Annotated in this window: 55 protein-coding genes, 1 tRNA gene and 1 pseudogene (2 of these 57 only partly in view); 29 read left to right on the top strand and 28 right to left on the bottom strand. The window is 62.8% G+C overall.

All coding sequences use genetic code 11. From position 1 onward, the window contains the following. Window positions 1-1,481: the end of an AAA family ATPase gene (locus ABH945_RS11230; RefSeq protein WP_429250589.1), read on the top strand. 3,622 nt of this gene lie to the left of the window's left edge; only the last 1,481 of its 5,103 coding nucleotides appear in the window; its start codon lies beyond the left edge, outside the window; its stop codon occupies window positions 1,479-1,481. Window positions 1,482-1,538: 57 nt separating this feature from the next. On the opposite strand, the gene ABH945_RS11235 is transcribed toward ABH945_RS11230, so the two are convergent. Both ABH945_RS11235 and ABH945_RS11240 read right to left on the bottom strand, forming a co-directional pair. Next, window positions 1,539-2,852 (bottom strand): hypothetical protein, encoded by a 1,314-nt coding sequence (locus ABH945_RS11235; protein ID WP_429250590.1) that lies wholly within the window; start codon window positions 2,850-2,852, stop codon window positions 1,539-1,541. A 71-nt stretch (window positions 2,853-2,923) separates the two neighbouring features. Then, window positions 2,924-3,751: a hypothetical protein gene (locus ABH945_RS11240; protein WP_429250591.1), complete on the bottom strand. Its 828-nt coding sequence runs from the start codon at window positions 3,749-3,751 to the stop codon at window positions 2,924-2,926. A gap of 117 nt (window positions 3,752-3,868) precedes the next feature. Here ABH945_RS11240 and ABH945_RS11245 point away from each other — a divergent pair, with 117 nt between their 5' ends. The 7 genes from ABH945_RS11245 (at window position 3,869) to ABH945_RS11275 (ending at window position 9,128) form a co-directional block, all read left to right on the top strand. Beyond that, on the top strand, window positions 3,869-4,198 hold the full coding sequence (locus tag ABH945_RS11245) for an ArsR/SmtB family transcription factor (protein WP_406867801.1): 330 nt from the start codon (window positions 3,869-3,871) through the stop codon (window positions 4,196-4,198). Next, window positions 4,198-4,653: an ArsI/CadI family heavy metal resistance metalloenzyme gene (locus tag ABH945_RS11250; protein WP_406867802.1), complete on the top strand. Its 456-nt coding sequence runs from the start codon at window positions 4,198-4,200 to the stop codon at window positions 4,651-4,653. The genes ABH945_RS11245 and ABH945_RS11250 overlap by 1 nt, the downstream gene beginning before the upstream one ends. Further along, a complete protein-coding gene (locus ABH945_RS11255; protein WP_406867803.1) occupies window positions 4,650-5,171 on the top strand; it encodes an arsenate reductase ArsC in 522 nt (173 codons plus the stop codon). The genes ABH945_RS11250 and ABH945_RS11255 overlap by 4 nt, the downstream gene beginning before the upstream one ends. Further along, window positions 5,158-6,243 (top strand): ACR3 family arsenite efflux transporter, encoded by a 1,086-nt coding sequence (arsB, locus tag ABH945_RS11260; RefSeq protein ID WP_406867804.1) that lies wholly within the window; start codon window positions 5,158-5,160, stop codon window positions 6,241-6,243. The genes ABH945_RS11255 and arsB overlap by 14 nt, the downstream gene beginning before the upstream one ends. Further along, window positions 6,240-7,067, top strand: a complete 828-nt coding sequence (arsN2, locus tag ABH945_RS11265; protein WP_406867805.1) for an arsenic resistance N-acetyltransferase ArsN2 — start codon at window positions 6,240-6,242, stop codon at window positions 7,065-7,067. The genes arsB and arsN2 overlap by 4 nt, the downstream gene beginning before the upstream one ends. Before the next feature lie 65 nt (window positions 7,068-7,132). Further along, complete coding sequence (gene arsH, locus ABH945_RS11270; RefSeq protein WP_406868490.1) at window positions 7,133-7,894, top strand: arsenical resistance protein ArsH; 762 nt, start codon at window positions 7,133-7,135, stop codon at window positions 7,892-7,894. Beyond that, entirely contained in the window at window positions 7,863-9,128 is a 1,266-nt protein-coding gene (locus ABH945_RS11275; protein ID WP_406867806.1) for an MFS transporter, read from the top strand. Before arsH ends, ABH945_RS11275 begins: the two co-directional genes overlap by 32 nt. 34 nt (window positions 9,129-9,162) lie before the next feature. Here the strand turns inward: ABH945_RS11275 and ABH945_RS11280 are convergent, their stop codons facing one another. Further along, entirely contained in the window at window positions 9,163-9,399 is a 237-nt protein-coding gene (locus ABH945_RS11280; protein WP_406867807.1) for a helix-turn-helix transcriptional regulator, read from the bottom strand. Between the two features lie 22 nt (window positions 9,400-9,421). After that, window positions 9,422-10,171 (bottom strand): hypothetical protein, encoded by a 750-nt coding sequence (locus tag ABH945_RS11285; RefSeq protein ID WP_406867808.1) that lies wholly within the window; start codon window positions 10,169-10,171, stop codon window positions 9,422-9,424. 191 nt (window positions 10,172-10,362) lie between these two features. Here ABH945_RS11285 and ABH945_RS11290 point away from each other — a divergent pair. The 11 genes and pseudogenes from ABH945_RS11290 to ABH945_RS11340 all read left to right on the top strand — a co-directional run. Continuing rightward, a pseudogene (locus tag ABH945_RS11290) lies at window positions 10,363-10,485 on the top strand (protease HtpX); the annotation flags it as partial. Window positions 10,486-10,722: 237 nt separating this feature from the next. Continuing rightward, complete coding sequence (rsmB, locus tag ABH945_RS11295) at window positions 10,723-12,162, top strand: 16S rRNA (cytosine(967)-C(5))-methyltransferase RsmB (RefSeq protein ID WP_429250592.1); 1,440 nt, start codon at window positions 10,723-10,725, stop codon at window positions 12,160-12,162. Continuing rightward, on the top strand, window positions 12,159-12,758 hold the full coding sequence (locus ABH945_RS11300) for a DUF4390 domain-containing protein (protein ID WP_074762674.1): 600 nt from the start codon (window positions 12,159-12,161) through the stop codon (window positions 12,756-12,758). The genes rsmB and ABH945_RS11300 overlap by 4 nt, the downstream gene beginning before the upstream one ends. After that, window positions 12,748-15,168, top strand: coding sequence for a sensor histidine kinase (locus ABH945_RS11305; RefSeq protein WP_074762675.1), 2,421 nt, complete (start codon window positions 12,748-12,750; stop codon window positions 15,166-15,168). Before ABH945_RS11300 ends, ABH945_RS11305 begins: the two co-directional genes overlap by 11 nt. Next, complete coding sequence (gene esaR / locus ABH945_RS11310) at window positions 15,169-15,858, top strand: response regulator transcription factor EsaR (protein ID WP_074762676.1); 690 nt, start codon at window positions 15,169-15,171, stop codon at window positions 15,856-15,858. Between the two features lie 95 nt (window positions 15,859-15,953). Then, window positions 15,954-16,029: transfer RNA gene (locus tag ABH945_RS11315), tRNA-Phe, on the top strand. Window positions 16,030-16,421: 392 nt separating this feature from the next. Beyond that, window positions 16,422-17,156 (top strand): 7-cyano-7-deazaguanine synthase QueC, encoded by a 735-nt coding sequence (gene queC / locus ABH945_RS11320; protein WP_074762677.1) that lies wholly within the window; start codon window positions 16,422-16,424, stop codon window positions 17,154-17,156. 89 nt (window positions 17,157-17,245) lie between these two features. Further along, entirely contained in the window at window positions 17,246-17,878 is a 633-nt protein-coding gene (gene queE / locus ABH945_RS11325) for a 7-carboxy-7-deazaguanine synthase (RefSeq protein WP_074762678.1), read from the top strand. A gap of 9 nt (window positions 17,879-17,887) precedes the next feature. Continuing rightward, a complete protein-coding gene (gene queD, locus ABH945_RS11330; RefSeq protein WP_143026272.1) occupies window positions 17,888-18,331 on the top strand; it encodes a 6-carboxytetrahydropterin synthase QueD in 444 nt (147 codons plus the stop codon). Window positions 18,332-18,537: 206 nt separating this feature from the next. Beyond that, a complete protein-coding gene (locus ABH945_RS11335; RefSeq protein ID WP_074762680.1) occupies window positions 18,538-19,320 on the top strand; it encodes an HpcH/HpaI aldolase family protein in 783 nt (260 codons plus the stop codon). Continuing rightward, window positions 19,317-20,030, top strand: a complete 714-nt coding sequence (locus ABH945_RS11340; protein WP_429250593.1) for a tetratricopeptide repeat protein — start codon at window positions 19,317-19,319, stop codon at window positions 20,028-20,030. Before ABH945_RS11335 ends, ABH945_RS11340 begins: the two co-directional genes overlap by 4 nt. A 64-nt stretch (window positions 20,031-20,094) precedes the next feature. On the opposite strand, the gene rodA is transcribed toward ABH945_RS11340, so the two are convergent. The 5 genes from rodA to ABH945_RS11365 all read right to left on the bottom strand — a co-directional run bounded on the left by rodA (window position 20,095) and on the right by ABH945_RS11365 (window position 26,560). Next, window positions 20,095-21,243 (bottom strand): rod shape-determining protein RodA, encoded by a 1,149-nt coding sequence (rodA, locus tag ABH945_RS11345; protein ID WP_074762682.1) that lies wholly within the window; start codon window positions 21,241-21,243, stop codon window positions 20,095-20,097. Window positions 21,244-21,253: 10 nt separating this feature from the next. Further along, window positions 21,254-23,575: a penicillin-binding protein 2 gene (gene mrdA / locus ABH945_RS11350; RefSeq protein WP_429250594.1), complete on the bottom strand. Its 2,322-nt coding sequence runs from the start codon at window positions 23,573-23,575 to the stop codon at window positions 21,254-21,256. 154 nt (window positions 23,576-23,729) lie between these two features. Further along, window positions 23,730-24,242 (bottom strand): rod shape-determining protein MreD, encoded by a 513-nt coding sequence (gene mreD, locus ABH945_RS11355; RefSeq protein ID WP_074762684.1) that lies wholly within the window; start codon window positions 24,240-24,242, stop codon window positions 23,730-23,732. Beyond that, entirely contained in the window at window positions 24,239-25,363 is a 1,125-nt protein-coding gene (mreC, locus tag ABH945_RS11360; protein WP_429250595.1) for a rod shape-determining protein MreC, read from the bottom strand. The genes mreD and mreC overlap by 4 nt, the downstream gene beginning before the upstream one ends. A 153-nt stretch (window positions 25,364-25,516) precedes the next feature. Then, the gene (locus ABH945_RS11365) at window positions 25,517-26,560 is read right to left on the bottom strand and encodes a rod shape-determining protein (protein ID WP_004189550.1); all 1,044 of its coding nucleotides are present in this window, start codon (window positions 26,558-26,560) and stop codon (window positions 25,517-25,519) included. Window positions 26,561-26,939: 379 nt separating this feature from the next. On the opposite strand from ABH945_RS11365, the gene gatC reads away from it, so the two are divergent. The 5 genes from gatC (at window position 26,940) to ABH945_RS11390 (ending at window position 32,272) form a co-directional block, all read left to right on the top strand. Then, complete coding sequence (gene gatC / locus ABH945_RS11370; protein WP_074762686.1) at window positions 26,940-27,239, top strand: Asp-tRNA(Asn)/Glu-tRNA(Gln) amidotransferase subunit GatC; 300 nt, start codon at window positions 26,940-26,942, stop codon at window positions 27,237-27,239. A gap of 203 nt (window positions 27,240-27,442) precedes the next feature. Next, window positions 27,443-28,930: an Asp-tRNA(Asn)/Glu-tRNA(Gln) amidotransferase subunit GatA gene (gene gatA, locus ABH945_RS11375; protein ID WP_074762687.1), complete on the top strand. Its 1,488-nt coding sequence runs from the start codon at window positions 27,443-27,445 to the stop codon at window positions 28,928-28,930. Between the two features lie 5 nt (window positions 28,931-28,935). Beyond that, entirely contained in the window at window positions 28,936-30,414 is a 1,479-nt protein-coding gene (gene gatB / locus ABH945_RS11380) for an Asp-tRNA(Asn)/Glu-tRNA(Gln) amidotransferase subunit GatB (RefSeq protein WP_429250596.1), read from the top strand. Window positions 30,415-30,601: 187 nt separating this feature from the next. After that, window positions 30,602-31,441, top strand: a complete 840-nt coding sequence (locus tag ABH945_RS11385) for a PPK2 family polyphosphate kinase (protein ID WP_429250597.1) — start codon at window positions 30,602-30,604, stop codon at window positions 31,439-31,441. A gap of 51 nt (window positions 31,442-31,492) precedes the next feature. Beyond that, window positions 31,493-32,272 carry an exodeoxyribonuclease III gene (locus ABH945_RS11390; RefSeq protein ID WP_074762690.1) on the top strand — a complete coding sequence of 260 codons (780 nt, stop codon included), beginning with the start codon at window positions 31,493-31,495 and terminating at the stop codon, window positions 32,270-32,272. 27 nt (window positions 32,273-32,299) lie between these two features. Here the strand turns inward: ABH945_RS11390 and ABH945_RS11395 are convergent, their stop codons facing one another. From ABH945_RS11395 to argB, 7 genes are all read right to left on the bottom strand, one after another. Then, complete coding sequence (locus tag ABH945_RS11395) at window positions 32,300-33,532, bottom strand: M48 family metallopeptidase (protein ID WP_429250598.1); 1,233 nt, start codon at window positions 33,530-33,532, stop codon at window positions 32,300-32,302. A gap of 35 nt (window positions 33,533-33,567) precedes the next feature. Next, window positions 33,568-34,962 (bottom strand): AmpG family muropeptide MFS transporter, encoded by a 1,395-nt coding sequence (locus tag ABH945_RS11400; protein ID WP_429250599.1) that lies wholly within the window; start codon window positions 34,960-34,962, stop codon window positions 33,568-33,570. A gap of 14 nt (window positions 34,963-34,976) precedes the next feature. After that, window positions 34,977-35,585: a methionine biosynthesis protein MetW gene (gene metW / locus ABH945_RS11405; protein ID WP_074762692.1), complete on the bottom strand. Its 609-nt coding sequence runs from the start codon at window positions 35,583-35,585 to the stop codon at window positions 34,977-34,979. Then, on the bottom strand, window positions 35,582-36,727 hold the full coding sequence (gene metX / locus ABH945_RS11410; RefSeq protein ID WP_074762693.1) for a homoserine O-succinyltransferase MetX: 1,146 nt from the start codon (window positions 36,725-36,727) through the stop codon (window positions 35,582-35,584). The genes metW and metX overlap by 4 nt, the downstream gene beginning before the upstream one ends. 306 nt (window positions 36,728-37,033) lie before the next feature. Next, the gene (gene slmA, locus ABH945_RS11415) at window positions 37,034-37,723 is read right to left on the bottom strand and encodes a nucleoid occlusion factor SlmA (protein WP_429250600.1); all 690 of its coding nucleotides are present in this window, start codon (window positions 37,721-37,723) and stop codon (window positions 37,034-37,036) included. Then, the gene (locus ABH945_RS11420; protein ID WP_429250601.1) at window positions 37,690-38,493 is read right to left on the bottom strand and encodes a pyrimidine 5'-nucleotidase; all 804 of its coding nucleotides are present in this window, start codon (window positions 38,491-38,493) and stop codon (window positions 37,690-37,692) included. Before ABH945_RS11420 ends, slmA begins: the two co-directional genes overlap by 34 nt. 252 nt (window positions 38,494-38,745) lie before the next feature. Next, a complete protein-coding gene (argB, locus tag ABH945_RS11425) occupies window positions 38,746-39,645 on the bottom strand; it encodes an acetylglutamate kinase (protein ID WP_074762696.1) in 900 nt (299 codons plus the stop codon). Window positions 39,646-39,906: 261 nt separating this feature from the next. On the opposite strand from argB, the gene ABH945_RS11430 reads away from it, so the two are divergent. Further along, window positions 39,907-40,143: a cysteine-rich CWC family protein gene (locus ABH945_RS11430; protein WP_429250602.1), complete on the top strand. Its 237-nt coding sequence runs from the start codon at window positions 39,907-39,909 to the stop codon at window positions 40,141-40,143. 68 nt (window positions 40,144-40,211) lie between these two features. On the opposite strand, the gene ABH945_RS11435 is transcribed toward ABH945_RS11430, so the two are convergent. Continuing rightward, window positions 40,212-41,849, bottom strand: a complete 1,638-nt coding sequence (locus tag ABH945_RS11435; protein ID WP_429250603.1) for a tetratricopeptide repeat protein — start codon at window positions 41,847-41,849, stop codon at window positions 40,212-40,214. Window positions 41,850-41,973: 124 nt separating this feature from the next. On the opposite strand from ABH945_RS11435, the gene ABH945_RS11440 reads away from it, so the two are divergent. Together ABH945_RS11440 and ABH945_RS11445 are read left to right on the top strand one after the other, a co-directional pair. Next, complete coding sequence (locus ABH945_RS11440) at window positions 41,974-43,284, top strand: ATP-binding protein (RefSeq protein WP_074762699.1); 1,311 nt, start codon at window positions 41,974-41,976, stop codon at window positions 43,282-43,284. Continuing rightward, on the top strand, window positions 43,281-43,823 hold the full coding sequence (locus ABH945_RS11445; RefSeq protein ID WP_074762700.1) for a response regulator transcription factor: 543 nt from the start codon (window positions 43,281-43,283) through the stop codon (window positions 43,821-43,823). Before ABH945_RS11440 ends, ABH945_RS11445 begins: the two co-directional genes overlap by 4 nt. Window positions 43,824-43,925: 102 nt before the next feature. Here ABH945_RS11445 and hslU read toward each other — a convergent pair whose 3' ends face one another. From hslU to ABH945_RS11495, 10 genes are all read right to left on the bottom strand, one after another. Next, window positions 43,926-45,275, bottom strand: coding sequence for an ATP-dependent protease ATPase subunit HslU (gene hslU / locus ABH945_RS11450; RefSeq protein WP_074762701.1), 1,350 nt, complete (start codon window positions 45,273-45,275; stop codon window positions 43,926-43,928). A 9-nt stretch (window positions 45,276-45,284) separates the two neighbouring features. Continuing rightward, window positions 45,285-45,821: an ATP-dependent protease subunit HslV gene (gene hslV / locus ABH945_RS11455; protein WP_074762702.1), complete on the bottom strand. Its 537-nt coding sequence runs from the start codon at window positions 45,819-45,821 to the stop codon at window positions 45,285-45,287. A gap of 457 nt (window positions 45,822-46,278) precedes the next feature. Beyond that, on the bottom strand, window positions 46,279-46,698 hold the full coding sequence (dksA, locus tag ABH945_RS11460; protein ID WP_012431412.1) for an RNA polymerase-binding protein DksA: 420 nt from the start codon (window positions 46,696-46,698) through the stop codon (window positions 46,279-46,281). Between the two features lie 544 nt (window positions 46,699-47,242). Further along, window positions 47,243-47,452 carry a hypothetical protein gene (locus tag ABH945_RS11465; protein ID WP_429250604.1) on the bottom strand — a complete coding sequence of 70 codons (210 nt, stop codon included), beginning with the start codon at window positions 47,450-47,452 and terminating at the stop codon, window positions 47,243-47,245. Window positions 47,453-47,462: 10 nt separating this feature from the next. Continuing rightward, the gene (locus ABH945_RS11470) at window positions 47,463-48,566 is read right to left on the bottom strand and encodes a CobW family GTP-binding protein (RefSeq protein ID WP_429250605.1); all 1,104 of its coding nucleotides are present in this window, start codon (window positions 48,564-48,566) and stop codon (window positions 47,463-47,465) included. Window positions 48,567-48,756: 190 nt separating this feature from the next. Next, complete coding sequence (locus ABH945_RS11475) at window positions 48,757-49,959, bottom strand: class I SAM-dependent rRNA methyltransferase (RefSeq protein ID WP_429250606.1); 1,203 nt, start codon at window positions 49,957-49,959, stop codon at window positions 48,757-48,759. 118 nt (window positions 49,960-50,077) lie between these two features. After that, window positions 50,078-51,004 (bottom strand): tyrosine recombinase XerC, encoded by a 927-nt coding sequence (gene xerC, locus ABH945_RS11480; protein ID WP_074762705.1) that lies wholly within the window; start codon window positions 51,002-51,004, stop codon window positions 50,078-50,080. Window positions 51,005-51,044: 40 nt separating this feature from the next. Further along, the gene (locus ABH945_RS11485) at window positions 51,045-51,767 is read right to left on the bottom strand and encodes a DUF484 family protein (protein WP_074762706.1); all 723 of its coding nucleotides are present in this window, start codon (window positions 51,765-51,767) and stop codon (window positions 51,045-51,047) included. Window positions 51,768-51,919: 152 nt separating this feature from the next. Further along, entirely contained in the window at window positions 51,920-52,783 is an 864-nt protein-coding gene (gene dapF / locus ABH945_RS11490; protein ID WP_429250607.1) for a diaminopimelate epimerase, read from the bottom strand. A gap of 113 nt (window positions 52,784-52,896) precedes the next feature. Beyond that, entirely contained in the window at window positions 52,897-53,781 is an 885-nt protein-coding gene (locus ABH945_RS11495; RefSeq protein ID WP_074762708.1) for a lipid A biosynthesis lauroyl acyltransferase, read from the bottom strand. A gap of 287 nt (window positions 53,782-54,068) precedes the next feature. Here ABH945_RS11495 and metK point away from each other — a divergent pair, with 287 nt between their 5' ends. After that, on the top strand, window positions 54,069-55,259 hold the full coding sequence (metK, locus tag ABH945_RS11500; protein ID WP_074762709.1) for a methionine adenosyltransferase: 1,191 nt from the start codon (window positions 54,069-54,071) through the stop codon (window positions 55,257-55,259). Window positions 55,260-55,514: 255 nt separating this feature from the next. Here metK and ABH945_RS11505 read toward each other — a convergent pair whose 3' ends face one another. After that, on the bottom strand, window positions 55,515-55,883 hold the full coding sequence (locus ABH945_RS11505; protein WP_074766216.1) for a hypothetical protein: 369 nt from the start codon (window positions 55,881-55,883) through the stop codon (window positions 55,515-55,517). On the opposite strand from ABH945_RS11505, the gene ABH945_RS11510 reads away from it, so the two are divergent. Continuing rightward, window positions 55,882-56,061, top strand: the 5' portion of a protein-coding gene (locus ABH945_RS11510; protein ID WP_143026204.1) for a hypothetical protein. Its footprint extends 165 nt past the window's final position; only the first 180 of its 345 coding nucleotides appear in the window; its start codon is at window positions 55,882-55,884; the stop codon falls past the right edge of the window. The two genes, ABH945_RS11505 and ABH945_RS11510, sit on opposite strands and share 2 nt — an antisense overlap.

Here is a 56,061-nt window from a genome sequence, read left to right on the forward strand (position 1 = left end):
GCGCGGCACCGCACACGTTCCCCGAGGTTGCGAACCCTGGGAAGGCGGCCACGCTGGACGTGGCCGTCGGTGACAAACTGTCGTTCAACGACCCGCGCACCGCGAAGGTGTCGTACGACCTGACCGATCCAGCGGGCGTGCGACTCGACGTACGCAGCGTGAGGGGTGGCGACGACGCGGAAATCCGGGCGGTCGCGATCGGCGCCACGCCCGAGCACCCGGACCACGGACGCGAAATCGTTCTGAAGCCGGGGGCCGGTGTCGACCACGCGCACGCGGTGCCGTTGTTCCGCGCGGAACCTCTGGCGATCGGCAAAGCGGTGCAGGTGCTGGCGAGCGAATACGGCCAGGCCGACATGGACGTGTTGCGCAAGGTGCACGCCGTGAGCGATGGCGTGTCGGTACACGGCACTGGCAAGGCGTTCCAGGCCACCGGTGAAACGGTCAAGACCGCACTGGCCCATCGCGCTGACCTTGGCGAACGGACCAGCACCGCGCTGAAATCGTTGGGCTTGCCCGACGGCGTGGTCGTGCAACACGCGGAGCGCACGCCCGACGCGATGCAGTCGTTGGGCAAAGCCTACGTCGACAGCGCGGCCAGCGACAAGATCGTGGCGGCGGCCAGCGTAACCGGTGTTCACCAGGCCAACCGTGCGGTTCGCGATGCGCTCCGTGAGGCCAAACTGCTTGACCCGACGGACGTGACCGTGCCGGTCCCTCGCCGGCCAGGCGAGCCGGTGACGGGCAACACCCCGACCCTTGCCGTTGCGGGCGGTGACCGTCTTCAACTGCGAGCCGCGGCCGGTGCCAAAGCGCTAAAACTGACCACGCCGTTGCACGATCCGGCCGCGGCGACGTTCGAGGTCAAGAGCGTTGCGCGCACACCGGAGGGTGGGGCCACCGCGACGCTGCTGGTCCAGAGCCCGAACCCAAACGATCACGAACGTTGGCTCACGGCCGATCAGAGCGGCCTCGCCCGTATGACGCACGCGTACGCCGCCACGTTCTCACAAGTCGCAACTGGGGAGCATCAGGCCGTGTTTGCCCTGGTGAGCGCGAAAGACTCGCCCGAAAAGGCCCGTGATGCACTGGCCGCCGGCCGGCAGGCCACGGTGATCGGCAAGACCCGGGACCTGCTCGATTTCAACGGCAAGATTGAAGCAGCGCAACGCCAGACGGCCGATGCTTTGGAGAAAGCCGGCCGTGTGCAGGACCGGACCGGTCAGGCGCGGGGCGCGTCGATCGACCGGGAGCAGCAGGTCGAGCAGAACGGCCAGCGGCAGCGAACAGAGTTGCAGGCGAAGCGCGCGGCCGAGGCGGCCCGCTGGACCGAAGAAGCAGCCAAGGCACTGGCCGCCAAGATCGTCGCGGACCGTGAGGCAGTGCGCCAGCGGGAGCGCGAAGCGCGGCCGAAACGGGCCGTTGAGACGGCCACGACTGGGAATGGTTCGAAGATCAAACGCGGCGGCATCGACATCTGACATGTCGACACATCAGGGGCCGTTCGGCCCCGTTCCCGGTGCGACCATCGTGGCCGGTTACAACCGGTGGCCCACCGTAGCGAGCAATGCGCCCAGCGAGAACCACCACACCCACCCGAGGCGCTTGTTCAGCGCCTGGATGGCCGCGCCGACCTGCTGAAGTCCGACGCCGGTGTTCGAACCCGCCAAGGTTTCGAGCACGCGATGCACGTCGCCCCGAGTGGCTGGCACATCCAGATCATCGGGATCGCTGGTCACAACATCACTGAACCATGATGGGTGCTCGCGCTCCATGCGATCCCACATCCCCGTGAACAGGTTGTGCGGCAACAGGTCGGAGTGCGGATCGGCGTTGACGACCGCCCACGACGCCTCGCGCAGCGCGTCCCGATGCTCGTGCCCACGCCACAACTGTTCGTTGCGCACCATCTCGCCAAACCCCATGGCGCCGTCACGCGCGACGGCCGCGGCGATTTGATCCGCGCTCAACGAACGGGACGCGTACACCGCAGCACGCAGCGCAGGATCGTCGCTTGCCAGGAACTCATCGACCCGCTTGCTGTTTTTTGCCAGAGCGAGACGGGCCAGACCCTTGCGGACGTTCTGGAACGGCGAAAGCGATCCGTGTTTGATGCCTTCGTCATCGTCGGGCGCCCAACGGGCGGCCAAGACCAGCGGATCGTCGATGCCGTGGCCGATGGGGAGCAACACATCGAACAGCCACCCGAGCGTGAAGGCCCACGCCTTGGTGTTCGGCACGCTCCCCGCCATTTTCCAGGCGGCCTCGAACACTTTGTTGTGCGAGAACTCGGCGTAACCGTCGGCGAACGACTGGTCGTACGGCGTGCTCATGCGCGGGTTGCTCGTCAGGGCTCGCAGTGCCGTCAAACGCTGGGGCTCGGAGAGGCACGTCCAGGATGGACCACCGTTGAAAAACGCTTCAAAAAACTGGTTGTTCAGGGACGGATTTTTGAAGAAGGCGGTCAGTTCCTCGTCCGTCGCGGCGGGGAACCAGTCCATAGGGCTGTCGCCGAAGAACGCCGTCGGCCCGTTGCTCATAAAACTTGCACCTGCAGTGACGTTCGAGAGAAGGGACAGCCGGATGGCGAGGTCATGCGTGCTGTCGCCACGATGGGCAGCACGCAGGGCTCGGCCCGTCGGAAGGTGGCAGCACCAGCGTGCAAGGGCAAGGTCTATGAGCGGATCGTGCCGATCCAGCAACGCCTGCTCGAACTGCTCGTCGGCCGTCTCGCTGAACGGCTGCTTTGCGACTTGCGCGCCGCGGTCCTCTAGGTACCGGACCACCGTTTCTGCTGGGCTGACGACCAGCCGTGCCTCGTCCACCACGCTGTTGAAACTTCGCACGTTCATCCCCCGTTGTTTTGTCGGGGGAATGTAGCACGCTCGGCAGTCGCACTGGCCGCCGGAGCGGGGTTCACTGGTCAGCCATGCCCCAACAACTTCGCCCCCCAGTGCCAAACCTGGATGATTTGCTCGTGGTAGTTCCACGCGCCGAAGGCCACGGCGATCACGGCGCCCCAAAACCAATGCTCACGGACCTTTTCGACGCCGGCCTTGAGCGAGCGCCCGTTGCGCTCGAACCAGGTGGCGTTGGTTTTCAGCGTTCCGCTGTGCGCCCGCTCGGCAAAGTTGGCGAACACGTCGACCTTCGACAGCGTTGAGCGGTGCATGTCCAGAAACCGCTTTTGCTCGAACGCATCGGCCTCGCTCTGCCCGACCATGAAATCGCGCGGCGTGATGTGGTTTTTCTCCATCAACGACTGGATGCGGGGATGCCCGGTGTACTTGTTGCCGTAGATCGCGATGAGCACGCGGGACAAGTCCACCAGTTGCTTCTCGTCAATGTGGAAACTTTGCGATCCCAGCACGGCGGCCCGGTGTTCCAGCGCCGGAAAGCCGTAGTTCATATCGCGCATGTTCCAGTGCAGCCACGTGTGAAACTGATGATCGCGGGCGAACGCAAAGAAATCGTTCAGCATTGCCTTTTCGAACTCGTCGTACCGGTTTTCGATCTGGTCCAGGGCGTGGGCGCGCTCGGCGGCAAAATGAATGGAGAACGAATGGGTCTGGCCCGATTGCAGGTTCCGCACCGCGATCGACGTGACGCGCGGCGAGTCGGCCTTGGTCTGGTCGTAAAAACTCTCGCACGAGTAGTGGACGATGAGGGTGTTTTCGGGCTTCTTGAACAGGTCGTTGAGTTGCGTTTTCGCCCGTTTCCAGCGGTCGTAGAGGTCTTGTTGTTGGCCCATGGTGCGGTGGTCTCTTCTTATTCCGACGGCGACCATAGCACAGACGCTGTTCCGTGCAAAACAGCGTCGTTTCGATAATACTTGAAATATCGAATGGAAGAGGGTAGGCTTTAGCAGATGGACCAAAACCTTGTTGTGCGCGCCCTAGGCGCGCTTGCTCACGATTCCCGGCTCGCGATTTTTCGCACCCTCGTTGTTGCTGGACCGTCCGGCATGGCGGCGGGGGACATCGCGCAGCGGCTGGGCATCGCGCCGTCCAGCCTGTCGTTTCACCTGAAAGATTTGACGCACGCCGAACTGGTGACGCCTCGCCAGGAAGGGCGGTTCGTCATCTACACGGCGAACTTCAAGGCGATGAACGGCCTGATCGGTTTCCTCACGGAGAACTGCTGCGCGGGCGCGCCCTGCGTCGCGAGCGATCCGGCGAACTGCTGCGGAGAAAAGTGATGAAGCGTATGCACATCCACGTGTCCGTCGATAACCTCGACGACAGCATCCGGTTCTACCGGGCCATGTTCGGTAACACCGAACCCACCGTGCGCAAAAGCGACTACTGCAAATGGGAACTGACCGATCCCGCGGTCAACTTCGCCATCTCGCAACGCGGCGCCAAGCCTGGCGTGGACCACATCGGCATCCAGGTCGAAACCGATGCGGAACTGGCCGAGATGAACGCGCGCTTTGCCGCTGCGCAACTGCCCGTACAGGAGCAGATCGGAACGACCTGCTGCTACGCAAAATCGGACAAGGCATGGACCGTTGACCCGCAGGGTGTTGCGTGGGAGACCTTCAGGACGCTCGAAGCAGTGCCGGTCTACGGCACATCGCACGAGCCGTTGCCCTCGAACGCCGCCTGCTGCGCGCCGGTTGAAGCGATCGTCACGTTGCGGGGCCGGGCATGAGCGACAAAACCTATTCCATCCTCATCCTTTGCACGGGCAACAGCGCACGCAGCATCATGGCTGAAGCACTCTTCAACGTGCTGGGCAAGGGCAGGTTTCAGGCATACAGCGCCGGCAGTCACCCGACCGGTACCGTCAACCCGTTCGCCGTGGAGCGTTGCGCCGCGATAGGCTACGACACGTCGAACTTGTGCAGCAAAAGTTGGGACGAGTTCGCAACGCCCGAAGCTCCGCGCATGGATTTCGTCGTGACGGTCTGCGACCAGGCGGCCGGCGAGGTTTGCCCCCTCTGGCCGGGCTCGCCCTTGACCGCCCACTGGGGCTTCGAAGACCCCGCAGCGTTCGACGGTACCGGCGAACAAAAGCGGACGGTGTTCGACAAAGTGTTCCGCCAAATCCTCGGCCGTGTGAGCCAGTTCGTGAACCTGCCGCTGCACGTGCTGGACCACAACGCGATCCAGCAGGAAATGCGTGCGATCGGCCAACGTCTGCCCGAGGTAACGGATGAGCAGCACTGAAACATCGGTCCCGAGCGCAAAGCCAGCCATTAGTTTCTTCGAACGGTATCTGACCGTGTGGGTCGCGCTCTGCATCGTGGTCGGCGTGTTGCTTGGGCAAGCGATGCCCAACGCCTTTCAGGCCATCGGCCGGATCGAGGTCGCCCAGGTCAACCTGCCGGTGGGCCTGCTCATCTGGATCATGATCATCCCGATGCTGGTCAAGATTGATTTCGGGTCGATGACGCAAGTTGGCCGGCACTGGCGCGGCATCGGCGTCACCCTGATCGTGAACTGGCTCGTTAAGCCTTTTTCAATGGCGTTACTCGGCTGGTTGTTCATCAGGCACGTGTTCGCGCCGTACCTCCCGGCGGACCAACTCGACAGTTACATAGCCGGTCTGATCCTGCTGGCCGCGGCACCGTGCACGGCGATGGTGTTCGTGTGGTCGCAACTTTGCAAGGGCGATCCGTACTTCACACTCTCGCAGGTCGCGCTGAACGACGCGATCATGATCGTGGCCTTTGCCCCGTTGGTCGCGTTGCTGCTCGGGCTGTCGTCGATCACGGTGCCCTGGAGCACGCTGATCACGTCGGTGGCGCTGTACATCCTGATCCCCGTGGCGCTTGCGCAGGTTGTGCGCCAACGCCTGCTCGCGAGGGGCGAGGCCCATTTCCAGCGCGTGATCGCCAGGTTCGGCCCGTGGTCGATCGGTGCCCTGCTCGCGACGCTCGTGCTGCTGTTCGCCTTTCAGGGGCAGGCCATCGTTCGCGAGCCGCTGGTGATCGTCATGCTGGCGGTGCCGATCCTTATTCAGGTGTTTTTCAACTCGGGGCTGGCCTACGTGCTCAACCGTCGTTTGCATGTCGAGCACTGCGTGGCCGGGCCGTCCTCGCTGATCGGTGCCAGCAACTTCTTTGAACTGGCCGTTGCGACCGCCATCAGCCTCTTTGGGTTCCACTCCGGGGCGGCGCTGGCAACGGTGGTCGGTGTTCTGATCGAGGTGCCCGTGATGCTGTTCGTCGTCGGGATCGTCAACCGTTCACAGCGTTGGTACGAAGCGAGCCAACGCGCCCAGGGAATGCGTTCATGAGCGTCACCATCTACCACAACCCCGAATGCGGAACCTCGCGCAACGTGCTCGCGTTGTTGCGCGCTGCGGGCCACGACCCGAGGGTGATCGAGTACCTGAAAACGCCGCCTGAGCGCGAAACGCTCGAACGGCTGATCGCCGACAGCGGTATGGCGGTTCGGGACGTGCTGCGGATCAAGGGAACTCCCTACAAGGACCTGGGGCTTGACGATCCCACGTTGCAGGACGCGCAGTTGATCGAGGCCATGCTGGCTCACCCCATCCTGATCAATCGCCCGCTGGTTGTCACGCCTCGTGGCACGCGGTTGTGCCGCCCGTCCGATGCCGCGGTCGAGTTGCTGGACCAGCGCCCGACCGGCGACGTGATGAAAGAGGAGGGCGTGCCGTTCATCGTTCGTCGCCAGGTGGCTGGAAGCGATCACGCGCTCCGGCAAGCGTTGCTCGATGCAGCATTGCCCACCGACGACCTCGAAGAGCCCGGCCGTTCGTTTTTCGCCTACGAGACGCTGGCCGGTTCCCTGCTCGGCTACGGCGGCTTCGAGCGCTATGGCAATCAGGTACTCGTGCGGTCCCTGGTCGTGCTGGCTGAACATCGGCGGCACGGCATCGGCCGCAACATGCTGGCCGTTTTGCTGCGGGACGCGTTCGACGCGGGCGGCCGTACCGCCTGGCTGTTGACCACAACCTCCGCGGCTTTTTTCGAGGCGACAGGGTTCAAGGCAAATCCTCGCGAGGTGGCACCTGTCGAAGTGCTCGCGACACGGCAGGTCACAGCGTTGTGTCCGGCGAGCGCCGTACTCATGTCGCGCGCCATCGTCTTTTAGCCCGGCGCCACGCAATCGAGGAACACGCTTTGAACGCTATCAACAACGGCGGCCAGCCGTCGGCCCTGCTCGACCTGCCGAACGTCAGCGCCCGGCATCTTGACCTGCCGGACCTGAACAAACTCGAACCCGGGCCTGTGGCGAACCACGCGCCGCGCATCCTGCTGCTCTACGGTTCCCTGCGTGCCACGTCGTACAGCCGGTTTCTCACGCTAGAAGCCGAACGTATCCTGCGCCACTTCGGCGCGGACACCCGGCTTTTCGATCCTCACGGCCTGCCGATCGTGGACAGCGTGACGGCCGATCATCCGAAGGTGGTCGAACTGCGCCAACTGTCCGAATGGTCCGAGGGCCAGGTGTGGTGCAGCCCGGAGCGCCACGGCACCCTGACCGCGGTGTTCAAGAACCAGATCGACTGGTTACCGCTCGAAAGCGGCGGTGTTCGTCCAACGCAAGGTCGAACGCTCGCGGTGATGCAGGTGTGTGGCGGCTCGCAGTCGTTCAACGCGGTGAACGCGTTGCGAGTGCTCGGCCGATGGATGCGGATGGTCACCATCCCCAACCAGTCGTCGGTGGCGAAAGCTTGGCAGGAGTTCGACGCGGACGGTCGGATGAAGCCCTCGCCCTATTACGATCGGGTCGTGGACGTGATGGAGGAGTTGTACAAGTTCACGCTGCTGGTGCGCGACCGGTCCGACTACCTGACCGATCGGTACAGCGAGCGCAAAGAAGCGCACCCGGAACTTGCGACGGCCCTGGCGTCGGCGGCGATGATCCACGAAACGGCGATCGACAGTGCAGACACCGACGACAGCGAGACGGAGTGATACCGACGGCCTGCGAGGCGCGGTCGAGACGTGGGCGCTTGCCGCCGCCCAACTCGTTTCGTGGGGCTCGATCTATTACGCGTTCTCTCTGTTCGTCGTGCCGATGGAGAGCACGCTGGGATGGAGTCGTACGGCCACGAACGCCGCGCTCTCAACGGGCCTTTTAACCTCGGGCCTGGCTGCTTATCCCATCGGAACCTGGATCGATCACGGTCACGGGCGTCGCGTCATGGTCGGCGGGACCGTCTTAGCGGCGGCGATGCTGATGTTGTGGTCGCAAGCGCATAGCCTCGTGACGCTTTTCGTCGTCTGGATCGGACTAGGCGGCGCGATGGCCGCGACGTTGTACGACCCGGTTTTTGCCGTCATCACGCGCGATTTTCCAACGACGTTTCGCACCAAGATCACGTTGATCACGCTGGTTGCGGGATTCGCCAGCACCGTGTTCATACCATTGACGCAAGGTTTGGTTGGCACGTTCGGATGGCGCCGTGCGCTGCTTGTGCTGGCCGCTGCAAACTTGGCCGTTTGCCTGCCGGTTCATGCTGTCGCCATCCGCCGGAATATCCCGGACCGCGATCATTCGGGCCACCGGGCCGCAATCCGGGCGACCAACTCGGCAGCGACCCGGCGTGCTTTGCGGACGCCGACGTTTTGGGCGCTGGCCGTGTGCTTCACCGCGTACTACGCGACGTTTGCGGCGCTCACCTTTCATCTTGTACCGCTCATGATGGAGCGCCAGGTGTCGGCCGCGGTGATCGTGACCACGATGGCCGTCATCGGACCGGCTCAGGTGCTCGCCCGAGTGTTTTGGTTCACGGTCGGCCGCAACGTTTCGCCGTCGATCGTGGGGCTGGTGATCACAACGGCGTTTCCCGCGTCGGTGGTGATCCTCATGTTCGCCGGCACGTCGGCGCCGATACTGATCCTGTTCGCCGTCGTCTACGGCGGTGCCAACGGCATGATGACGATCTTGCGCGGCACGATCGTGCAGGACCTGATGTGGGCGGAAGGGTACGGGGCGGTCAGCGGGCTGCTATCGGCACCGTCGAACGTCGCGAAGGGCATCGCGCCGATTTCGGCCGCGGCCATTTGGACGCTGGGACATGATTATGGTCCGGTGGAATGGGTCGTTCTGGTCGTCGGCATGGTGTCGGCGGTCGCTTTCAGCGTGGCGGTGGCATGCGCCCGTCGATCGGCAAGGGCGGCGCTGGGCACTGGCCGCAGCATCTAACGAAGCATCCGATGTGAGCGGGCGGCCGGATAGGTCACGCCGCCGGGGCGTTCGTGAACGCCCGCACGTCGCCGAGTCGGTAGCGCACCACGCCGTTCGGCCCGAACGGTTGCACCCAGGCCGGGCCGAGCCCTACCCGCCGATCGTTCGCCAGTTGCGCGACCGAACGGCCCAGCAGCGTCGCCACCTGCTCGGTGGTCAGCAGGTGATAGTCCGCCCCGGTTTTCAGCAGTACGGCCAGTTCGGCGGCGTCGTTCAAAGCATTGGTCATGGTTTCCCCGTTTCGAGTGGTGTCACGGACCGCGTGGGCCTTTCCGGCTCGGCAGGGGTTCGGTGTTTTCGGCGTCGATGATCGCCCGCAGTTCGGCGGCCTCACGCGCCTGGTCGGCCCGCAGCCAGTCGGCCAACGCCTCGTCGAGAAGATCGACGTGCGTGCGACCGACGAACCCCAGACGTTGCGCGCGCACCGGGCTCACCGGCGCAGCCGGTTCCGGCGCGCCGGTCGCCACGCCGTCCAGACCGTCCAGCCAACCCGCCATCGCATTCACCGGCACATGCCGCACACCATTGACACGGCGCGAGCGCAGATCGGGCAGGCCGCGGCGCAGGGCGTCGCGAGCGTTTTGCACCGCGTAGCGGCCGAGGCCACCGAGCACGTCGGCGATCGACGGCAGCGGCACGTTCAGCACGCCGGGGCCGGCGAGATTTTCCAGCCGCTGGCCCGGCGTGAGCATGTCTTCGAGCGTGCCGAACGCTAGGACGCCACTTTCCGCGGCCAGTTTCGACTCGTGGGTGCTCGAATACGTCGCCTGACCTTCGAAGAACTTGCGCAGGGATTCGATCGGGTACCGGATCGAGCCTTTCGGCCCCCACGGCAACGCCCAGGCTGGGCCGCGCTGGGCCGTTCGATCGTCGGCCAGTTGCTTGACCGACCGGTTCAGCAGTGCGCTGACCTGGTCGGGCGTCAACTGATAGTTGCCGGGCGCGGTCCCCAGCAACGTAATCAGCTCCATCTTCGTCAGGCCGTCAAAAGTCGTGCTCATCGTGTGCTACGTGGTCGTGGTGTTGTAAGCAGCATGATACCGTGCAGCCCCGGTGCCCGAAATCCGACCGGAAATCGCCGGAAATCACTGGTGGCAGAGGGGTACGCTAGGGATACGCAAGAGAAAATGCGGCAGTGAGGTTTTGGCAATCCCCAAGTATATGAAGGGTTTAAGCCAGATTTGTTGCCACTGAGCAATGGATCATGAATCCGCTGTCGGGCGGTGGCATCGCGAATCTTTTCTCGACGCACCCGGCCACGGAAGAGCGCGTCGCCCGTTTGATGGAAATGGCGCGCACGGGGCGCTTCGACTAAGCAGTCGCGCTTCAAAACGCTTCAAAACGTTTCACAAAAAATTCACGACACGCATCCACGGCGCTAGCGTGAAGCAAAAAAGGCGAGCCTTCCGGCTCGCTTTTTTTTCGGGCAACAAGGTTTGCGCGTGAACAAAGCCATTGCCGCAGTCCGCCAGCGGCGGCTCCCGCCCTGCGCCACGCTACAATGCACGCTGATTGCGCTGCGCGCACCGCGCGGCCTGCACTTGTTTCTTTCATGACACCAAAGCCTTCTTCGCGTTCAGCTTCTTCTGCAGCGCGCCCGCGCGAATTCCGTTTGTCGGTGTTGCATCTTGCGCCCGAGTCGCTGGGCTTTGCGCTCGACAGCGCTGGTCAGGCGATCGGCGCCGTGCGTCTCGGCGCAGCGTTGCCGGCTGCGCTGCAATCGGTCTTCGTGTCCGCGCCTGAGGGCACCGTTGCTGCCGCGCGCGGGGCCGTGCAGGACATCGCGTATCGCACGATGCGCCGTCTCGCTACTGCTGAATGGCTGATTGCAAAGCTGGTGAAGAAGGCGCCGCCGCCGCACGTTGGTCATGTGCTCGCCTGCTCGCTCGCGTTGCTGATCGACGACGAAGCCAACGCCGCTTATGCGCCGTTCACCGTGGTCGATCAGGCGGTCAGCGCGATTGCCGCTCGCCGCGAATTCTCGTTCGCCAAGGGACTTGTCAACGCGGTGCTACGCAATTTCCTGCGCGAGCGTGAGACGCTGCTGAACGATGCACAAGCCGACGAAGTCGCGCACTGGAACTACCCAGCGTGGTGGATCGACGCCGTGAAGCGCGCGTGGCCCGACACGTGGCAGGCAGTGCTCGCAACCGGCAATACGCAAGGCCCGCTCACCTTGCGCGTGAACGCCCGTCACTCGACCGTCGACGCGTATCTGCAAGTTCTGCAAAATCATCAGATTGCCGCGAGCCGTATCGGTGATTACGCCGTCAAGCTCGACACGCCGATCCCGGTGGACCGCATCCCCGGCTTCAGCGACGGTGTGGTCTCGGTGCAGGACGCCGGTGCGCAACTCGCCGCGCAACTGCTCGGCGTGCGCGACGGCATGCGCGTGCTCGATGCGTGCGCGGCGCCCGGCGGCAAGACCGGTCATCTGCTGGAACTGGCGAATCTTCAGCTCGTGGCGCTCGAAAGCGATGCATCGCGTGCAAGGCGGATCGGCGAAAATTTGCGGCGGCTAAAGCTCGATGCAGAAGTGCGGATCGGCGACGCGGGCACGCCGTCGAAATGGCACGACGACACCGACCAGCCGTTCGACCGCATCCTCGCCGACGTTCCGTGTTCGGCATCGGGCATTGTGCGGCGTCACCCGGATATTCGCTGGCTGCGCCGTGCGTCCGATATTCCCGCGCTGGTCGCCGAACAGCGCCGCATACTCGAAGCGCTCTGGCCGCTCGTGAAACCAGGCGGCGAATTGCTTTACGTTACGTGTTCGATCTTCCCCGAAGAAGGCGAGTTGCAGGCGCAGTGGTTTGGAAACAAGTATCAGGATGCGGTACGATTGGACGCGCCGGGACAACTGCTGCCATCAGTCGCTCGCGCGCCCGCCGAGACCTCGGCCGGTTCCGATGCCGGACAATCCGCTGAAAACAGCGCCGGTGCGAACTCAGACCACGACGGATTTTTCTACGCGCGCTTCCAGAAACGGTGACCATCAAACGCTTCTTCCCGCTTCGGCTCGCTGCCGTGCTCTGGATTGCGCTGGCCGTATGGCTGGCAGCACCGGGCGTGGCGCATGCCGACTCGATCGCGGTGCAGCGGGCGTCGCTGCAGGCTGACAGCAGCGGCTGGAGTCTCGACGCGCGTTTCGACTTCGACCTGAACAGCAATCTCGAAGACGCGGTCAACAAGGGCATCCCCCTCTACTTCACGACCGACTTCGAACTAAGCCGGCCGCGCTGGTACTGGTTCGACGAGCAACCGGTGAGCGTGTCGCAAAGCATTCGCCTGTCGTTCCAGCCGCTGACGCGCGAATACCGCGTGTCGAGCGTGTCGTCGGGCGGCTTGCAGCTTGGTTTCAGCACACTCAAAGACGCGCTCGCGGTGATCAAGCATGTCACGTCCTGGCATGTGATCGACCGCAATCAGGTGCAGACCGGTGAGACCTATACCGCGTCGGTGCGCATGCAACTCGACATCGCGCTGATGCCCAAGCCGTTCCAGATCGACGCGGTGAACAACCGCGACTGGAACCTCGCCTCCGAATGGAAGCGCTTCACCTTCACGGCGGCCGAACGTGCTAAATAAAGTGCGCTCATCCACAACCAGCGTCAGCAGCCTCGTCGTACGAGTGCTGGTGTCGACGGTCGCGGTCACGGCCGTGCTGCTGCTCGTGCTGCTCGCCGCGGCCAGCGCCAATACCGAATTTTTCGACCGCTATTACCAGTGGCTGTACGCCGCCAACGTCGCGGTTGCGATGATCTTTTTGCTGGTCGTGGTGACGCTGGTCGTCATCATTATTGCGAGGTTGCGCAAGGGCAAGTTCGGCACGCGACTATTGGCGAAGCTCGCGTTCTTTATGGCGCTGGTGGGCGTGGTGCCGGGCGGCATCATCTACATCGTCTCGTATCAGTTCGTGTCGCGCAGTATCGAGTCGTGGTTCGACGTGAACGTCGAAACCGCGCTCACGTCCGGCCTGAATCTCGGGCGCGGCATGCTCGACGCGTCGCTGTCCGATCTGCAAACCAAGGGCCGCCTGATGTCCGAGCAGCTCGCCAGCGCGGACGCGGCCGGTACCACGCTGACGCTGCTGCGCTTGCGCGATCAGTTCGGCGTGCAGGATGCGACGATCGTCGAGCCTACTCGCAGCATGTCCGGCGCGACGCCCGAGATGCACGTGGTGGCGCAGGCATCGAGCAATTACGCGACGCTCGTGCCGAACGACCTGCCCACTCCACTGATGATCGATCAGGCGCGCGGTCGCGGCTATGCGGCGATCGAGGGAGAGGTGGACGGCGATCCGAACGCACACGGCGGCAAAGGCGCATTGCGTCTGCGGATCGTGCAGCGTATTCCCGATTCGAATGCCGCGCTATTGCAGCCTGTCGAGCGCTTCCTGCAACTCACGCAGCCAGTGTCGCCAACGCTCGCGCGTAATGCCGACGCGGTTCAGCGCGCGTATCGCGAGTATCAGGAAAAGGCGTTGGGCCGCACCGGTCTGCGCAAGATGTACATCGGCACGCTGACGCTCGCGCTGTTCCTCGCCACCTTCATCGCGATGATGCTTGCGCTCGCGCTCGGCAATCAGCTTGCGCGGCCGCTGTTTCTGCTCGCGCAGGGCACCAAGGAAATTACCGAGGGCGACTACACGCCGAAGCGCGAAATCAAGTCGCGTGACGAATTGGGCTTCCTTACGCAGTCGTTCAACGCGATGACGCGACAGTTGTCGGAAGCACGCGCGGCGGTTGAGAACAATCGCATCGCGCTTGAGCATTCAAAGGCGTATCTGGAGAGTATTCTCGCGAATCTGACCGCCGGCGTGTTCGTGTTCGACCGGCAGTTCAGACTGACCACGGCAAATCGCGGCGCCGAGCGGATTTTCCGTCAGCCGTTCCAGGCGGTGCTGGGTTCGTCGCTCGATCAGATTGGCGTGTTGAGCGAATTTGGCGGGATGGTGCGCAAGGCGTTTGCCGATCGCGAAGCGGCGAGCGGCGACGGCCACGACGATCGCGGACATTGGCAGCAGCAGTTCTCGGTCGGCGTGCCGGGCGAAACCGATCCGCTCACGCTGCTCGTGCGCGGCGCGCGTCTGGTGTCCGCGACCGACCGCGATGCCGAAGACATGCAGACATCCGGCTACGTCGTGGTGTTCGACGATATCTCCGACGTGATTTCCGCGCAGCGTTCGATTGCGTGGGGCGAAGTCGCGCGGCGGCTCGCGCACGAGATCAAGAATCCTCTCACGCCGATTCAGCTTTCCGCCGAGCGTCTGCAGATGAAACTCGCCGACAAGCTCACGCCCACCGACGCCGATTTTCTGAAGCGCGGCGCGACCACGATCGTGAACCAGGTCGCGGCAATGAAGCAGATGGTCGACAATTTCCGCGACTACGCGCGCACGCCTCCGGCAGTGCTCGCGCATCTGCAGCTGAACGACCTGGTCAGCGAAGTGCTCACGTTGTACGGCATCGAAGAGGGTAAGGGCGCGATTCAGGTCGAGCTCGCGGCATTGCCGGCGATTCGTGGCGACGCGACGCAATTGCGTCAGGTTATCCACAACCTGCTGCAAAACGCACAGGATGCGGTGGCCGATGTCGAGCATCCACGTGTGTTGCTCGAGACGAGGACAGTAGAATACGGTGACCCCGACGCGGAGGGCAAAGTCCGCGTCGCGGTGCGTCTGACCGTGTCGGATAACGGACCGGGGTTCCCCGCGCGCATCCTCACACGCGCATTCGAACCTTACGTGACGACCAAGGCCAAAGGTACGGGCCTGGGACTTGCGATGGTCAAGAAGATCGTCGACGAGCATGGCGCGCGCATCGACATTCGCAATCGCCTGAAGGCGGGCGACGTGATCGAAGGCGCGCAAATATCGATTCTCTTCCTTCAACTGGCAGACGATGCCGCGGCGCCTGGTTCATCGGGGCCGCGTCCGGCGCACGTCGGTGCGTCGCAGGGAAAGACAAAAGCAACAGTGCAGACAAGGGCAGCGTAAATGGCAACCATCCTGGTGGTAGATGATGAAATGGGCATCCGGGAATTGCTCTCGGAGATCCTGAGCGACGAAGGGCATGTCGTGGAGGCCGCTGAAAATGCGCAGGAAGCGCGCGACTTCCGCTTGCGTCAGGCACCGGACCTGGTGCTGCTCGACATCTGGATGCCGGACACCGACGGCGTGACTTTGCTCAAGGAGTGGGCCGCGCAAGGTCAGTTGACGATGCCGGTGATCATGATGTCCGGTCACGCAACGATCGACACGGCAGTTGAAGCGACCAAGATCGGCGCACTCAATTTCCTCGAGAAGCCGATTGCGTTGCAGAAGCTGCTGAAGGCCGTCGAGCAGGGTCTCGCGCGCGGCAATGCGGCGGCTGCTCCCGGCGGCGCGGCAGCTAAGCCGGTGATGCCGGTGAGTTCGTCGGCGGTGGCGTCGGCGGCTGCGTTGCCGATGTTGTCGACCGACGGCATGGGCAGTGGCGCGCTGGCTGCGCAAACCGCGTCGATCTCGTTCGATATTCCGTTGCGCGATGCACGCGACGCGTTCGAGCGCGCGTACTTCGAATATCACCTCGCGCGCGAAAACGGCAGCATGACGCGCGTCGCTGAAAAGACGGGGCTTGAGCGTACTCACCTGTATCGCAAGCTCAAGCAACTCGGCGTCGATCTCGGCAAGAACAAAGGCGAGTAAAGCTCACGGGCTGCGGGCGAAACCCTCCCCGAAAGATTTTTTTGGGAAGGGGCTTGCCAGACCGCCGACCCCTTGTTATGATTTCGTTCTTCGTTGGCCCGGTAGCTCAGTTGGTAGAGCAGCGGATTGAAAATCCGCGTGTCGTTGGTTCGATTCCGACCCAGGCCACCAGGATTCAGCCCCAGGAACTCGCAAGATTCCTGGGGCTTTTCCTTTTCTGACGGGTAATGACGGGCATCCAATGGCTTCGGCATTGCGGGCGCGATGCAACGGGCCGCGCTCGGCGGTATTCAGCATCGCGTGATAAAATCGCGCCAGTTCAAGGACTTGCACGCAAGTGTGCCGCCTGATCGGCGATTGAGCGCAGCGCGGCATGCGCTGCCACCCGCCCCGAACCCTTCGCCCGACGATTAACGGTATAAGCGCCCAGCGACTCTGCATGCGGAAGGCGCGGCCTATACTGCTTTGGGCCGGCAGCAGTGCCGGCACGCGTCGCGCCGCGTTGCTTGCATGGCGCACCTCGCGCAGCGCGACGTGGCACTCATCATTCACGGAGTTTCACGGTGATCCGCAACGACGCTAAACGTAGCGCTCTGGTGCTGTTTTCCGGCGGCCAGGATTCCGCCACGTGCCTCGCCTGGGCGCTCGAACGTTATGAAACGGTCGAAACGCTCGGCTTCGATTACGGCCAGCGACATCGCGTCGAACTCGAATGTCGCGAAGGTTTCCGTCAGGCTGTGACGCGAGCATTTCCAGCTTGGGCCGACCGTCTCGGCGAAGATCACATGATCGACCTGTCGGTGCTTGGCTCGATCAGCGATACGGCGATGACGCGCGAGATTGAGATCGAAGCAACGGCCAACGGCTTGCCGAACACGTTCGTGCCAGGCCGCAATCTGATGTTCATGACCATCGCGGCAGCCATCGCTTTCCGGCGCGGTCTGCAGGTGCTGGTTGGCGGAATGTGTGAGACGGATTTTTCGGGCTACCCCGATTGCCGCGACGACACGATGAAGGCATTGCAGGTCGCGCTGAATCTCGGCATGGACACGCGCTTCCTGCTCGAAACGCCGCTCATGTGGCTCGACAAGGCCGATACGTGGCGTCTCGCGCATCAATTGGGCGGTGACGAACTGGTTGAGCTGGTACGCGTCGAGACGCATACCTGTTACGTCGGTGAACGCGCTGAGTTGCATTCGTGGGGCTTTGGTTGTGGCGAGTGTCCGGCGTGCCGCTTGCGCAAGCGCGGCTACGAAGCGTATCTGGCTGGTGAGAACGTCACCGAGTCGCCGCTCTGATCGCGCAGTAAGTTGAACCGCGCGGCGCGACGGTTCAACGACTCGTCGGATCACGCAAAAATTTTCAGGAACAGAAGGCAGAAAGCAGCATGACTTACGCGGTCAAGGAAATCTTCTACACGTTGCAAGGCGAGGGCGCGAATGCCGGGCGTCCGGCTGTGTTCTGCCGCTTCGCCGGCTGCAATCTGTGGTCGGGCCGCGAAGAAGATCGTGCCGAGGCCGTGTGCCGCTTTTGCGATACCGATTTTGTCGGCACCGACGGTGAGAACGGCGGCAAGTACCGCACCGCCGAAGACCTCGTGGCGATGATCGCGTCACTCTGGCCGGAAGGCGAGGGTGAGCGTTTCGTCGTCTGCACGGGCGGCGAGCCGATGCTCCAGATCGATCAGCCGCTGGTCGATGCGTTGCATGCCGCCGGCTTTGAAATCGCCATTGAAACTAACGGCTCGATGCCGGTGCTGGAAACGATCGACTGGATCTGCGTGAGCCCGAAGGCCGACGCGCCGCTCGTCGTCACCAAAGGCAACGAACTGAAGGTCGTGATTCCGCAGGACAACCAGCGTTTGTCCGAGTATGCGAAGCTCGACTTCGAGTATTTCCTCGTCCAGCCGATGGACGGCCCGTCGCGCGACATCAACACGAAGCTCGCGATCGACTGGTGCAAACGCCATCCGCAATGGCGCCTGTCGATGCAGACCCACAAGTATCTGAACATTCCCTGATTTGCCGTGCTGACGATTACCCGAAAACTCGAATTCGACGCGGGCCACCGCATCCCCGATCACCGTAGCCAGTGCCGCAATCTGCACGGCCATCGTTATGTGCTCGAAATCACGCTGCAAGGCGATCTGGTCGACACCGAAGGCGCGCCCGATCGCGGCATGGTGATGGACTTCGCCGACGTGAAGTCGCTCGCCAACGAGCACCTGGTCGACAAGTGGGATCACGCGTTTCTGGTCTACGAAGGCGACGCACAGGTGCGCGGCTTTCTGGAGACCATGGCCGGTCACAAGACGGTCGTGCTGGACCGCATCCCGACGGTCGAAAATCTTGCCGCCGTCGCGTTCGACCTCCTCGCAAGCGTGTATGACGCTCACTACGGCGTGAACATGCGTCTGCAGAAGCTGCGTCTGTACGAGACGCCGAATTGCTGGGCCGACGTCGTCCGCGATTAAACCCAGGGTCCGCGCACCGACCCAACCTCCGCGTTTTTGTCACGGTATGATCGCTTCGATAACCAAACGGAGCGAGACATGCCGGTCACCGCATTGCGTCGCAGCAGGCAACCGGGGCATCGGCGTCCCGGTTTTTGCCGAACCTCACAGGTCAGCCAGTTTTCCCGCCGCGCAGGCGAGCGGCCCGCTCATCAAGGAGCGCGCCGATGAGCACCTTCACCAATCCCCTCAAGCAACGTCTGACGGAAACCGATCCGCTGTTCGGCTTGTGGCTGTCGCTCGGTAGCGACGCCGCCGCCGAAGCGCTTGCGCACGCCGGTTTCGACTGGCTGTTGATCGACATGGAGCACGCACCGAACGACAGCGTCGACGTCGCGTCGCAATTGCGCGCGATCGCCGCCGCGCATCTGCCGAGCGAGCCGGTGGTGCGCGTGCCCGCAAGCGAAGGCTGGCTCGTCAAGCGCGTGCTCGATGCCGGCGCGCGCACGCTGATGTTCCCCAACATCGAATCCGCCGATGAAGCCGCGCACGCCGTGCGGCTCACACAATATCCGACCGCCGAAGCGCGCGACGGTCAGCGCGGCGTAGCGGGCGTGGTCCGCGCGTCGGGCTATGGCATGCGGCGCGATTACGTGCAGACGGCCAACGCGCAGATCGCGACGATCGTGCAGATCGAGTCGGCGCGCGGCTTGCAGGAGGTCGAGAAGATCGCCGCGACGCCGGGCGTCGATTGCCTGTTCGTCGGGCCCGCCGACCTGGCCGCGAGCCTCGGTCATCTTGGCGATGCGAAGCACGCCGACGTGCAGGCGGCGATGGCGCGCATCGTCAGCGCTGCTGATAAGGCCGGCATTGCCACCGGCATTTTTGCGATGGATGTCGCGAGTGCAAAGCAGCATCGCGACGCCGGTTTCCGTTTTATCGCTCTGGCCGCCGACGTCATGTGGATGTTGCGCGCAACCCGCCAGGCGCTGCAGGAGGTGAGGTCATGAAGGGGATGGTGCAGGGCGTCGCATTGCGTGTCGCGGTCGCGACGGCATTGCTGGCGGGTGTGGCAGTAAATGGATCGGCGTATGCGCAGGACCGGGTCGCGAAGTCGAATGACCCGCAGACGCAAACTGCGGTCGCCGACTACAACGCCGGCAATCTGGGCGCGGCGCTGACTGAGTTCCGTCAGGCCGCGGAGCGCGGCAGCCGGCTCGCCGAGTTCAATTACGCGATGATGCTGCTCAACGGCGAGGGCACGGCCGCGAACGTCGAGGAAGGCAAGAAGTGGCTGCGCAAGGCCGCCGACGCCAACATGTCGCACGCTCAATATGTGTACGGCAAGATGTACGACGACGGCGAGTTCGTCGGGCGCGATCCGGTGGAGGCGCACCGCTGGTTCCTGAAGGCGGCCGAGCAGGGCCATGTGCAGGCAGAGCTTGCGCTTGCCAACCAGTTCCTCGACGGACGCGGTACCGGGCGCGACAACCAGCAGGCGTTCGTCTGGTACAAGAAGGCGGCGCAGGGCGGCGACATGACCGCGCAATACGTAACCGGCTCGTTCTACGAGCGCGGCGGCGATGGCGTCGACAAGAACCTGAACGTCGCGCGCGCGTATTACGCGGCGGCGGCGGCGCAGGGTGATCCGGCGGCGCGCTTGAAGTATCAGCAACTCAGCGCGCAATTGCGGGATCAGAAGGAAGTCAAACCGCAGTAAACGCACAAGGGGCGCTTCCTGACATGGAGCGCCCCTTTGCGTGTGGTTCTGCCGATAAACCGCGCTAACTCTGCATCAACCGCTTCTGTCGCGCGACGCTCATGATCAGCCCGATCGCAACCCCCAGCGTGGTCAACGCGGTGCCGCCGTAACTCATGAACGGCAAGGGCACGCCGACCACCGGCAAGATCCCGCTCACCATGCCGATGTTGACGAACGCGTAGGTGAAGAACGCCATCGTCAGCGAGCCGGCCAGTAATCGCCCGAACAGGGTTGCGCCATTGGCCGCGATATACAAGCCCCGCGCGATCAGTAGCATGTAGAGCGTGAGCAGCACGACCCCGCCGGCCAGTCCAAACTCCTCGGAGAACACCGCGAAAATAAAGTCAGTGTGCTTCTCGGGGATGAACTCCAGATGCGCCTGCGTGCCCTTCAGCCAGCCTTTGCCCAGCGGACCACCCGAGCCGATCGCAATCACCGCCTGGATCGTGTGGAAGCCCTTGCCGAGCGGATCGGAAGTCGGATCGAGCAGCGTACAGATCCGATGCTTCTGATAGTCGTGCATCAGCGGCCATTGCACTTCGGGCTGACAGATCTTGTCCTGGAACGTGGCGATGGCAGCGACGGCGATCACGCCTGCAACCAGCACCGGCACGATCAGCTTGAAACTCAAACCCGCGAAGTAAATCACGAAGAGACCGGCCGCGAAGACCAGCACGGCGGTTCCGAGGTCGGGCTGCTTCGCGATCAACGCGACCGGCACGATGAGAATCACGAAGCCGACCAGATAGTCGTACCAGCGCATCACGCCTTCGCGTCGCTGGTAGTACCAGGCGAGCATCAACGGCGTGGCGATCTTCAGGATTTCAGACGGCTGGATCACCACGCCGACATTGATCCAGCGCTTGGCGCCTTTTCGCGTCAGTCCGAATGCCGCGACCGCTATCAGTAGCGCGATCCCGAATGTATAGAGCGGGACCGCGAAGCGCATCAGCGTGGTGGGTGGCACATTGGCGAGCGCCCACATCAGCACGAACGTCAGCAGAATGTTGCGCAACTGGTCTTCCACGCGGCCCGGCACGTCCAGGCTCGCGCTGTACAGCGTGACAATGCCCACGCACAGCAGCAGAAACACGATCAGTGCGAGCGGACGGTCGAAGCCCGCGAACATCTTCTTCAGGCGGTCGATCCAGGCGCGCTTGTCGAATTGCATGCCTTTCTCCTTACTCGTCTATGCCGCCGGAAACCGGCTGGCGTGGCGACGCGGCGTGCACGTCGTCATCCCGTGAAGGAGCGGTGGCCGTAGGCGCGGGCTCGCTGGCAGGACGGGGTTTATGCGGTGCGCCGGATTTACGCGACGCAGAATTTTTTGCAGTGGAAGAAGTGGGCACCGCCGCAGATGCACCCGCCGCGCCCGCTTTGGCAGCCGACGCCGCGACCGGTGCGGAAGCCGGATTCGCCGCTGCCGAAGCCGCTTCAGCAGCGGAGGCGCCCACCGCCGCCGACGCCGCGCCGGGAATCGGCAATGCGGTGAAACCCGCCGCGATCCTGACCGGCTGCGGTTCCTGAGGCGCAGGCGCATCGCCGACTTCAGGCGCGGACGCGTCCTGAGTCGCCGACGCCGCCGCTGCCACAGCCGCCGCTTCGGCACCCGGCTTGTTCTTGTCGACGAGGTAGTAGTCGAGCACCTTGCGCGCGATCGGCCCCGCCGATTCCGCGCCCCAGCCGCCGTTTTCGACGATCAGCGCGACGGCGATTTTCGGGTTATCCACAGGGGCGAAGGCAGTGAAGAGCGCATGGTCGCGCAGATGCTCGGCGATGGCATGACCTTTGTAGTTGGCGCCTTGCAGCGAGTACACCTGCGCCGTTCCGGTCTTGCCGGCCGCCTGATACTGCGCGCCGATAAACAGTTTGGCCGCCGTGCCGTTCGATATCACGCCTTCCATCGCATGCTTGATGATGTCGATGTCCGACTGTTTGACGTCGATCTTGTCGCTCGGCGCGCGCACGACCGCGCGGGTGTCTTTGGTGATCGGGTTTTCGATGTCGCGCACCAGGTGCGGCTTCATCACGACGCCGTTGTTCGCGAGCGTGGCGACGGCGTGAGCGAGCTGCAGGATCGTGAACGAGTTGTAGCCCTGGCCGATGCCCAGGCTGATCGTTTCACCTTCGTACCAGCGTTGCTGTTCGGGGCGGCGGTAGGCTTTGCGCTTCCATTCCGTCGACGGCAGGATGCCCTTGGCCTCGCCCGCGATGTCGATGCCGGTGATCTGGCCGAAACCCCACGGCTTCATGAAATTGGCGATGTTGTTCACGCCGAGATCGTGCGCGAGCATGTAGAAATACGTGTCGTTCGACACCACGATCGCGCGGTTCATGTCGACCCAGCCCTGGCCCGAGCGCACGTCGTTGCGGAACGTATGGCCGCCGAACGTGTAGAAGCCCGGGTCCTGGAAGCCCCAGCCGGGCGTGCGCTTATGCAGTGTCAGCGCGGCCAGCGCCATGAACGGCTTGTACGTCGAACCCGGCGGATACGTGCCGTGCAGCGGACGGTTCAGCAGCGGATGGTCCGGTGAGTTGTTCAGGTCGTCCCAGGTCTGCTGATCGATCCCATCGACGAAAGAATTCGGATCAAAGCTCGGCGCCGACACGAACGCGAGCACGTCGCCGGTGGACGGCTCGATCGCCACCAGCGCGCCGCGACGGCCCGCGAATGCCTGCTCGGCGACCTGCTGCAAGCCGATATCGAGCGACAGCACTAGGTTGTTGCCCGGCGTCGCCTGCGTGCGCGACAGCGTCCGCACAGGGCGGCCGCCGGCGGTCACTTCGACTTCCTCGAAACCGGTCTGGCCGTGCAGTTCCGTCTCGTAACTCTGCTCGACCCCGATCTTGCCGATGTAGTCGGTGCCCTTGTAGTTGTTCGCGTCCAGGCGCGGATCGTAGTGATCCGGATCGCTGTCGTTCTGGTCGCTGGCGTCGTCGATCCGGTCCTGATCGCGCTGCGAAATCCGGCCGATGTAGCCGATCACGTGCGCCGCAGTCGGCCCGAGCGGATATTGGCGGAACAACCGGGCGCGCACTTCGACGCCGGGAAAACGGAAGCGCTGCGCGGTGAAGCGCGCGACTTCGTCGTCGGTGAGGCGGGTGCGAATCGGCAGACTTTCGAAGTTCTTCGAGTCTTCCTGCAGCTTCTTGAAACGGCGACGGTCGCGCGCGTCGATCGACACGACCGTCGCCAGATTGTCGATCACGTTTTCGAGCGAGTCGTTCAGCTTGGACGGCGTGATTTCGAGCGTGTAGGCCGAGTAGTTTTTCGCCAGCACCACGCCGTTACGGTCGGTGATGATGCCGCGGTTCGGCACGATCGGCGCGACGGAAATGCGGTTTTCGTCGGCCTGCAGCGAGTATTTGCTGTAGTGCCAGACCTGCAGGAACAGGAAACGGAAGCCGATCAGCCCGAAGCAGACGAACACGAACAGACCCGCCGCCGCGACGCGCAGGCGGAATTTCGAGAGCTGTTGCTGGGTGTCCTTGAATTCGGTCATGCGATTCTGCAAAAGGCCGGACGACGGCCATCATGAGTGTGCGCCCAATCCGGCCGGAACCGGGAGGCATGAACAGCGATGCGCGTCGGGCGGGCCGGCGAGGCGGGTTCCGTTCGGGTGAAGCAACGGAACGGCCGGCGGGCCCGATGCGGGATCAAATTGGCCGCGTGTCGTCCGGATCGGCCGGGCGGCGTTGCGGCATCAGCAACAGCACGCTGGCGATCGGCCACAGCGCAGCTTCGACGAAACCGTCGATCAGATAACCCCAGCCCGGAAACGCCGCGCCCGTCAGCAGACGGATCACGAACGGCACCAGTTGCGCGACGACCAGCAGCGGCATGACCGCGAAAGTCTGCACGCCAAGCGACATCCACAGCACGCGGCGGTGGATCGTAATCGCGCCGTACGACAACAACGTATACGCCAATGCGTGCTCGCCGAGCAGGCTGGCGTTGTGCACATCCATCAGCAAACCGAGGAAAAACGCGATGCCCATGCCGACTTTGCGCGGCTGGTGCACGTTCCAGAACAGCAGCACGAGGGCCACAAAATCCGGCACGCCGACGAGGCGTCCCCACGGCATCAGATTCAGCAGGAACGCCGCGGCGAGGCTGAACGAAATGAAGTACGGATTGACCGGCTGCAGAATGTATTGCGGACGGTTCATGGGTTAGCCCCCGGCGTGGCTTGCGGCGCCGCGTTTTTCTGCGGGGCCGGTTTCTTTTGGGCGGCGGATTTCTTCTCCGCGGCGGCGGCTTTGGCCGGCGCTTTTTCCGCGGACTTCGCCGGTGCGGTCTTTTCGGGCAAGGCCTTTTCACCGGCCGCTTTTTCGCCTGGCTTCGCGGCGGATTTGTCGGCTGCTGCCGCCTTGCCGTCCGCTGCCTTGGCGCCTTTTTTCTTCGCTTCTTTCGCGGCCGTGGCGGCGTCGGGTTCTTCGGCCGGACGCGGCGGCACGTTGTTCACGTAGTGCAGCACCAGCAACTCGCGCGCGCCGCGTACCGGTGCAACCGGCAGACAGATCACGCGGGCAAAAGCCGTGTCGGCCTGCTTGTCGACGCGTACCACCTTGGCGACCGGCAAGCCCGGCGGATACACGCCGTCGAGTCCGCTCGTGACGAGTTCGTCGCCGGTTTGAACGTCGGCGCTGATCGGCACGAAGCGCAGATCGAGCGTATCGCCCTTCGGCGTGCCGTAAATCACACTCCGCAAACCAGTTCGCACGATCTGCACTGGCACGGCCTGGTCTTTGTCGGTGAGCAGCGTGACTTCAGCCTGCAGCGGAAACACCCGCGTGACCTGGCCAATCACGCCGTCTTCGTTGACGACCGGCGAACCGTTCTGGATGCCTTGCTGCGCACCACGCCCGATCACCACCTTCTGCGTGAACGGATCGCGTGTGTCGTACTGGATTTCGGCGGGCAGCGATTCCGTGGTCGAGCGCTGCGACAGTTGCAGCAACGCGCGCAAATGGGCGTTTTCTGCGGCAAGCTCGGCGGCCGTATTGGCCTGCTGCGAGAGCTGCAGATCTTTGGTGTGCAGTTTTTCGTTTTCGCTGCGCAGTGTCGCGCTGGTCACGGCCAGATCGGCGGCGCCCATGAAGATATCGCGCGGCACGAGCGCCGCGCGTTGCAACGGATAAAGACCCGCGCCGAGCACGCCACGAACGATTTCGAGCGTTTGAAAACGTGCATCGGAGATCAGCAACGCCACCGCCAGCACGACGAAAAACACGAGCCGTGCGAGTGCGGATGGGCCTTGCTTGAACAGGGGCGGCGGACTGTATTCCATGGTCGGCGCCGGGGGCGTGAGCAGTGGTGTGAGACGGCGGCGCGCGAGGGACGCGCGCTCAGCGCGCGGCGGCTGGTTGGCCCAGCCAATGACAAACCGGCCCACATGGGGCCGTTTGCCAGATCCGCGCTACTGACATGGAGACGGGCTCGCTTACTCGTACGAGAAGATGCTGCCCAGCTTGTCCATGCGTTCGAGCGCCATGCCCGAACCGCGCACGACGCAGGTCAGCGGGTCTTCGGCGACGAGCACCGGCAGGCCGGTTTCTTCGGCGAGCAGGCGGTCGAGGTCGCGCAGCAGTGCGCCACCGCCGGTGAGCATCATGCCGCGTTCGGCGATGTCCGCGCCGAGTTCCGGCGGCGTTTGCTCGAGCGCGATCTTCACCGACGACACGATCTGGTTCAGCGGATCGGTGAGGGCTTCGAGAATTTCGTTGCTGGAGATCGTGAAGCTGCGCGGAATGCCTTCCGACAGATTGCGGCCCTTCACTTCCATTTCCTTGACTTCGGAACCCGGGAACGCCGAGCCGATTTCCTTCTTGATGGCTTCGGCGGTTTGCTCGCCGATCAGCATGCCGTAGTTGCGGCGGATGTAGTTGACGATAGCTTCGTCGAACTTGTCGCCACCGACGCGCACCGAGCCCTTGTACACGATACCGCCGAGCGAGATCACGCCGACTTCCGTCGTGCCGCCGCCGATGTCGACGACCATCGAGCCGGTTGCTTCGGACACCGGCAGACCTGCGCCGATAGCAGCAGCCATCGGTTCTTCAATCAGGTAGACCTGCGAAGCGCCTGCACCATGCGCGGCTTCCTTGATTGCGCGACGCTCGACCTGGGTCGAACCGCACGGCACGCAGATGATGATGCGCGGCGACGGCGAGAACATACGCGATTCGTGGGCAGTCTTGATGAACTGCTTGATCATCTGTTCGGTGACGGTGAAGTCGGCGATCACGCCGTCTTTCATCGGGCGGATTGCCTCGATGTTGCCCGGCACCTTGCCAAGCATCTGCTTGGCTTCCTTACCGACTGCCTGGATAGTTTTCTTGCCGTTGGGACCGCCTTCCTGGCGGATCGAAACGACCGACGGTTCGTCGAGAACGATACCCTTGCCACGCATGTAGATGAGCGTGTTGGCAGTGCCAAGGTCAATTGCCAGATCGTTGGAGAAGTAGCTGCGAAGAAAACCGAACATTCAAAATCCTGTCTCGCTGGGGGCCGGGCCTCGCAACGTATGCGTAGGGTGGCAGCGGAAAATTTAACAGCTTCAACCGGGCGGACGCTGCGCCACTGGCACTTGAAACTGCAGGGGAGTCTACCGGAGGCCGTTGCAAAGCCAAGTCGGAAAATTCCGAACTATCTTTGGGAATTGTTCAGAAAGGACTTGGTAAGTCGGTCCGGGTTTGGGTCGAACGCGTAATGATACCTTATAATTTTGGATGATTTAAAGGAAACGGGTGGCAGTTTTTGCCCCCGCTGACCCCTTTTTCCAAGTTGTTTCATTACGTCGTAACTTCCTGTCGCAGCGCGGGTTTTTCGTACTGCGGCGGTCCACCACAATTTCCGGTGACTGCATGGCTCTGACCTTGACCGATGTCAAACGCATCGCGCATCTCGCACGGCTCGAACTGGCCGACGCCGACGCTGAGCACACGCGTGCCCAGCTCAACGACTTTTTCGGGCTCGTCGAGCAGATGCAGGCGGTCGATACCACTGGCATCGCTCCGCTTGCCCATCCGATCGAGCAGATCGAAGACGTCGCGCTGCGTCTGCGTAACGACGCCGTGACCGAAACGGTCGAACGTGAAGCCTTCCAGCGCCCGGCGCCGGCCGTACAAGACGGCCTGTACCTTGTGCCGAAGGTGATCGAGTAAGACCCGCGTAGCAAGATCGGCGCGCCTCGCGAGTGAGCGGGCAGCATGTTTTCGGCGCAAGGTCGTCAGAAGGCAGGCTGCATTCCGCGAAAGACGCTTGCGGGCCCGCCGTCTCCGGCTTCCTCGGCTCGGCTTGCCGGCGGGCAGCCGAACGCCTCCACGGCAGCGTCACCGCGCTGCCGCGCTTTCCAGGATAAAACGCAATGCATGAAAAAAGTCTGACCGAGCTGCGCGCCGCACTGGCGGCCAAGGAATTCTCCGCAGTCGAACTGGCGCAGCATTACCTCAAGCGGATCGACGCAGCCAATAGCCTGAACGCGTTCATCCAGGTCGATTCCGAACTGACGCTCGCGCAGGCCAAAGCCTCCGACGCGCTGCTGCACACCGGCCACGCGGGTCCGCTGGTCGGCCTGCCGATCGCGCACAAAGACGTATTCGTGACGAAGGGCTGGCGTTCCACGGCCGGCTCGAAGATGTTGTCGAACTACGAAAGTCCGTTCGACGCGACCGTGGTCGCGCGTTTGCAGAACGCCGGCATGGTCTGCGTGGGCAAGACCAATATGGACGAGTTCGCGATGGGTTCGTCCAACGAGAATTCGTACTTTGGTCCGGTGCAGAATCCGTGGGACATCAAGGCGGTGCCGGGCGGTTCGTCGGGCGGCTCGGCGGCGGCAGTGGCTGCGCGTCTCGCGCCCGCTGCGACCGGCACGGACACCGGCGGCTCGATCCGTCAGCCCGCGTCGTTCTCCGGCATCACCGGGATCAAGCCGACGTATGGCCGCGTGTCGCGTTACGGGATGATCGCGTTCGCTTCGTCGCTGGATCAGGGCGGTCCGATGGCGCAAAGCGCCGCCGACTGCGCGACGCTGCTCAACGCAATGGCAGGCTTCGACGAGCGCGATTCCACCAGCCTCGTGCGCGACGACGAAGACTACACGCGTTACCTCGGCAAGCAATGGAAAGAAGGCGACGCCAGCAAGCCGCTCGCCGGTTTGCGCATCGGCCTGCCGAAGGAATATTTCGGCGCAGGTCTAGCCGACGACGTCCGCGCGTCGATCGACGCAGCATTGAAGCAATACGAAGCGCTCGGCGCCACGCTGGTCGACGTCTCGCTGCCGAAAACCGAACTGTCGATCCCGGTCTACTACGTGATCGCGCCGGCGGAGGCGTCGTCGAACCTGTCGCGTTTCGACGGCGTGCGCTTCGGCCATCGCGCCGCTGAGTACCGCGATCTGCTGGACATGTACAAGAAGTCGCGTGCCGAAGGGTTCGGCCCGGAAGTGAAGCGCCGCATCATGGTCGGCGCGTACGTGCTGTCGCACGGCTACTACGACGCGTACTACCTGCAGGCGCAGAAAATCCGCCGCATCATCGCGCAGGATTTCCAGGAAGCGTTCAAGCAGTGCGACGTGATCATGGGACCGGTCGCGCCGTCGGTGGCGTGGGACCTCGGCGCCAAGGGCGACGACCCGGTGCAGATGTATCTGGCCGACATCTACACGCTGTCCGTGAGCCTCGCCGGTTTGCCGGGCATGAGCGTGCCGTGCGGTTTCGGCGCGGGCGCGAATGCGCAGCGTCCGGTGGGTCTGCAGATCATCGGCAACTATTTCAATGAAGCCCGGATGCTGCAGGTGGCCGACGCGTTCCAGCGCGCGACCGACTGGCACCGCAAAGCACCGGCAGGAGTGTGAGCACCATGGCAACACAATGGGAAGTCGTGATCGGTCTCGAGACCCACGCGCAACTGTCGACGAAATCGAAGATTTTCTCCGGCGCCGCCACGCAGTTCGGCGCAGAGCCGAATACGCAGGCCTGTCCGGTCGATCTGGCGTTGCCGGGCACGTTGCCGGTGATGAACCGCGGCGCGGTTGAGCGCGCGATCGAATTCGGTCTCGCGATCGGCGCCACCGTCGCGCCGCGCAGCATCTTCGCGCGCAAGAATTATTTCTATCCCGATCTGCCGAAGGGCTACCAGATCAGCCAGTACGAAATTCCGGTCGTGCAGGGCGGCCAGGTGACCATTCAGGTTCCGGCCAACGAAAAAGCGGGCAAGGAAGCGTACGAAAAGGTCGTCAACCTGACGCGCGCCCACCTCGAAGAAGACGCGGGCAAGTCGCTGCACGAAGACTTCGCGGGCATGACCGGCATCGATCTGAATCGCGCGGGCACGCCGCTGCTCGAAATCGTCACCGAGCCGGAAATGCGCAGCGCGGCCGAAGCCGTCGCTTACGCGAAGACGCTGCATACGCTCGTCACGTGGCTCGGCATCTGCGACGGCAACATGCAGGAAGGCTCGTTCCGTTGCGACGCAAACGTGTCGGTGCGTCCGGTCGGTCAGGCTGAATTCGGCACGCGTGCCGAGATCAAGAACCTGAACTCGTTCCGCTTCCTCGAAGAAGCGATCCAGTACGAAGTGCGTCGTCAGATCGAGTTGATCGAAGACGGCGGCACGGTGGTGCAGGAAACGCGTCTGTACGATCCGGACAAGCGCGAAACGCGCTCCATGCGCAGCAAGGAAGACGCGCACGATTACCGCTATTTCCCCGATCCCGATCTGATGCCGCTCGTGATCGACGCGGCGTGGATCGAGCGCGTGAAGAGCGAGATGACGGAACTGCCGGTGGCGATTCAACAGCGCTTCGTGTCGCAATACGGCCTGACGCCGTACGACGCGAACGTGCTGACGTCGAGCAAGGCGATGGCCGCGTACTACGAAGCGGTGGTCGTCAAGGTCGGTCCGTCGAACGCGAAGGTCGCGGCTAACTGGCTGATGGGCGAAGTGTCGTCGCAACTGAATCGTGAAGGGCTGGAGATCGACGCGTCGCCGGTGTCGTCCGCGCAACTCGCGTTGCTGTTGCAGCGCATTGCCGACGGCACGATCTCGAACAAGATCGCCAAAGAAATTTTCCTCGCGATCTGGGAAGAGAAGGCCACCGACGAAGCCGCCGCCGACCGCATCATCGAAGCGAAGGGTCTCAAGCAGATTTCGGATACCGGCGCGCTCGAAGCGATCCTCGACGAAGTGCTCGCCGCGAACCAGAAGTCGGTCGAGGAATTCCGCGCGGGCAAGGAAAAAGCGTTCAACGCGCTGATCGGCCAGGCGATGAAGGCGACCAAGGGCAAGGCCAATCCGGCGCAGGTGAACGAACTGCTGAAGAAGAAGCTGTCGTCCTGATCCTGACGGAAAGAAGTACGGTTCAGGCGCACAGGCTGTCACGTCAAAGCGCCTGAACCACAGTAAGCCGCAGTAATACAGCATGCAAGACGGGCTGTTGCCGGAAACGAAAGTGGGGCAACGGCCCGTTTCATTTGGCGGGCCCATTTTTGCGCCCGCACAAAAATGCAGATCACGGAGTGTGTGGATGGCGAAGCAACCCGAACTCGACGATTTCCGCGTGCCGTATTTCGACGACGGCAAGAAAAACAACAAGTTCTCGCTCGACCCTTTCGACCCGGCGGCGAAGCCGTTTTCGACCGGCTCGAAAGATTCGGACCGCGCGCGTCTGTCCGAGATCGGAGCGCAACTCGACAATCTGCAGGAGCGTCTGCATGCGCAGCGCAAGCGTCGCGTGTTGCTGGTGCTGCAGGGTATGGACACGAGCGGCAAGGACGGCACGATCCGCGCGGTGTTTCACGAAGTGGATCCGCTCGGTTTGCGCATCGTGCCGTTCAAGGCGCCGACGCCCGTCGAACTCGCGCACGACTTTCTGTGGCGCGTGCATTCGCAGGCACCCGCTGCCGGCGAGTTGACCATCTTCAACCGTAGCCACTACGAAGATCTGCTGGTGCCGACTGTGCTCGGCGAACTCGATGCGAATGCATTCGAGCAACGCTGCTGCCACATTCGCCAGTTTGAGGAAATGCTGGCGTATAGCGGCACGACCATCATCAAGTGCATGCTGCACATTTCGAAAGACGAGCAGCGCAAGCGTCTGCAGTCGCGTATCGACGATCCGACCAAGCACTGGAAATTCGACGTCTCCGATCTCGACGCGCGCAAGCAGTGGGACAAATATCAGGCGGCGTATCGCGACGCGCTGGCCGCGACGTCGACGGATTACGCGCCGTGGTACGTGATTCCCGCCGACTCGAAAACGCACCGCAACGTGATGGTCGCCGAGTTGCTGCTGCGCGAGCTCGAAGGCATGAAGCTCGAATATCCGCCCGCGAAAGAATCGCTGAAGGGCGTCAAGGTCGAGTGACCTTGCCCTTCGACATATCGCTATCGAAACGAATCGACATAAAGGAACGACATGTTGCGTGTGATTACCGCCAACCTGAACGGCATCCGCTCAGCGGCAAAGAAAGGCTTTTTCGACTGGTTCGGCGAACAGAAAGCCGACGTGCTGTGCGTGCAGGAAATCAAATGCTCGCAGGACGACATGACGCCGGAATTCATGGCACCGCACAATTTCACCGGCTATTTCCAGCATGCGGTGAAGAAGGGTTATAGCGGCGCGGGCGTGTACACACGTCATGAACCGGATGAAGTGATCATCGGTTTCGGCAGCGAAGAATTCGATCCGGAAGGGCGCTATGTCGAACTGCGCTTCGGCAAGCTGTCGGTGATTTCGGTGTATGTGCCGTCGGGATCGAGCGGCGAAGAGCGTCAGCAGGCCAAGTTCCGTTTCATGGACGAGTTCATGCCGCATCTGACCGAACTGGCGAAGGACCGTGAAGTGATCGTGTGTGGCGACGTGAACATCGTCCACAAGGAAATCGACATCAAGAACTGGAAGAGCAACCAGAAGAACTCGGGTTGCCTGCCGGAAGAGCGCGCGTGGCTCGACACGCTGTTCGACGACGTGGGTTATGTCGACGTGTTCCGCACGCTCGATCAGCGGCCGGAGCAGTACACGTGGTGGAGCAATCGCGGTCAGGCGTATGCGAAGAACGTCGGGTGGCGGATCGATTACCAGATCGCGACGCCGGGCATCGCGGGCAAGGCGAAGCGCACCGACGTGTTCCGCGATATCAAGTTCAGCGACCACGCGCCGCTGACCGTCGATTACGACCACAAGGTCAAGAAGTAAGCACCTCGCGGCCCGCGTCGCTGAATCTCAGTCGCGGGCCGTTTTGCGACGGGGGCGTCCCATGCCGGCGTAGTCCGGCAACGCATCCACCGATTTGCCGATCGCCTTCGCGTACAGCGGCAACATATCCGGCAGGCGCTTGATGATGTCCGCGCGCCGCGCCGGCGTGTACGGATGCACGTAGATGAAGCCCCGGTCGCGATCGCCGCGCGTGGCGTCGGCGAGCTTGTCCCACAGCGTGACGGCGGCGCGCGGATCGAAGCCCGCGCGCGATGCGATATCGCTGCCGATCACGTCGGCTTCCGTCTCGTCCGTATTCTCATATTTCATTTCCAGCAGCCGCGAGCCGATGCCTAGCGGCGCCGCGCCGAGATCGGCGAGTCCGAACAGTTGCGGGATCGTGCCCGACGAATCGAGCTGGCTGGACTGAAGCTGGCCGAGCCGCTCGCGAGCGTGCTCGCGCAACGCGTGCGCGATTTCGTGGCCGATCAGCATGCCGAGTTCGTTATCGTTCAGACGCACCCGATCGAGCAGCCCGCTATACACGACGATCTTGCCGCCCGGCAGGCAGTACATGCGGATATCGGTGGAGCGCACGACCGCCACGTCCCACTTCCAGTTTTTGGCCCGCTCGTTCCACTTCAGCGAGTACGGGATCATCTTGGAGACGATCGAGCTGACACGGACGACGTGTGCGTCTGCGTCGCCATACAGGCTTTTCGCGTGCTCGGCGCCGTAAGTGATCTGGCTGAATTCCTCGGCGGCCTGGCCTTCGAGTACCGGCGAAGGAATCAGGTTGCGGAACACCATGTAGCCGCCGTAACGCAGTTGCGTGTTCGGCGTGGTGTACGGCGGCGGGGACGCGGGCGCGCTCGCTGCGGCGGCCGGGGGCGTCGAAGTCGCTGACGGCGTTCTGGCGGTAACCGGCGCTGAAGATTGCGCAGACGAGGTTGGCGTGGCGGTTGGCGCCGTGGCATTGGCCGGGCTGGAGCCGCTATTGGCCGCCGATGCCCCTGCCCCCGATGTCGCGTTTTCAGCGCTTGCTGCGACCGCTGCCGATTTTGCTGACGGCGCTGCTGCGCTGCCATTCGAGGTCGTCGCCGATGACGGCGTGCTCGCGTTAGCGTTAGGGTTGGCGGCAGGCATTGCCGTCGCGTACGCGCTCGACGGCCATGCGGACCACGCGACGCTCGCGCTGCCAACCGCCCACGCCGCATACAGCGCTGCACGGCGGGCTTTAAGCCGCGTCGTTCGAGACATGCGCACGCGACGTGTACGCGTTGAATGCAGCGCCTTCACGACCGGGTTCTCCACGGTGCGATACGTAGCAGAAGCAGCATGCCCGGTACCGCCAGCGCGGTACACACGAGGAAGTAGTCGAACCAGCCGATCTGCGCGACCACGTAGCCGCTCGCTGCCGATGCCAACGTACGCGGCACCGAAGCCAGGCTGGTGAAGAGCGCGAACTGGGTAGCCGTGTAGCGCGGATCGGTGGTGCTGGCGATGTACGCGGTGAATGCCGCCATCGTCAGGCCGGTGGCGAAGGTTTCGAGGCCGTAGACGAGCGCGAGCGCGACTGAACGCGGTTCGAGCTGCACGGCCCAGTCGATGCCGAACAACGCGAGCAGCTTCGTCGTTCCCTGACTGATCCCGACGGCAATGTCGTAAATCGCCGCGAGACCGGGCGATGCGGGGCCGAGATGCGCGAGCCACGCAAAACCGAGCGTCGACACCATTTGCAGCACGCCGAAAATCCACAGCCCCTTGCCGATGCCGATTTTCATCAGCCAGATTCCGCCGACAATCCCGCCCGCCAGACTCGCGCCGAAAGCCGTGGTCTTCGCAATCACGCCGATCTGCGTACGCGAAAAACCGATGTCGAGGAAAAAAGACGTGGATAGCGTGGTCGCCATCGTATCGCCGAGCTTGTACAGGAAGATGAAGCCGAGCACGAACAACGCGCCGCGCCATCCGTCGCGCTGAATGAATTCGCGGAACGGCAGCACGATTGCGTCGCGCAGATTCTTGGGCGGCGTGCCATGCACTTCGGGTTCGTTGACGACCAGCGTCATGATCATGCCCGGCAACATGAACGCGGCCGTCACGATGAACACGGTGGTCCACGGCAAATGGTCGGACAGAATCAGCGCGAGCGAACCGGGCACCAGCGCCGCGATCTTGTACGCGTTCACGTGTACCGCGTTGCCGAGCCCTTGCTGCGTATCGCTGAGCAACTCGCGCCGGTACGCGTCGATCACGATGTCCTGACTCGCGCCAAAAAACGCGACCAGCGCGGTCAAGGCCGCGACCGTCCAGATCGAATCGCGCGGCGAAACGAAGCCCAACGCAGCAATCGCGCCGGCGACGAGAATCTGCGTGACCAGCATCCAGCCGCGCCGTCTGCCCGGACGCCAGCCCGGAAAGCGCGGCACGTAGCGGTCCATCAGCGGGGCCCAGACGAATTTCCAGGTGTACGGGAATTGAATCAGCGCAAAGAGGCCGATTTCCTTCAGATTGACGCCTTCGGAGCGTAGCCAGGCCTGCACCAGATAGACGAGCGTGAACAGCGGCAATCCCGACGTAAAGCCGAGAAAGACGCAGATCAGCATGCGCGTATTCAAAAACGCGCGCCAGCCGGGATGTTCTTCGTGAGCGGAAAGTGCAGGCGCCTCTTGCGGCGGGTTCGACATGTGGTTTGCTTGCGTTAGCTTTTCTTGACGCGATAGACCGCAAGACTACCACGCCAGTTCACGCCCCATCGCACCACCTGCCCGTCGTGCAGCACGACCCGGTCGAGAATTTCGATGCCGACTTCGGGCGCGAGCGCTTCGAAATCTTCAATCGTCAGAACACGAACGTTCGGCGTGTTGTGCCACTGGAACGGCAACGACTTCGACACCGGCATCCGGCCTTGCAACACCGACAGCCGGTGCGCCCAATAACCGAAATTCGGAAACGACACGATGCATTCCTTGCCCACCCGCACCGTCTCGCGCAGGATCGCCGCGGTCTGATGAATGGTTTGCAGCGTTTGCGACAGAATCGCGAAATCGAAGCTGCCGTCTTCGAACAGACGCAGCCCGTCTTCCAGATTCTGCTGGATCACGTTGACGCCGTTCTGCGTCGACGCCAGCACGCCCGCATCGTTGATTTCGATGCCGTAGCCCTGCACGTCCAGTTCTTCGGTCAAGAGCGACAGCAGCGAGCCGTCGCCGCAGCCGAGATCCAGCACGGTGGCGCGCGGTTCGACCCAGCGGGCGATCGCGCGAAAGTCCGGGCGCAGCGCCAGGTAATCGAGTGCTCGCTGGTTCATGCGTTCACCTCGTTCGAAATGCGTTCGTAATAGGCGCGCATCAGGTTGTGATAGCGCGCGTCGTCGAGCAGGAAGGCGTCGTGGCCGTGCGGCGCGTCGATTTCCGCGTACGTGACCGTGCGTTTGTGATCGAGCAGCGCCTTCACCAGTTCGCGCGAGCGGGCCGGCGCGAAACGCCAGTCGGTGGTGAAACTGGCGATCAGATATTTCGCCGTGGTGTGCGCGACCGCCTTGGTCAGATCGCCTTCGAAGTCCTTGGCGGGATCGAAATAATCGAGCGCGCGGGTGATCAGCAGATACGTGTTCGCGTCGAAGTAATCGGCGAATTTGTCGCCCTGATAGCGCAGATACGACTCCACTTCGAACTCGACGTCGAAGTTGAAGTTGTACTTGTCCAGCGCACCTTCCGCGCGACGCAGCGAGCGGCCGAATTTCTCGGCCATGTCGTCGTCCGACAGATAGGTGATGTGGCCGATCATGCGCGCGACCCGCAAGCCGCGCTTCGGCTTCACGTTGTGCGCGTAGTAGTTGCCGCCGTGGAAGTCGGGGTCCGACAGGATCGCCGAGCGCGCGACCTCGTTGAACGCGATGTTTTGCGCCGACAGCTTCGGGGTGGACGCCACCACGATGCAATGCGCAACGCGTTCCGGATACATCATGCTCCACGCGAGCGCCTGCATGCCGCCGAGGCTGCCGCCCATGACCGCTGCGAAACGGGTGATGCCGAATTCATCGGCGACGCGCGCCTGGGCGTTGACCCAGTCCTCGACCGTCACGACGGGAAAAGCCGCGCCGTACGGGAGGCCGGTGGCCGGATCGACGCTCATCGGGCCGGTCGAGCCGAAGCACGAGCCGAGGTTGTTCACGCCGATCACGAAGAACTTGTCGGTGTCGAGCGGCTTGCCGGGGCCGACCATGTTGTCCCACCAGCCGACGTCTTTCGGGTTGTCCGCGTAGACGCCCGCCACGTGATGCGACGCGTTGAGCGCGTGGCACACCAGCACGGCATTGCTGCGCGCGGCGTTGAGCGTGCCGTAGGTCTCGACCATCAGGTCGTAACCTGCGAGCGAGCTACCGTTCTGCAACTGCAGCGGCTCGGAAAAATGCATTTTTTGGGGAGCGACGATACCGATCGATTCCATTCATTCCGCCATTTAACAAAAACTGGGCGGCTAGATGGCGTCGGCGACGCACGGAGGAAAGACTGTGTGCGCGGCTGACGACCTCTTTAGCCGCATTTATAGTGAATCGCGGGAGGTTTCCCACGACTCGCGCGCCCGCAATCGAGTCAGCAAATCGGCGCGTAATCAGGTAATCAGCAGGTATTCAGGGTGTTCCGGCTGGCGGCGCCATGTGTTTCGGGCAACGCAGTCAGGCGCAAAGTATAGCGGAAAATCTCGCGCCACAGCGTCGTGAACGCCCGCCTGGCATGCTGCAAGCCGGGTGGGTTACTGAAGAATCAGCAGCAGTTGCGCGTCGGCGTGTTCGGCGGGCTGGCGGACGAAACCGCTGCGTACATAACGATGCCAGCGCCCGATGATGTAGCTCAGCAGCAGGCTCGCACGGATCGCGGGATCGTAGCCGGCGGGGAGCGGAACGGCGTTCGCGCTTTCGCCCGGATGGGCGTTCGCTTCTGTCTGCGCGAGCCGCAAGCACTGTTTCAACGACGCTTCAACGCGCTCGAGCATCTGATTGACGCGCTCGGTCAGCCGTTCATGCTCGCCGACCAGCGCCTCGCACGTCAGCACACGCGTCATGCCGGGATTCTTCGCAGGAAAATTGAGCAGCATCAACGCGATGGCGCGGGCTTGCAGCACGCCGTTGCTTTCTTTGTCCGCGATCTGGTTGATCAGGCCGAACAGCGTTTGCTCGATAAATTCGATCAGCCCTTCGAACATCTGCGCCTTGCTGGCGAAGTGGCGGTACAGCGCAGCTTCCGATACGCCGAGCCGGGCGGCGAGCGCTGCCGTGGTGATTTTTTCGCTTTTGGGCGCTTCGAGCATCGCGGCGAGCGTTTGCAGAATGTGCACGCGACGCTCGCCCGGCTTCAGGCGCTGTGCACGCGGTGCGGCGGCCACAGCGTGCGACGTGGGTTCGTGTTCGGCTAAGGCTTCGTCAGGCTTGTCGATCGGCTGCATGGCTGTCGTCCCGGCTGCTTTCCCTTCAATCGAACCGAGCGGGTGCCCAGTCGAAGCGATTTTAACGAACGAATGGTCCGGTCGACATAGTGCGGACGGCCAGTGCCCGGCAGGCGCGTCGGGATGCCGTCCGCGTGCGGTTTGCGCGGCAGATGGCCGGTTATCCACACGGTGCGGATGCCCAGGCGCCGGTAGTTTTTCAGATGTGAGCGCGTGTCTTCGACGAGGATCGCGTCTTTCAGCGACACGTGCGCGTCGCGCATGGCCCGGCGCAGCATCGCGTGGTCGGGCTTGGCGCGCCAGAAGCGGCGATCGCGCATGTGCTCGATCGCGATCACCTGTTCAAACAGACGTTCGATGCGCAGTTCGGCAAGCACCGCACGCGCGTACTTTTCCGGCGCGTTGGTCAACACGATCTTGCGGCCCGGCAGCGCGGCGACGAGGCGCGCGACGCCGCGTTCGTAGCGGATCATCGAGCCGAGATCGGGGAAGTCGTGCACGACTTTCAGAAAATCGTTACCGTCGACCGGATGATGACGCGTCAGACCGAGCAGCGCCGCGCCGTAGCGCTGGGTGTAGCCGCTGCGCAGACGGTTCGCTTCGTCGATATCGACTTGCAGCGTGTCGATGATGTACTGCGTCATTCCCTGATTGATGGCCGGGAAGATGGCGTGCGAAGCGCGATGCAGCGTGTTGTCGAGATCGAATAGCCAGACCGGGCTGCCACCCGCGATATGCGGACGACGGCGGCGGGAAGTCGGAGTGCGCATGATGGGAAAGCGTCGTTCAGACGTGAGCAGTCGCTGCAATTAGCGAACCGGAAAGGTTCGGCGAGCAGGCGGCGACAGAAGAAGGGGATGTGTACCGGTGCGCGGTGAATGCGCGAGGCGGGCGGTTGCGTTGGCGGGAGTTTGCGTACGTAGCGCACCCGGTGCACTGGGCGTGCGACGCGGCAACGCAACCGCATGGCACATAGGACACGCCGTGGCGGCGTGCCCTATGTGCCGGGTTTGATGCAGGAATCAATGTGAGCGGATCATCGTGCCGAACGGCTGTTCGGTGAGAATTTCCAGCAGCAACGAGTGCTCGATACGGCCGTCGATGATGTGCACCGAGCGCACGCCGCTCTTGGCCGCGTCGAGTGCCGACGAGATTTTCGGCAGCATGCCGCCGGAAATCGTGCCGTCGGCGAACAGGCCGTCGATTTCGCGTGCCGACAGATCGGTCAGCAGATTGCCTTCCTTGTCCATCACGCCGGGGATGTTGGTCATCATCACGAGCTTTTCGGCGTTCAGCACGACCGCCAGCTTGCCCGCGACCAGATCCGCGTTGATGTTGTACGACAGACCGTCTTCGCCGAAACCGATTGGCGAGATGACCGGGATGAACGCGTCGTCCTGCAACGCTTTCACGACCGCCGGGTTGATCGCCTCGACTTCGCCAACCTGGCCGATGTCGACGTACTGGCCCGGGTTGTCGCGATCCGGCATCAGCATCTTGCGTGCGTGGATCAGCGCGCCGTCCTTGCCCGTCAGGCCGACCGCATGGCCGCCGAAATGGTTGATGAGCGTGACGATGTCCTGCTGCACTTCGCCGCCGAGCACCCATTCGACGACTTCCATCGTCTCTTCGTCGGTGACGCGCATGCCCTGGATGAACGTGCCCTGTTTGCCGATTTTCTTCAGCGCCTGGTCGATTTGCGGACCGCCGCCGTGCACGATGACCGGATTGATACCGACCAGCTTCAGCAGGATCACGTCGCGCGCAAAGCCTTGCTTCAGGCGCTCCTCGGTCATGGCGTTGCCGCCGTATTTGATGACCACGGTCTTACCGTGATACTGGCGAATGTAGGGCAGCGCCTCGGCCAGAATTTCAGCCTTCAGGGTGGGCGCGATCTGCGAAAGGTCGGGAAGCTCGGACATGGCGGCGGGCTCAGGCAGGAACAGTTAAAACAGGCGGAATTGTACAGGACTGGCGCGCTGCAACAGGGTTTTCGATACGTGCACCGGCACCGGACGGCACAGGCTTTGCGCACCGCGCAATCGCGGGCCACAGTGCCAGCCGACGATCGAGCGTACCGCGCTTGCATGACGCTTGTGAATTAGCCGAACGGACGATTCACGCGGGCTGGCCAGTCGTGGCATCATTTCCCGACCGATCCCCCGGCGCTTTACCGGCTTATTATGAAACCGTCCGCTTCCCGCTCTGAAAGCAGCGTGCGCTGCCCGCGCTGCGGCAACTCGTTCGATTGCGGCAGGCATGCGCAGCCGTTCGACTGCTGGTGCCGGGAAATGTCGACGTTGTCAGCCGACCGGCTCGATCCTGCCAGCAAATGCGTGTGCCCGGAGTGCCTGGCTGCCGAGATTGCAAAGGCGGTGGCTCAACCAGGATCTGGAACTGGCGGTAACGAAGGTCTGTGAGGTTTCCGGACTGAAAAGCCGCGCAACCGCGTCGCTGCTTCAGCGAAATGAAATGAATGCTCCAGCGTCTATTTCGATCGGTGTTTTTCCGCGAGTGAACCCAGATCGCGGGCAACGGCCTCCAGAACCGGCTCCCATTGGGCGAACTGCGGCTGCCGGTAAAGCGTCGCGCCCGGATACCACGGGCTGTCGGTACGATCGAGCAACCAGACCCAGTGCGGATTGACGTCGAGCAGCACCCAGGTGCGCTGGCCGAGCGCGCCGCTCAAATGCGCGACCGACGTGCAAACCGTAATGACGAGATCGAGGGCGCTGATAAACGCGGCGGTGTCGTCGAAGCTTGCGAATTCGGCGGTGTAGTCAGCCAGCGGCAGGCCGGCTGCTTGTGCCGTGGCGACGTCTGCGGTCGCGCCAGGCTGCAATGAATAGAACGCCACGTTTCGCAGACCACCGAAATGCGCGGCATAGCGCTCCATGTCGACACGCCGGAACGGATTGCGTTGATGCCCCAGGCTGCCGGTCCACGTCAGACCGACTTTCAGTCGCGGCTCCTGCTCAAGCCGTTTTTTCCACGATGCGCTGGCTGCGGTGTCTGCGAAGAGATACGGCGAGGCGGCCGGGATGGTGTCTTCGCGCGTGTCGAATACCCACGGCAGGCTGAGCAACGGGATTTCGTAGTCGAATGGCGGTAGCGCATCGACGCCGCCGCCCGCCGAGTAGTTATCCACATGGCTGCCGAGACTGCGCGGCAGCAACGCCCCGAGTCGAGGAAACGAATTCCAGATAACGCGGCCGCCGTCGTCGTGAACGCGCTTTGCGAGCATCGGGATATAGCGGCAGAACTGCAATACGTCGCCCATGCCTTGTTCGCCCCACACCAGCAGCGTTTTTCCGGCGAGCGATTCGCCGCGCCACACCGGCGCGGGCATGGCAGGACGGTGTCCCTCCAGTTCACTCGAGCCGTCCCAGCGTGCTTCGTGCAGCGGCCAGCCTTCAGCGTAATTTCCGCGCATGAGTTCCAGCATGGCGAGATTGGCGCGCATGCTGGGGTCGCCGGGGGCCAGCGAATGGGCCGTTGCCGCTGCTTGCACCGCGTCTTCCCAGCGTTGCGCTTCACGGAGCGTCAGCGCATAGTTGTTCTGCGCCAACGCGTTGTCAGGAGCGCATTGCACGGCGCGTGCGCCGGCCTCGAGTGAGTGCGGCAAATCGAGTTTCGTGCGGTACACGTTCGCGAGATTGATCCAGCTTTCACTCTCATTGGGCGAGTCGCGCACTGCGTCTTTCAGTAGCGCTATCTGTTCGTCCCTGTCTGCGCCGGTGAGCATCAGTGCGCAGGCGAGGTTGTTGCGCAGCAGCCGCAGCGTCGGCTCGATGGCGAGCGCGCGGCGATACGGTGCGATGGCTTCGCCATGGCGATTCGCCAGCTGCAACGCGTAGCCGTAACGGAAATGTGAAATGGCGCGATGCGGATCGAGTTGCGCAATAATGGCGGCGAGTTCCACTGCCTCGCCATGGCGCTGTTGCTGGAGCAGGTTGGTCAGCAGCAATTCGAGCGAAGCGTCGTCGAGTGGATGCAGTTTGGCCGCGGCTTCGAGACAACTGGCTTCCGTTTGCGCAGTGCCGCTTTCGCGGGCCTCGGCCGCACGGCGCAGAAAAGTGAGGAACGCTGATGAGGCCTGAGCCTCGGTCTCGGAGTTAGTTTGCATGGGGCGGGGCGCCGTGGAAGAAGCGGTGACCAGAACCGGTCAGTGCGAGGCTGTTGCTATCGTTATGTTAGTAGCAGTGAGGCTGCAAGAAAATGGGACGGATCCGAACAGGTAAACTGAATTGATGCATCGAATAACCAACACCGGCCGGGTCAACCTGGGTCATCTGTTCTGGCTGCGCAGTCTTGCCATCATTGGCCAGCTGATGACGATCGCCGCCGTGCAGACTTTTATCGGCGTGCATTTGCCGTTGCCGGCCATGCTGCTCGTGATCTCGCTCGAAGTGCTGTTCAATGCGATCACATGGTGGCGCGTGTCGCAACAGCGGCCCGAGTCGAACATGGAATTGTTCGGCCAGATCTGGGTCGATCTGGGCGCGTTGTCCGCTTTGCTGTTTCTCTCGGGCGGCACCACTAATCCGTTCGTTTCGCTTTATCTCCCGTCGCTTGCAATTGCCGCCGCCGTGCTGCCGTGGTATCTGATGGCATGGCTTGCCGCGTTTGCCGTCGCCTGTTACGCGGTGCTCGGTTTCGAATCCGTGCCGCTCAATCTGGACAACCCGGCGAACCTGTTCGACTACTATCGCGCCGGGATGTGGGTCAACTTCATGGTCAGTGTCGGGCTGATTGCGTGGTTCGTCGCGCGCATGTCGCGGGCTCTGCGGCTACGTGACGCAGCGCTCGGAGAGGCGCAGCAGCGCTTGCTGCACGACGAACGGGCGGTCGCGCTGGGCGTGCAGGCTGCGACCGTCGCACACGAAATCGGTACGCCTCTGTCTACAATCGCGATGCTGTCCGAAGAATTGCGCGACGCCGCGCGCACCGACGAAGGGCTCGCGCCCTACACCGCCGACCTCGAACTGCTCGAACAGCAAATGTCGTTGTGCACGTCGGCGCTTGCGCGTTTGCGCAGCCGCGCGTCGACGACCACGAACCGGCAACTGATCGGCGAGTGGCTCGAATCGTTTGGCGAACAGTGGCGTCTGCGCCATCCGCACGTGAAGTTCGAACAGATCGGCGTGCCGCCTGCCGATGTCAGCCTTGACGATACCGTAGCCGTCAGTCAGATTCTGACGATCCTGCTCGACAACGCCGCGCGCGCCAGCCGCGATCACGTGACGTTATCCTGCGAGCTTGCGCCGCACGGTGACCAGATCGTGTTCGAGGTCTGCGATGCGGGGCCCGGCATTCCGGCCACGTTGCGCGGCTCGCTCGGCGCGATGCCGGTGGACAGCACCCAGGGCGGTCACGGCGTGGGCCTTTACCTGGCATTTTCGGCGGCGAAACGTCTGAGAGGATCGATCGAATTGACCGATGTCAGCACGATCAAGCCGCGAGGCACGCGCGCGGTCCTGAAGCTTCCACTCGCCGGACACAAATTTACGGGCGCAGGCCGTCAAGGTGCTGCGCCATCCAACACGGAGAAACAGGCATGAGCGAAAAGAATTTTCTGGTGATCGACGACGATGAGGTGTTCTCCGGCATCCTCGCTCGCGGTCTGACGCGGCGCGGTTACACGGTGAGCGAAGCGCACAACGCCGACGAGGCGATCAAGCTGGCGAACCAGCAGAAGTTCACGCAGATCACGGTGGATCTGCACCTTGGCAATGACTCCGGTTTGACGCTGGTCGCGCCGTTGCGCGATTTGCAGCCCGACGCGCGCATGCTGGTGCTGACCGGTTATGCGAGCATCGCGACGGCAGTGCAGGCAGTCAAAGACGGCGCAGACAACTACCTCGCGAAGCCGGCAAACGTCGAAACGATTTTGTCCGCATTGCAAAGCGAAGCGAGCGCTCTGCAGGCGGAAGAGGCGATCGAGCATCCCACGCCGCTGTCGGTCGCGCGTCTGGAATGGGAGCATATTCAGCGTGTGCTGGCCGAGCACGGCGGCAATATTTCGGCGACTGCGCGAGCATTGAACATGCATCGCCGGACCTTGCAGCGCAAGCTGGCGAAGCGGCCGGTCAAACAATAAGCCGTCGTTGCGACCGTAGCGTCAATGCCATGAAAAAACGGGCTGCCTTATAAAAAGGCAGCCCGTTTTTTATGCTTCAAAGTTTGGATCGACGTCAGGCGATCACAGCACGTAACGCGACAGATCTTCGTCTTCGGCAACTTCGTTCAGCGCGCGATCCACGTAAGCCGCGTCGATCTGCAGCTTGTGACCCGAGTGATTGCCCGCCGAGAACGACACTTCTTCAAGCAGCTTCTCGATCACCGTGTACAGACGCCGTGCGCCGATGTTCTCGGTTTTCTCGTTCACCGCGTACGCGATTTCGGCGAGGCGGCGAATGCCGTCGTCGGCGAATTCGAGGTGCACGTCTTCGGTCGCGAGCAATGCCTGGTATTGCTTGACGAGGCTTGCATCCGTGGATACGAGGATCGATTCGAAGTCGTTCACCGACAGCGAATCGAGTTCGACGCGAATCGGGAAACGCCCCTGCAATTCGGGAATCAGATCGCTCGGCTTGGCCAGATGAAACGCGCCGCTTGCGATGAACAGAATGTGGTCGGTCTTCACCATGCCGTACTTGGTGTTGATCGTCGTGCCTTCGACCAGCGGCAGCAGATCGCGCTGCACGCCCTGACGCGACACTTCACCACCGCCGCTGCCTTCACTGCGCGACGCGATCTTGTCGATCTCGTCGAGAAACACGATGCCGTTCTGCTCGACGTTCTGGACGGCCTTGGTTTTCACCTCTTCGTCGTTGAGCATCTTGCCCGCTTCTTCGTCGGTGAGAAGCTTCAGCGCTTCCTTCACCTTCAGCTTGCGGCGCGTTTTCTTGCCGCCGCCGATGTTCGCGAACATCGAGCGAATCTGCTCGGTCATGTCTTCCATGCCCGGAGGACCCATGATGTCCATGCTGGCTTGCGGCTGTTCGACGTCGAGCTCGATTTCCTTGTCGTCGAGCAGGCCTTCACGCAGACGCTTGCGGAAAGTCTGACGCGTGCTGCCGCTTTCGTCGGCGGTGTCGGTGGCGCTCGAACTTGCACCGAAGCCGACCGCGCGCGCGCTCGGCAGCAGAATATCGAGGATGCGGTCTTCGGCCAGATCGCCCGCCTTGGTCCGCACTTTGCGCATTTCGGTTTCGCGGGTCTGCTTGACCGAGATTTCGATCAGATCGCGCACGATGCTGTCCACGTCGCGACCCACGTAGCCCACTTCGGTGAACTTGGTCGCTTCGATCTTGATGAACGGCGCGTCGGCGAGCTTCGCCAGGCGTCGCGCGATTTCGGTTTTGCCGACGCCGGTCGGTCCGATCATCAGAATGTTTTTCGGCGTGATTTCCTGGCGCAGCGGGTCTTCGACCTGCTGACGGCGCCAGCGGTTACGCAGCGCGACGGCCACGGCCTTCTTCGCGCGGCCCTGGCCGATGATGTGTTTGTCGAGTTCAGAGACGATCTCTGCAGGGGTCATTGTGCTCATCGTGGGTCCTTACTCGATCGTCTCAATGACGCGGTTGTGGTTCGTGTAGATACACATGTCGCCGGCAATCTCCAGCGACTTCTCCACGATTTCGCGGGGCGACAGTTCCGTGTTCTGGGCCAGCGCAATCGCCGCGGCTTGCGCATACGAACCGCCCGAACCGATTGCGCAGATGCCGCCTTCGGGGTCGAGCACGTCGCCGTTGCCGGTGATGACGAGGGTGGTGGTAGCGTCGGCGGTAATCAGCATGGCTTCCAGACGGCGCAGCATGCGGTCGGTGCGCCAGTCTTTCGCGAGTTCGACGGCGGCGCGCGTGAGGTTGCCCTGGTGTTTTTCCAGCTTCGCTTCGAAGCGGTCGAGCAGCGAGAAGGCGTCGGCCGTGCCGCCGGCGAAGCCGACCAGCACCTTGCCGTTATAGATGCGCCGGACTTTCCTCGCACCGCCCTTCATGACGATGTTGCCCAGTGTCACCTGGCCGTCGCCGCCGAGCGCGACCTTGTCGCCGCGGCGCACGGAGACGATCGTCGTGCCGTGAAATTGCTCCATATGCGTTCCTCTTTGCAAAACGGGTAGGACGCAGCAGCGCGGTGCGCTACCGCATGAATCCTGAAAGCGGACGGCGCGCGACATTGAAAGCAGGCACTCAGGTCGGCGCGCTCGTGCAGCGCATGTCCGATTTATTTTAGGGCGTACGCGGTCATATCAAGAGCCGCCAGAAGGCATAAGACAAAAAACAGGTGATTGAGAACGGAAGAGGGGGTGACGCAAATCGGAACGTGCGTCGGAGTGGTGTTCGAGATCGCGTGCGCGAAATCGCGCGAGGAAAGCCGCGTGCAGCAGTGAGTACCCGCTTACGTGGCAGGTCGCGTCGCGTCGCGCGAAGCCGCATTTCCCAATGGGCGGTAACCGCTGTCGCACAAAAGAAAAAAGGCGCACGGAGCACCGTGCGCCTCTCGACGAAGCAGCGTGTCAGGGCGCGGAGCCGAAGCCGCGCCGGTGGCGATCAGTCGCCGAACAGCTTCTGGCGCAGTTCGCGGCGTTCCTGCGCTTCAAGCGACAGGGTGGCCGTGGGACGTGCGAGCAAACGCGGAATGCCGATCGGCTCGCCGGTTTCTTCGCACCAGCCGTAGTCGCCGGAATCGATCCGCGCGATGGATTGCTGCACCTTCTTCAGCAGCTTGCGCTCGCGGTCGCGCGTGCGCAGTTCGAGCGCATGCTCTTCCTCGATCGTCGCGCGGTCGGCCGGGTCGGGCACGATCACCGTTTCGCGAAGATTTTCGGTCGTTTGGCCGGCATTGCGGAGAATGTCCGCCTGCAGTTGTTCGAGCTTGTTCTTGAAGAAGGCGAGCTGATCCTCATTCATGTAATCCTTGTCGCTCATCTTCAGGATTTCGGCTTCGGTCAAGAGTCGTTTCGTCGTCATCTGGCTTACTTCTTCAATGTGAGGCAAAACTCTTACATAGTGCCCGCACTTTCGTATTGCCCGCAAAGGCGCCTTGAGGACGCGAAAGCGCAGGCGGGCACGGACGGTGGACTGTCGTGACGCCGAAGCGCCTGGCGCCCACACGCCGGGCGTCGCAACGCCAATGCGGGGCCGAACTCCTCTGGAAACCGATTCTCAAATGCTCCTGAGGTATTGCTTGCCGGCAGCGACCTTTTCAGGCTGTGCCAGCCGGCATTGTCGGCGTGATTTCCGGACAAGATTTTCCGGCGCCGCTTCAGGCCCGGCGCGGCATACGCGCATACCGGGCAATTCGTTGTCATTCTCCAGTGGGCACGTATTGTAACTGAATCACAATCCCGCACCGCATCTGGTGAAAATCCCCTTGCGGCGCACTGATATCCCGAAAATATAACGCGCGTTGAGCCAAAAAGCGATGGTAGTGCACGCTTTAATGCAACAGGGTTTTCACGCGTTTTTCACACATGCGATCTTTAAGGGACCGTTCGGCCACTCACGCACGTATTTAGCAGATGATTAACGCCATCTGCGATTTATTTTGCGTCGATACCGATGTCGTGGGAATTAGCATATTGCGTGCCGCCCGGTAGATGCGGCACGTTGGATCTGCTTTGCCGGTTAAGGCGGTTCGGCGAATCACGAGGGGTGCAAAAAGCACAAACAGTGCAAAAGATGCCACCCGCAACGCGCCGAACGCGCTAACCCATTCACTCATGCGAGCCCGCTCAGGCGAGGCAGGCGTCCAGACCGTCGGTAATCAGGTCTTGCGGCAGTTCGATGCCGATAAACACCATCTTGTTGGTCTTTTTCTCGATCGGCTGCCATTTGGCGGCCAGATCGCTGCCCATCATCTGATGCACACCCTGGAACACGACCTTGCGATCCACGCCCTTCATATACAGCACGCCCTTGTAGCGCAGCAGGCGTTCACCGTAAATCTGCAGGATGCCGCCGAGGAAGTCTTCGAGCTTGTTCGGATCGAACGGGCGGTCGTTGCGGTACACGAACGACTTGATCTTGTCGTCGTGATGCGCGTGATGGTGATGTCCGTGGTCGTGGCCTTCGTGGTCGCACTTGCCGTGGTCGTGATCGCAGTTTTCGTGATCGTGCCCGGCATGCTCCGCGTGCGTATGGCCGTGCTCGTCATGCGCGTGAGCGTGGCTATGCGCGTGTTCGTCCTCGACGAGGAAGTCCGGATCGATTTCGAGCTTCGAATTCAGGTTGAAACCGCGCAGGTCGAAGATTTCCTTGATGTCCGCTTCGCCGAAATTGACGGTTTTAACCGCGGCGCGCGGGTTCATGTGAAGCAGGCGGTGACGCAGGGCGTCCACGTGTTTTTCGTCGACCAGATCGGCCTTCGTGATGAACAGGCGATCGGCGAAACCGACCTGGCGCTGTACCACTTCGTGCTCGTCGAGCTGATGGTTTGCATGCTTCGCGTCGACCAGCGTGATGATCGCGTCGAGCAGATATTCGCTGGCGATCTGGTCGTCCATGAAGAAGGTCTGTGCGACCGGGCCCGGATTCGCGAGGCCGGTCGTTTCGATCACGACGCGGTCGAAATCGACCAGACCTGAGACCTTTTGCGATGCCAGATCGCCGAGCACGCGCGACAGGTCGCCGCGAATCGTGCAGCAGATGCAGCCGTTGCTCATCTGGATGATCTGCTCGCTCGTGTCCTGCACGAGAATTTCGTTGTCGATGTTCTCTTCGCCGAACTCGTTCTCGATCACGGCGATCTTCATGCCGTGCTTTTCATTCAGGATGCGCTTGAGCAGGGTCGTTTTGCCGCTGCCGAGAAAGCCGGTCAGGATGGTGACTGGGATCATGTTGGTCGCCTGTATGTACGTGAAACGGTGCGTAATTGGGTGAATTCGCGGTCGGTAATCGGGCGCGGCAGCCTCGCGGCGCGCAGCCCTGTCCAGCCGGTTATTGAAACATATCTGCCGGGCCTGCGCTGGCGAGCCGCAATGCGCGGCGCCATCGGCGGCCTGAAATAGCCATAGGAACTATGGGCGATCAGGCGATTTGCAACAGCAGGCCCTTCAGGTATTCGCCTTCCGGGAAAGCCGTCAACAGCGGATGATCCACACCCGCGCCGAGGCGCTTCAGAATGCGGGCGTCGACGCGGGCGTCGGCCGCCGCGCTGGAGACGATCTTCTGGAACAACTCCGAGTCGATCGCGCCGGAGCACGAGTAGGTGAACAGCAAGCCGCCCGGGCGCAGCAGTTTCAGGCCGGTCAGGTTGATGTCTTTATAAGCACGTGACGCGCGGTCCACGTGTTCTTTCGACGGTGCGAATTTCGGCGGATCGAGCACGATCAGGTCGAAACGCTCGCCTTCGTCGTACAGACGGCGCAGCGTCTTGAACGCGTCGGCGTCGAGCCACGTGGCGCGTTCGGCGTCGAAGCCGTTTGCCGCGACGTTCTGCTGGGCCAACGCCAGAGCTTCGCCCGATGAATCGACCGAAACCACGCGTTTGGCGCCGCCCTTCAGCGCCGCCAGCGAGAAGCCGCCGGTGTAGCAGAAGCAGTTCAGCACCTCGCGATCCTGCGCGAGTTGTTGCACCAGCAGGCGGTTGTCGCGCTGATCGACGTAGAAGCCGGTCTTATGGCCGTTGAGCACGTCGACGTGATAGCGCACGCCGTTTTCGCTAGCGATCAGCTTGTCCGACGGCGGTTCGCCCGCCAGCACGCCGGTGATCTGCTCGAGCCCTTCCTTCTGGCGGATCGATACGTCCGAGCGCTCGTAGACGTTCGGGCAACCGGTCGCGCCGACCAGCGCCGCGACGATCGCTTCCTTCCACGCTTCGACGCCCGTCGCCATGAACTGGCAGACCAGCTGGCTGCGCTGACCTTCGTCTTCAGCGACATAGTGATCGACGATCAGGCCGGGCAGGCCGTCCGCTTCGCCGAAAATCAGGCGCACTGCGCCGGTGTCGTGAACCATCGTCTGACGATGTGCGAGCGCGCGCTGCACGCGGCGCTTGAAGAACGCGTGGTCGATCGGCTCGCTTTCGTCGAAGCTCCACACGCGGGCGCGGATCTGCGAATGCGGGCTGTAGGCGGCGCGTGCGAGGAAGCGGCCGTCGTGCGCGCGCACCAGCACGGTCGCGCCGGGCGCGGGATTGCCGTCGACGCGGTCGATCGCGTTGGCATAGACCCACGGGTGGCGGCGCAGCAGCGACTTTTCTTTCGACGGTTTGAGCGTAACGGTATTCATCAGGATGTCAGCAAGGCAATGAGCGGTGAACGATTAACCAGGTGGCGGGGTGGCCGGATGGCAAAACGCTCACGGCGGGGAAAGCGAAAAGGGGACGACAAAACCGCAAAAAGCGGCGTCAGTCGCGTTTTTTGGCGCGCGGATGCGCCTGATCGTAGACCTTGGCGAGATGCTGGAAATCGAGCCCGGTATAAACCTGCGTCGCGGTGATGCTGGCGTGGCCGAGCAACTCCTGAACGGCGCGCAGATCGCCGCTCGACTGCAGCACGTGCGTGGCGAACGAATGCCGCAACACGTGCGGATGCACGTTGGCGGGAATGCCTGCAGCCAGCGCCGCGCGCTTCACGCGGTCGCGCACGACATTCGGCGACAGCCGGTTGCCGCGCGCCGACAGAAAGAGCGGATGCGGATCGTGCTTCACCATCTGGTCGCGCACTGCGAGCCAGGCCCGCAAGGCTTCCAGCGCCTTGCTGCCGACCGGCACGAGGCGGCGCCGGTTGCCCTTGCCGAGCACTTCGACTTCGGCGGAATCCAGCTTGAGCCAGCCGGCGGAGCGGTAGCCGTCGGCGTCGGTGTACCGCGCGTCGAGACCGACCAGTTCCGCGAGACGCAGCCCGGACGAGTAGAACAGTTCGAGGATCGCATCATCGCGCAAACCTTCCGCCGATTCAGGGCGCGGGCTGTCCATCAGGCGCGCGGTGTCGTCGACGGAGAGGGCTTTGGGCAGCGTCTTGGCCTGCTTCGGCGCGCGCACGGCGGCGACGGGGTTGGCCGGCAGATCGATGCGGCCGGCGAGCCAGCGATAAAACGCGCGCCACGCCGACAACCGGTGGCTGATCGAGCGAGCCGTCAGTCCGCCCGCGTGCGCTCGCGATACGGCGCCGCGAATGTCCACGGCGGTGAGGCTTTCCAGCGGCCGGCCTTTGGCCAGCAACCGGAGTTCTTCGAGTTCGTGCGCGTAGCCGCGCAGCGTATGCGCCGACAGCCGCCGCTCATGTTCGAGATTCGACAGATAAGCGGCGATCGGGTCGGCGGCGTCGGTCACGGTGGGCTTGGGCGGCGGCTGGCGCGGGATGATCGCAGGATCAGCGCGGCAAAAGGCGGCTCAGCGCGGCGCTGGCCAGCGCGCCGATCTGCGTCAGGAAGTCGGTGGCCATGCCGTCGTGGAAGCGGCGTGCGTCCGCCGAGCCCATCACCAGCAGGCCGAACGTGGGCGCGTCTTCCTTGCCTTCGGGGTCGCGCAGCGCAAGCAGTGCGATCGATTCGGTGACGTGCGGCTGATCGGCTGCGCCGTTGCCGGAGGCGTTTTCATCGCTCGCTGCGTTCGCTGCCGGCATCAGCCATTGCGCGGCTTCGAAGCCCGTGTTCGCGCCGCAATACGGCGACGTGAGGCTGCTCGCGAAAATGCGCACTTCCTCGCCGGTATGACGTGCGAAATCGGCCTGTGCGTAAGGCTCGGCGACATCCCACACGCGCAGTGCCGCTTGCGGCACGTCGAAGATTTCGCGCAAGCCGGTGGCGATGGTGCGCGGCAATGCGTACGGATCGCGCTCGCCCAGCACGCGAATGGTCCAACGGTTGAATTTCGACGCGATGCTGTCGTTCTCGTGACCGTAGCGCAGCAATTCGGCCAGGCGCCGTTCGAGATGCTTGTTCTTGTCGCGCAGCATTTCCATCTGCCGCTCCTGCAGCGACACCGCGGCTTTGCCATGCGGGTTCGCAAGCCGGATAGTCGCGAGCATTTCCGCGTGGTCGGCGAAGAATTCGGGGGTGGCGAGCAGGTAGTCGGCGACTTCGCGATCGTTCATGGTTTCGGCTAAAGGACTACGGGACGCCGCCTGAGGCGGCGCATCGGTCAATCAGTTCAGGCGGCCGTTAATCGTCGATGACGCGCGTCGATGAGACGCTACCTGCTTCGATAATCGGCCAGCCAGTCATTCAATCCGCTCGATCGGGCCGGTCAGTCGGCCAGCTCGATTTCGGCCGAGAAGACGGTCGCGGCGGGGCCGGCCATCAGCAACGGCTCGTTTTGCTTCGCGCTGTCCCACGTGATGGTGAGCTTGCCGCCGTGCGTGTGCACCAGCACCGGCGCATCCAGCAGACCGCGACGGATGCCCGCGGCCACCGCCGCGCACGCGCCCGTGCCGCAGGCCAGCGTCTCGCCCGCGCCACGTTCGTAGACGCGCAGCTTGACCTCGCTACGGCCGACGATCTGCATGAAGCCCGCGTTCACCCGCTGCGGAAAGCGCGCATGCTTCTCGATCACCGGACCTTCGACCAGCACCGGGAATGCCTCGACGTCGTCGATGATCTGCACCGCGTGCGGATTGCCCATCGACACCACTGAAATCCAGCGGGTCGTGCCGTTCACGTCGAGCGGCCAGAGCGTGTCCGCGCCTTCGCGGCGGCCCACGATCCCTTTAGTGGCGAACGGCACGCGTTCCGGTTCGAACACCGGCGCGCCCATGTCGACCAGCACTTCGCCATTTTCCTGCATGGTCAGCGTGATGGTGCCGTTCTGCACCTGCACGCGCACCGTGCGTTGATCGGTGAGGCCGTTGTCGCGCACGAACTTGACGAAGCAGCGCGCGCCGTTGCCGCAATGCTCGACTTCGCCACCGTCGCAATTGAAGATGCGGTACCTGAAATCGACGCCTTCAATGGTGGGCTTTTCGACCAGCAGAAGCTGGTCGGCGCCGACGCCGAAATGCCGGTCCGCGAGCGCGCGCACCTGCGCCGGCGTCAGGTTGACCGGTTGGGTGTAGCCGTCGAGCACGACAAAGTCGTTGCCCGCGCCGTGCATTTTGGTGAATTTCAATTTCATCGCGCTATTGTAAGTGACGCGCCCACGGGTGCGCCGAACGCCGCATTATTTCCGCGTTCGGGCGCTTTTTTCGCGGACTCGGTGGATTACGTTGGGCGTGCCGGTCGTGCCGATCAATAAACGCTCGGGTCGCCTGGCGGCCGGGTCTTGAAGCGCTTGTGCACCCAGTAATACTGCTCGGGAATCAAAGGAATCTGTTCTTCGAGAAACGCATTCATTCGACGTGCGTCCGCGTCGTCGTCGCCGGTCGGATAGTTGTCCCACGGCTTGAACACCTTCAGCCGATAACCCTTGTAGTTCGGCAGCACCTCGCCGATGAACGGCACGACCTGCGCATGCCCGACCTTCGCGAGACGTCCCACGGCGGTCAGCGTGCAGGTCGGCACGCCGAAAAAGGGCACGAAGGTGGAATTGCGCGCGCCGTAATCCATGTCCGCGCCGAGCATCACCGGTTTGCGTTCGCGCAGCCAGCGCAGCACGATGCGCGCGCTGTCGGCGCGGCTCGCCATATCCGCGCCGAAACGCGCGCGCGCCGCTTTGGCGACTTCGTCGAGTTCATGGTTCGACATCGGCTGATAAAGCGAACCGCACTGGCGCTTGAGCGAGTAATTCAGAAAGATCGAGCCAGCCTCGATGCCCACAAAGTGAAAGCCGAGCAGCAGCGTGGGCGGCATATCCGGGTCCGTCAGATCGATTTCGCTGTCCACCTGGACCAGCTTCTCGAGCTTTTTCGCGGAGCCGAACCACTGCACGCTGCGCTCCAGATAGCTGCGGATCGCGTGGCGAAAATGCTTCTGCGCGACGTCTTCGCGGCGCTCGTCGCTCCATTCCGGGAAGCACAACTTCAGATTGATATGAACGATGCGCTTGCGCCGGCTCGGAATCTGATAGAGCAGCCAGCCGAGGCCGTCACCGAGACGGGCGATGAACCCGTACGGCAGCAGCGCGAAAAGTTTGAGCAACCCGATCGCGAGCTTCACCCCATATCGGCTCAGCATGCGGCCTCCGAAAAGGAGGGGTGACACGTAACGGGTTTCAGGAAAGCGGAAAAGTTGTCGTAATACCGCACTCGTGGACACTCTGTGACAATCAATGGAAGTCGCTATAATAAGGGCTTCGCCGAGTTAATAGACAACTTGCGGGGCGAAGCTGGCAGGTGCGATCCACGTGTTAATCGTGTGAAAAGCGCCGGTCGGTCAGGTAATCCGCTAAAGCGTCGCCGCTTCAGACTCCCGAAGCTGGCTACGTGAAACTCAACCGTAACCACACAACAGGAGTCTGCAACGTGGCAAACGACTATCTCTTCACTTCCGAATCCGTCTCCGAAGGCCATCCCGACAAAGTCGCGGACCAGATTTCGGACGCCATTCTCGACGCCATCCTCGCGCAGGACAAATATTCGCGTGTCGCAGCCGAAACGCTGTGCAACACGGGTCTCGTCGTGCTGGCCGGTGAAATCACCACGACCGCGAACGTCGATTACATCCAGGTCGCGCGCAACACGATCAAGCGCATCGGCTACGACAACACCGACTACGGCATCGACTACCGCGGCTGCGCGGTGCTCGTCGCGTACGACAAGCAATCGCCGGACATCGCCCAGGGCGTGGACCGCGCGCACGACAACAACCTCGATCAAGGCGCTGGCGACCAGGGCCTGATGTTCGGCTATGCGTGTGAAGAAACGCCGGAACTGATGCCGTTGCCGATCCACCTGTCGCACCGTCTGGTCGAGCGTCAGGCGAATCTGCGCCGTGACGGCCGTTTGCCGTGGCTGCGCCCGGATGCGAAGTCGCAGGTCACCGTGCGTTACGTCGACGGCAAGCCGCATTCGATCGACACCGTCGTGCTGTCCACGCAGCATTCGCCGGACATCGATCTGAACACGCTGCGCGAAGCTGTGATCGAAGAAGTCATCAAGCCGACGTTGCCGGCTGACCTGATCAAGGGCGACATCAAGTTCCTGGTGAACCCGACCGGCCGTTTTGTGATTGGCGGTCCGCAAGGCGACTGCGGTCTGACGGGCCGCAAGATCATCGTCGATACGTACGGCGGTGCTGCTCCGCACGGCGGCGGCGCGTTCTCGGGCAAGGACCCGTCGAAGGTCGACCGTTCGGCGGCTTACGCCGGCCGTTACGTCGCGAAGAACATCGTGGCCGCTGGTCTGGCTTCGCGCTGCCTGATTCAGGTTTCGTACGCGATCGGCGTGGCTCAGCCGACCTCGGTCATGGTCAACACGTTCGGCACGGGCCGCGTGTCGGATGCGACGATCACGCGTCTGGTGCAGGAGCATTTCGACCTGCGTCCGAAGGGCATCATCCAGATGCTGGACCTGCTGCGTCCGATCTACGAGAAGAGCGCTGCGTATGGCCACTTCGGCCGCGAAGAGCCGGAATTCACGTGGGAAGCCACCGACAAGGCTCTGGCACTCGCCGAAGCCGCCGGCACGGAACCGGTTGCCGCGCTGGCTGAATAAGCGCTAGCCGCACACGTTTCAGAAGCGAAAAACCCCGCACGGCGAAAGCCGTGCGGGGTTTTTTGTTGCCGGTTGCGTTGCGCTGAACAGTAGCGAGATGAAAGCGCGGTTTCCGTCCGAACTGCGCAAGCCAGGGTGCTCGCTTAAGCGTACCTGGATCATGCTGGTTACAGCCAATACCTGCATCGCGCTGTTTGCCGTCCAGGTCGCGCCAACGCTATTGCATCGCGTTGAAAAGCTGCTTTAAGGATTCGCTCAGCGGCTCGAAAATGCAAACGCAAACCAGCCGGTGCTGCCGTTCGTCGACATCCGGCGCGGCTTGCGGCTCGTGTTCTTCGGCGCGGCGATGGCAATGCGCTTCTTCAGCGACAGATGCAGCGGCGTCGGTTTGCGCAGCAGCGTGCGAAGTGAAAAGCGTCGCGAACTGCCCTGCAGTCGCAATGCGGAGAAGAATGTGTGGAACCACGTGCGAATGCCGTCGACGGCTTTCGCATCGCGCCACTGTTCGCCTAATGCGCGGGTGCGCGTGGCGTGGTGACGCAGCGCGCGCATCACATGACGGCGCGCAGGACGCGCCGCTTTCAGCGCGGCGCGGGTAAGACGGGTGCTCAGAAGAGTATGCATGGCTTCACAAGTGGGCAATGTGTCGCGCGACGGAAAGTGCGCCATTAGCAGCACCAAATGTGCCAATAACGGCGTCGCGATAAACGGCACGAATGCCCGGAATTCGACTGAAAAAAGCGCGGAGGCCGACGGCTCGGGCCTTGACGGCCGGTGCACGGTGCAAAAACGCGGGAGTGAC

The organism is Paraburkholderia sp. GAS333, assembly GCF_050435665.1.
GTDB classification, from domain to species: Bacteria; Pseudomonadota; Gammaproteobacteria; order Burkholderiales; family Burkholderiaceae; genus Paraburkholderia; species Paraburkholderia fungorum_A.

What these genes read in the sequence shown, in the direction of transcription:
- ABH945_RS11235 (WP_429250590.1), bottom strand. Translation starts at nt 2,852, where the DNA reads ATGAACGTGCGAAGTTTCAACAGCGTGGTGGACGAGGCACGGCTGGTC.
- ABH945_RS11240 (WP_429250591.1), bottom strand. Translation starts at nt 3,751, where the DNA reads ATGGGCCAACAACAAGACCTCTACGACCGCTGGAAACGGGCGAAAACG.
- ABH945_RS11245 (WP_406867801.1), top strand. Translation starts at nt 3,869, where the DNA reads ATGGACCAAAACCTTGTTGTGCGCGCCCTAGGCGCGCTTGCTCACGAT.
- ABH945_RS11250 (WP_406867802.1), top strand. Translation starts at nt 4,198, where the DNA reads ATGAAGCGTATGCACATCCACGTGTCCGTCGATAACCTCGACGACAGC.
- ABH945_RS11255 (WP_406867803.1), top strand. Translation starts at nt 4,650, where the DNA reads ATGAGCGACAAAACCTATTCCATCCTCATCCTTTGCACGGGCAACAGC.
- arsB (WP_406867804.1), top strand. Translation starts at nt 5,158, where the DNA reads ATGAGCAGCACTGAAACATCGGTCCCGAGCGCAAAGCCAGCCATTAGT.
- arsN2 (WP_406867805.1), top strand. Translation starts at nt 6,240, where the DNA reads ATGAGCGTCACCATCTACCACAACCCCGAATGCGGAACCTCGCGCAAC.
- ABH945_RS11280 (WP_406867807.1), bottom strand. Translation starts at nt 9,399, where the DNA reads ATGACCAATGCTTTGAACGACGCCGCCGAACTGGCCGTACTGCTGAAA.
- ABH945_RS11285 (WP_406867808.1), bottom strand. Translation starts at nt 10,171, where the DNA reads ATGAGCACGACTTTTGACGGCCTGACGAAGATGGAGCTGATTACGTTG.
- rsmB (WP_429250592.1), top strand. Translation starts at nt 10,723, where the DNA reads ATGACACCAAAGCCTTCTTCGCGTTCAGCTTCTTCTGCAGCGCGCCCG.
- esaR (WP_074762676.1), top strand. Translation starts at nt 15,169, where the DNA reads ATGGCAACCATCCTGGTGGTAGATGATGAAATGGGCATCCGGGAATTG.
- queE (WP_074762678.1), top strand. Translation starts at nt 17,246, where the DNA reads ATGACTTACGCGGTCAAGGAAATCTTCTACACGTTGCAAGGCGAGGGC.
- ABH945_RS11335 (WP_074762680.1), top strand. Translation starts at nt 18,538, where the DNA reads ATGAGCACCTTCACCAATCCCCTCAAGCAACGTCTGACGGAAACCGAT.
- ABH945_RS11340 (WP_429250593.1), top strand. Translation starts at nt 19,317, where the DNA reads ATGAAGGGGATGGTGCAGGGCGTCGCATTGCGTGTCGCGGTCGCGACG.
- rodA (WP_074762682.1), bottom strand. Translation starts at nt 21,243, where the DNA reads ATGCAATTCGACAAGCGCGCCTGGATCGACCGCCTGAAGAAGATGTTC.
- mrdA (WP_429250594.1), bottom strand. Translation starts at nt 23,575, where the DNA reads ATGACCGAATTCAAGGACACCCAGCAACAGCTCTCGAAATTCCGCCTG.
- mreD (WP_074762684.1), bottom strand. Translation starts at nt 24,242, where the DNA reads ATGAACCGTCCGCAATACATTCTGCAGCCGGTCAATCCGTACTTCATT.
- mreC (WP_429250595.1), bottom strand. Translation starts at nt 25,363, where the DNA reads ATGGAATACAGTCCGCCGCCCCTGTTCAAGCAAGGCCCATCCGCACTC.
- ABH945_RS11365 (WP_004189550.1), bottom strand. Translation starts at nt 26,560, where the DNA reads ATGTTCGGTTTTCTTCGCAGCTACTTCTCCAACGATCTGGCAATTGAC.
- gatC (WP_074762686.1), top strand. Translation starts at nt 26,940, where the DNA reads ATGGCTCTGACCTTGACCGATGTCAAACGCATCGCGCATCTCGCACGG.
- gatA (WP_074762687.1), top strand. Translation starts at nt 27,443, where the DNA reads ATGCATGAAAAAAGTCTGACCGAGCTGCGCGCCGCACTGGCGGCCAAG.
- gatB (WP_429250596.1), top strand. Translation starts at nt 28,936, where the DNA reads ATGGCAACACAATGGGAAGTCGTGATCGGTCTCGAGACCCACGCGCAA.
- ABH945_RS11385 (WP_429250597.1), top strand. Translation starts at nt 30,602, where the DNA reads ATGGCGAAGCAACCCGAACTCGACGATTTCCGCGTGCCGTATTTCGAC.
- ABH945_RS11390 (WP_074762690.1), top strand. Translation starts at nt 31,493, where the DNA reads ATGTTGCGTGTGATTACCGCCAACCTGAACGGCATCCGCTCAGCGGCA.
- ABH945_RS11395 (WP_429250598.1), bottom strand. Translation starts at nt 33,532, where the DNA reads ATGTCTCGAACGACGCGGCTTAAAGCCCGCCGTGCAGCGCTGTATGCG.
- ABH945_RS11400 (WP_429250599.1), bottom strand. Translation starts at nt 34,962, where the DNA reads ATGTCGAACCCGCCGCAAGAGGCGCCTGCACTTTCCGCTCACGAAGAA.
- metW (WP_074762692.1), bottom strand. Translation starts at nt 35,585, where the DNA reads ATGAACCAGCGAGCACTCGATTACCTGGCGCTGCGCCCGGACTTTCGC.
- metX (WP_074762693.1), bottom strand. Translation starts at nt 36,727, where the DNA reads ATGGAATCGATCGGTATCGTCGCTCCCCAAAAAATGCATTTTTCCGAG.
- slmA (WP_429250600.1), bottom strand. Translation starts at nt 37,723, where the DNA reads ATGCAGCCGATCGACAAGCCTGACGAAGCCTTAGCCGAACACGAACCC.
- ABH945_RS11420 (WP_429250601.1), bottom strand. Translation starts at nt 38,493, where the DNA reads ATGCGCACTCCGACTTCCCGCCGCCGTCGTCCGCATATCGCGGGTGGC.
- argB (WP_074762696.1), bottom strand. Translation starts at nt 39,645, where the DNA reads ATGTCCGAGCTTCCCGACCTTTCGCAGATCGCGCCCACCCTGAAGGCT.
- ABH945_RS11430 (WP_429250602.1), top strand. Translation starts at nt 39,907, where the DNA reads ATGAAACCGTCCGCTTCCCGCTCTGAAAGCAGCGTGCGCTGCCCGCGC.
- ABH945_RS11435 (WP_429250603.1), bottom strand. Translation starts at nt 41,849, where the DNA reads ATGCAAACTAACTCCGAGACCGAGGCTCAGGCCTCATCAGCGTTCCTC.
- ABH945_RS11440 (WP_074762699.1), top strand. Translation starts at nt 41,974, where the DNA reads ATGCATCGAATAACCAACACCGGCCGGGTCAACCTGGGTCATCTGTTC.
- ABH945_RS11445 (WP_074762700.1), top strand. Translation starts at nt 43,281, where the DNA reads ATGAGCGAAAAGAATTTTCTGGTGATCGACGACGATGAGGTGTTCTCC.
- hslU (WP_074762701.1), bottom strand. Translation starts at nt 45,275, where the DNA reads ATGAGCACAATGACCCCTGCAGAGATCGTCTCTGAACTCGACAAACAC.
- hslV (WP_074762702.1), bottom strand. Translation starts at nt 45,821, where the DNA reads ATGGAGCAATTTCACGGCACGACGATCGTCTCCGTGCGCCGCGGCGAC.
- dksA (WP_012431412.1), bottom strand. Translation starts at nt 46,698, where the DNA reads ATGACGACGAAACGACTCTTGACCGAAGCCGAAATCCTGAAGATGAGC.
- ABH945_RS11465 (WP_429250604.1), bottom strand. Translation starts at nt 47,452, where the DNA reads ATGAGTGAATGGGTTAGCGCGTTCGGCGCGTTGCGGGTGGCATCTTTT.
- ABH945_RS11470 (WP_429250605.1), bottom strand. Translation starts at nt 48,566, where the DNA reads ATGATCCCAGTCACCATCCTGACCGGCTTTCTCGGCAGCGGCAAAACG.
- ABH945_RS11475 (WP_429250606.1), bottom strand. Translation starts at nt 49,959, where the DNA reads ATGAATACCGTTACGCTCAAACCGTCGAAAGAAAAGTCGCTGCTGCGC.
- ABH945_RS11485 (WP_074762706.1), bottom strand. Translation starts at nt 51,767, where the DNA reads ATGAACGATCGCGAAGTCGCCGACTACCTGCTCGCCACCCCCGAATTC.
- dapF (WP_429250607.1), bottom strand. Translation starts at nt 52,783, where the DNA reads ATGAAATTGAAATTCACCAAAATGCACGGCGCGGGCAACGACTTTGTC.
- ABH945_RS11495 (WP_074762708.1), bottom strand. Translation starts at nt 53,781, where the DNA reads ATGCTGAGCCGATATGGGGTGAAGCTCGCGATCGGGTTGCTCAAACTT.
- ABH945_RS11505 (WP_074766216.1), bottom strand. Translation starts at nt 55,883, where the DNA reads ATGCATACTCTTCTGAGCACCCGTCTTACCCGCGCCGCGCTGAAAGCG.